Below are 57,671 nucleotides of genomic sequence, written 5' to 3' on the forward strand. Positions count from 1 at the left end.
TGGCACGTCATCGAGAAACATATCGACCGCCTGCACGAACTCGTGGCGGACATCATCCGTGACGGGATCGCGTCTGGCGAATTCGCCGATCAGGACGCGGATGCCGCCGCCCGGTGTTTCGGCGCCAGCACCGTTACGCTCTGTCATCCGCAAATGGTGGCCCAGTGCCTCGCGAAGCAAAATCGCGCGACACCCGACGAACTGATCGAATACGTGATCAGGGCGCTGCAGAAATAATAGAGCCGCATGGCGGCAGACAGGAATCAGGAGTGCCAGCGATGTTTTCACCCAAGGCCTTCGGAATGAGCATCCCGGTCGCTGCCAAGTTCGCGGCCGCGCTTGTCATCGCCGCCGCCCTCTCGGCCTGCTCGGAAGAGAAGGTCGAGACCAAGGAGGTTATCCGGCCCGTCAAGGTCGTCGAGGTTGCCGGCGGCGGCAGTGTGCGTGAACTCGACTATTCCGGGTCGGTGAAGGCACGCACGGAGATGAACCTCGGCTTTCGCGTCAACGGCAAGATCACCGAACGGCTCGTCAATATCGGCGACCGGGTGAAGCCGGGCGATCTGCTTGCCCGCGTCGATCCGACCGATTACCAGCTTGCCGTGAAGAGCGCCGAGGCAACTCTCGCCGCCGCCGAAAAGCAGGTGGAAACGACGGCGCTGACCAGGACGCGGGCTGAGCAGCTCTTCACCAAGGAGTTCTCGTCCAAGGCCCAGCTCGATCAGGCGGCGCTTCTCTACGATCAGGCGGTCTCCACACGGGATGCTGCCGCCTCGTCGCTCGACCAGGCGAAGAACCAGGTTACCTACACGGATCTGAAATCCGACCAGAACGGTATCGTCACCGCGATCAACGCCGATATCGGCCAGGTCGTCGGCACCGGCACACCGGTCGTGACCGTCGCCGTGGATGGCGAGAAGGAAGTGCAGATCGCCGTGCCCGAGATGGATATCTCCGAGTTCAAGCCGGGCAAGACGGTCAAGGCGCGTTTCTGGTCGGATGACGCGCTCGTGCTCGACGGCAAGGTGCGCGAGGTGTCCGGCAGCGCGGACCAGCAGTCGCGGACTTTTTCCGTGCGCGTCAGCCTGCCGACCGACCCGCGCGTGCTGCTCGGCATGACAGCGACGATCGAGGCGGTAGCCAATGCGCAGCCGTCGGTTTCCATCCCCTTGAGCGCGCTTGCCGAAAAGGACGGCCGGAAGGTCGTCTGGGTGGTTGATCGTGACAGCTCGACGGTGCATGCGCGCGACGTCAAGCTCGCCGAATTCACCGGCGATGGCGTTCGCGTCGCCGAAGGGCTTGAGCAGGGCGATCTCGTCGTTGCCGCCGGCACGCAATTCATGACGGAAGACCTGAAAGTGAAGCTGCCGGCAGCCGAACAGCAGGCAGCTCTCACCGAAACCGGCGAAGTCCTTCGCTAACTCCCATTGATCGACAGAACGGAACCACGCCATGCACGCCTCCACTGAGGACAGGAAACCGTTCAACCTCTCCCGTTGGGCGATCGGCCACCCGAGCATCGCGCGCTTCCTTTTCGCGCTGATCATCATCACCGGTGCGCTCGGCCTCGTACGCATGGGCCAGCGCGAAGATCCGGAATTCACCTTCCGCGTCATGGTTATCCAGGCCGTCTGGCCGGGTGCATCCATCGAGGAGATGCAGGACCAGGTCGTCAACAAGATCGAACGAAAACTCCAGGAAACGCCACATCTCGATTTCGTCCGCTCCTACACGCGGGCCGGCAGCGCCATCATCACGCTGCAGGTCGAAGGCGACACCAATGCCGAAGAGGTGGCCGACGCATTCTATCAGGTGCGCAAGAAAGTCGGCGACATCGACAACGAGCTGCCGGAGGGCCTGCTCGGCCCCTATTTCAACGACGAGTTCGGCGACACCTTCATCACGCTCCATTCGATCAGCGGCGACGGCTACAGCTATCCCGAGCTGAAGAAGTTCGCGATCCAGGGTCGCGACATGCTCCTGACCACGCCCGGCGTCGAAAAGGTGTCGATCATCGGTGACCAGCCGGAGAAGATCTATATCGACGTATCCTCCAAGGCGCTCGCGGAACGCGGGCTGACGCTCAATGATCTGCGCAGCGCGATTGTCGGACAGAACAATGTTGATCTCGCCGGCTCCGTCGATACCGGCACGCGATCCGTCCGCATTTCCGTCGAAGGGGGAGTCGACCGGGCGGAGGACATCCGCGCGTTGAGACTGCGTGCGGGAGATCAGGTCATCCGGCTCGGCGATATCGCCAGTGTTACCTCGGGACTGGAGGACCCCTTCCAGCGCAAATACCGCTTCAACGGCCACGACAGCGTCCAGATCGGCGTGGTCATGGCGAAAGGCTTCAATGTCACCGACGTCGGCAAGGCGGTGGAAGCGACCTATGACCGCTTCGAATCCGCGCTTCCCTACGGCGTGTCGGTCGACCAGATCGCCAACCAGCCGGAGGTCGTGACCGACGCGATTACCGAGTTCATGCATGCCCTCGGGGAGGCGTTGATCATCGTTCTCGTCGTCTCCTTCCTGTCGATCGGCTGGCGTTCGGGCCTGGTGATCGCGATCGCCATCCCGCTGGTGCTCGCCGCCACCTTCGCGATCATGTACGAACTCGGCATCGACCTGCAGCGCATCTCGCTTGGTGCCCTGATCATCGCGCTCGGCCTGCTCGTCGACGACGCGATGATCGTCGTCGAGATGATGGAGCGCAAGCTCGAGGAAGGCCTCGTGAAGATCGAGGCGGCGAGCTTCGCCTATTCCTCGACCGCCTTCCCGATGCTGACCGGCACACTCATCACGACCGCCGGCTTCATCCCCGTCGGTTTCGCGGAATCGACCGCGGGCGAATATGTGCGCTCGCTCTTTTATGTCGTCGGCATCGCGTTGGTTGTCTCCTGGTTCGTAGCCGTCTATTTCACGCCCTGGCTCGGCTACATGATCCTGAAGCAGCGCCATCATGCCGGCAGCCACCACGACGTCTTCGACACGCGCTTCTATCGCCGCCTGCGCGCGACCGTCGGCTGGGCCGTGCGCCACAAGGTCATCGTGCTCGTCATGACACTCGCGACCTTCGTCGGCAGCCTCTGGGCGTTCCAGTTCATCCCGAAGAACTTCTTCCCGCAGTCCTCGCGGCCGGAAATCCTCGTCGATCTGTGGCTGCCGGAAGGTACCAGCATCAAGGAGGTCGAGAAGCAGGCCAAGGCGCTCGAAGCGCAGATGATGGACGACGAGGACAAGCGCTTCATCGCCACCTATATCGGCGAAGGCGCGCCGCGCTTCTTCCTGCCGCTCGACCAGCAGCTCCGCAACCCGAACTTCGCCCAGCTCCTTGTCATGGCGAAGGACGAGCCGGCCCGCGAGCGGCTGATCACAAAGCTGCGCACGGTCATTGCCGAAGACTTCCCGTCGATCCGCGCCAAGGTCGACCGGCTCTTCCTGGGGCCACCGACCGGCTGGCCCGTGCAGTTGCGCGTGATAGGCCCGGACCGCGCCGAAGTGCGCCGCATCGCTGACCAGGTAAAGGCGAAGTTCAACGAAAACCCGCTGCTCGGCGCCGTTCACGACGACTGGCTGGAGCCGGTGCCGGCGATGAAGCTGGTGATCGACCAGGACCGCGCCCGGGCGCTGGGCGTCACCTCGCAGCGCATCCGCCAGATGCTGCAGGCGTCGATGTCCGGCGTGCCGCTCGACAATTTCCGCGATGGCGAGGAAACGGTCTCGATCGTCGCACGCGAACCGGACGGCAATCGCCAACTGCTTTCGGCCGTCAACTCGGTCTATGTCCCGACCGACTTCGGCGGCTTCGTGCCCGTCTCGCAGGTCTCCAAGGTCGTTCCGGTCATGGAACAGGGCATCGAATGGCGGCGCGATCGCCTGCCGACGATCACGGTCCGCGCGACGCTCCCCGACGGCGTGCAGTCGAACGACGTGACGATGAAGCTCTATGACGAGCTCAAGGGACTTCGGGACGGCCTTGCACCCGGCTACAAGGTCGAGATCCAGGGCGGTGCCGAAGACAGCGCCGAAAGCCAGGCCTCCATCGCCGCGAAGGCGCCGATCATGCTGCTGGTCATCGTCATCCTCCTGATGGCGCAGCTCCAGCACTTCGGCAAGTCGATGCTGGTGCTCGCGACCGGTCCGCTCGGCATCATCGGTGCTGCCGCCGCGCTGCTCATCAGCGGCGCACCCTTCGGCTTCGTCGCCATTCTCGGCGTCATCGCGCTGCTCGGCATCATCATCCGCAACTCGATCATCCTCGTCGATCAGATCGATCAGGACATCGCGGCCGGCATGGAGCGCTCGGAAGCCATCATCGGCGCGGCGGTCCGCCGCTTCCGGCCGATCATGCTTACCGCGCTGACAGCGGTGCTGGCGCTGATCCCGATCTCGCGCGGTGTGTTCTGGGGTCCGCTCGCCTATGCCATGATGGGCGGCATCCTGGTCGCGACCGTCTTGACGATCCTGGTGCTGCCAGCCGGCTACGCGCTGTTCTTCGGCAAGGAGCCGAAGGCGCGGAAAGTGGAGCCGGAAGCCGCCGACGAGCGTACCGAAGACGATGATGAGGAAGAGCGCTATACCGCGCCGATCGCGGCAGAGTAAGCTCCGCCGCGATCATTCTTGATGCGCCAGCCGGAAGAAGAGGCCGGCTGGCATATTTCATCCTCGATCAGCCGAGGTGGTGCCGTTCCTGAAGGCCATAGACCGGCGTCGCAATGCCCTCGCAGCGGGCCTTCAGCTGCAATGAAAGATACTGCGAATAATGCCGCGACTGATGCAGGTTGCCGCCGTGGAACCAGAGCGCCTCCTGCTGCGTCGGCTTCCACATGTTGCGCTGCTCGCCCTCCCACGGACCGGGGTCCTTCGGCGTCTCGGAACCGAGGCCCCAGACCTTGCCGACCTTGTCGGCGACCTCCTTCGAGATGAGATCCGCCGCCCAGCCGTTCATCGAGCCATAGCCGGTGGCGTAAACGACGAGATCGGCCGGAAGCTCGGTGCCGTCCTTCAAGACGACGGCATCTTCCGTCAGGTGGCTGACATCGGAGCCCGATTTCAGCTTGATGCTGCCGTCGATGACGAGATCGCAGGCGCCGACGTCGATGTAATAGCCGGACCCGCGGCGCAGATATTTCATGAACAGGCCGGACCCGTCGGCCCCCCAGTCGAGCATGAAGCCGGCCTTTTCCAGATCCGCATAGAACTTGGCGTCGCGCTCGCGCATCTTCTCGTAAAGCGGAATCTGGAACTCGTGCATGATCCGGTAGGGAAGCGAGGCGAAGATCAGATCTGCCTTGCGCGTCGTCATGCCGGCGGCAACCGCCCGTTCGGAATAGAGGTCTCCGAGGCCGATATCCATCAGCGTGTCGGAGCGCACGATGTGCGTCGACGAACGCTGCACCATCGTCACATCGGCACCGCCTTCCCAAAGCGCCGCGCAGATATCATGCGCGGAATTGTTGGAGCCGATGACCACCACCTTCTTGTCGCGATAGGCGTCCGGACCCGGATGCTGTGAGGAATGCTGCTGTTCGCCTTTGAATACGTCCTGACCTTTCAGCTTCGGGATGTTCGGCTTGCCCGACATGCCGGTCGCGAGAACGAGCTGCTTCGGCCGAAGCACGACTTGCTCCCCGTTGCGCTCGACGACGACCGTCCACTCCTTCGCCTCCTCGTCGTACTCAGCCGATTTGCAGTTGGTCGAGCTCCAGTAGTTGAGCTCCATCACCTTGGTATACATTTCCAGCCAGTCGCCGATCTTGTCCTTCGGCGCGAAGACCGGCCAGTTCTCCGGGAAGGGGATATAGGGCAGGTGGTCGTACCAGACCGGGTCGTGCAGGCAGAGAGACTTGTAGCGCTTGCGCCAGCTATCGCCCGGGTGTTCGTTCTTCTCGATGATGATTGTCGGCACGTTCAACTGGCGCAGACGCGCGCCAAGCGCGATGCCGCCCTGCCCGCCGCCGATGATGACGACATAGGGCTGGGTCTCGTAGCCGAGTTCGGCCGCCTCGCCTTCGCGCTTTTCCTTCCACGTCTTGCGGTTGGGATCATGACCGTGCTCGGCGCCGAGCGGCCGCCTGAAGCCCTTCGGCTCCTCGTGCCCCTTGAGCTCCGTCATCGTGGTGAGAAGCGTCCAGATCAGGCCGTTCTTCAGCCGCATGTGGCCGTAGCCGCGCGCCACCTCCGTCTCGAATTCAAACCATCCTTCGCTCACGCCGTCCCCGCCGCTCGCCTGTTCCTTCTCGTCCTGCCGGAACAGTGCCGGTTTCACCGCCGCGAGCTGGCTCGTCAGCATGTCGCGGACCTGGTCCCGGCCCTCCATCGTTCTGATGTTCCAGGTAAACGCGACGAGGTCGCGCCAGTAGCAATCCGCCTGGAACAGATTGACGGCGGCCTCGATATCGCCCTGTTCGAGCGCCCTGCCGAGCTTGGCAAGCGTGTTGTCGATGCGGGTGTTGGGACTTTCTTCAAGCATGAGATCTCCTCCTTTTTCGCTTGATTGAGACGCGGGCGGCTCCTCATCCGCCCGCGCGGGAAACATCGGCGTCACTTCATGAGATCGATCAGGATCTTCAGGTGCTTGCCGGACGGGTCGAGAAGCGCGTCGAAACCCTTGGTCACCGCTTCATCGAGGGCGATGCGCTTCGTGACGATCCGTTTCGCCGGCAGGAGGCCGGACGCGATCAGGCGGATGACGCGCGGCCAATAGTGGGTTGGATAGGCCCAGGAGCCGCGCAGATCGATGTCCTTGAAGGTGACCTGGAACCAGTCGAGCGGGTTTTCATGCGGATGCAGGCCAGTCTGCACGACAACGCCCTGCTTGCGCACCGCATCGACACAGGCCTTGAGCGCGTGCTCGTTCCCGACGCATTCGATCGCGACGTCGCAGCCGACCTTGCCTTCGGTCAAAGCGCGCACGACCTCACCCGGTTTTCTTCGCTCAGGGTTGATCGTGACGAGATCCGGCAGGATCGATGCTGCGAATTCGAGCCGGGCGTCGTTGATATCGGAGACGAAGAGCTGCGCCGCGCCGGCCGCGCGCGCGGCAAGCAGAGTCAGCACGCCGATCGGCCCGGCACCGGTCACGAGCACGCTGCTGCCGGCCGTTACCCCGCCGCGGTCGCATGCGTAGACCGCAACCGCGGTCGGCTCGACGAGTGCAGCCTCCTCGTCCGTCATCTCGTCGGGAATCTTCTCGACATTGTACTCGTTGAGCAAAGCGTATTCGCCCATGCCGCCCCAAGCCCAGCTCAAGCCCGCCAGCGCCAAATCCGTGCTCAGGTGGAAAAGGCCGCGATCGGCGAAATAATCGCCGGCACGCGGCATGATCAGCGGCTGGACGGAAACCCGGTCGCCCGGGCGGAGCGAGGTCACTCCGTCACCGACCGCCTCGACCACGCCGCCGAACTCGTGGCCCAGCACCTGAGGACCATATGCGCCGGTAAAGGGATGCGGATCCTTGGGAATGAAAATCGGGCCGTAGGCATATTCGTGCAGGTCGGTACCGCATATGCCGACGAAGCGGTTGCGGACCAGCACCTGCCCGGCTGCCGGCTCGCCCGGCGCCGGGACATCCTCGATCCTGAGATCCTTGGCCGCATGAAATCTGAGCGCTCGCATGTTTCCTCCTGATCGTCGCCGTCTTGGTTGAGCAGCGATTTGCAATGGCCGTGCCAAGCCGTTGCGGGCGAGGAAAATGCAATGATTTCAACGACGATGGTCGAGCGGCATGTTGCGTCAGGCAGCACAGCCGCCACAGGTGTGGCAGCCTACCTGTTGCAAGGCAAAGTCGCTCAGTGCTTCTGCTCGAGGTGGTAGCGCCTGATCTGCCGATGCACGGTCGAGCGATCGATGCCCAGCCTTCGCGCCGCCTCGGAGATGTTCCAGTTGCAGGCATCGAGCATCAGGCCCAGTGTTGTTCCGGCATCGCCCGTCTCCCGCTCAGCCGTCGCGACGAGCTGGTCCGGCAGATCGCATGGTTGGATGACGCAGCCTTCGGCGAGCGCGGCAGCAACAGCAATGGCGTTGTCGAGCTCGCGAATGTTTCCCGGCCAGTCGTGCGCCCTCAACGCCACGCGCGCGGCCGGAGAGAGCGTGAGTTCTCCGGCCCCATTGCAATGCCGCTTCAGGATCTGCTCCAGCACCCAATCGAAGTCCGGCCTGTCTCTTAGCGCCGGCAGCGAGAGCGTCGCGGCATTGAGCCGGTAGAAGAGATCCTCGCGAAAGGCGCCGTTCGCAACCAGCGTCTTCAGCGGCCGATGCGAGGCGGAAACGATCCTGATCTGGACCGGACGCGGCACGGTGCCCCCGACCGGAAGCACCTCGCGCTCGGCCAGCACCCTGAGCAACCGGCTTTGCAGCGCAAGGGGCATGTCGCCGATCTCGTCGAGAAAGAGCGTGCCGCCGTCCGCCTGTTCGATAAGGCCCTTTCGGCCCTTGGCGGACGCACCGGTAAAGGCCCCCGGCAGATAGCCGAAGAGCTCGCTCTCGATCAGCTGCTCGGGGATCGCCGCGCAATTGATGGCAACGAAGTGGCCCCCGAGACCGCTGCCCTCGTGGATGGCGCGCGCCAGGTGTTCCTTGCCCGTCCCGGTTTCGCCCTGGATGAGGATCGGCAGCCCGGTGCGGGCGAGTTTCGCGGCCTTTGCCTGCAGCGCAACGATTTCGGGCGCATCGCCGCCAAGCTGGCGCAGCGGCGGCGGGATCTGCGCGCGCGAGACGCTTGGCGCGCGGATGCTGGCATGCGGCTCGATGGCGTGGGCGAAGAGCGCATTGCCGTCGCGGGCGAAGACGAGCCGTTCCTGTGTCGGCCGCCTGCGCGTGAGCTCGGGAAGGTCGTCGATCTCGAGATCGAAGAAGCGCGACACCGGCTCGCCGATGAGCTGGCGCGGATCACGCCAGTCAAGCCCGGTCGAGCGGGCGAGGATCTTCGCCCCGCCATGGGTCATGCCGACGATCCGGCCAAGGCCGTCGATCGAGACCGCCGCCTCCGGGTCGACGTCGAGGAATTCCGGCGAGCGCGAGAACCTGAGCACCCACTGGTGCCGCGCCTGGGCCATGAGGTTGGCAAGCTCGATGCGCCTCGCGCTGGCGGTGACCAGATGAAGCGCGAGGTTCTGGCTCGCCTTCAGGATCGGCGAACTCAAGAGCGAGATGTCGAGGACGGCCGAAAGTTCGCCGTGGATATCGTAGATCGGCGCGGCCGTGCAGGACAGCGGCGTGTGCGTGTTGTCGAAGTGGTCGGTCTGGTGGATCGTCAGCGCCTCACCCGCCTCGATGCAGGCACCGACGGCGCAGGTGCCGGCGCGCCACTCGGACCATTCGGAGCCGAGATAGAGCCCGGCCTTGCGAAGGCTGTTGTCGAACAGCGGATCGCCGAGAAATTCAACCGTCACACCCTGTCGGTCGGAGAGCAGCAGCACGTAGTTCTGCCCTGCGACCTGGCGGAACAGATGTTCGAGCCCGGAGCGAGCGATGGCGATCAGGTCTTCCGATTGCTGGCGATGTTCCTTGAGCCGCGTCTCCGGCACGATATAGGCCTCGCAGGCCTGCGCCGGGTCGAGGCGGTGGTGTTCCAGGCAGCGCAGCCAGGACTTGACGACCATAGCGTCGCGACTGCTTGGAAGGCCACGGCCGACGCGCTCGATTTCGCGGATATGGTCGGAATGTGAAAACATGACCGCCTCCCAACGGACCGCCTTCCTCCTGCTGCAGCCACCTTGTGCGTCTGAAAAGACGCGATCGCCGCTGGGGCGCGAGTGTGCGCATAGGAAACCGAAATGTAAAGGAAGGGGACCCGAGGAAGCGGGTACGCAAAGGTCCGCCTCGGGCACCTCGTGCTCGGAGAGCGGTGCCCGGACTATCCTCTATCTGTATCATCCAGTGCCGAGGGCGCTCCGGGCCTTCGATTTCGCCCGGAGGAAAGGCGCAGGCACCCGGCGCCATCGTCCATTCAGATCACTCGTCGAGGCGAAATCCGACCTTCATGACGACCTGATAGTGCGCGACCTCTCCGTTGACGATCTGTCCCCGAATCTGGTCGACTTCGAACCAGTCGAGATTCCGCATGGTCTTCGAGGCGCGCGAAATCGCCGTTTCGATCGCCTCGTTGACCGAGGTCTTCGAGCTTCCGATCAATTCTATCTTCTTGTAGACGTGCCCGCTCACAGCAACCTCCTCCGGGTTCTGATTGCTTCTTCTTCTGAACATCGCCCTCGCGCGGGTGGCGAAACGTGCGGCGCACGCCTCATTCTCACCGGCGATCACCGAGGCCGACAGGGCCAGCATGCGCCTGTTGGGTTGCGATTGCCAGTCACCGGCGAAATTTGCGGACGCCCGGAGCGTGGGGCTGTTACCCGCCGCGGATCGAGGAACGCCAGACGAGATCGGCGTCGAGTCTGATCGAATGGTCGCGCGCGGAAGGATCTTGCGCGTCGACCCTGCCCAGCCATCTCACTGCCTCCCGGGCGATCGCCTCTACGGGCTGGGCGAACGTCGTCAATTCGTAGGACGACCAGGCCGCTTGCTCGATGTCGTCGAAGCCGGCGACGCAGAGCTGATCCGGAATCGAAACCGAGAACTGATGCCGGGCTGCATCCATGAAGCCGCAGGCGATGAGGTCGGTCGCGCAAAAGACGGCGTCGGGCCGCTCACTCAGCGTCAGCAGCCTTTGTGCCAGCACGCGGCCGCTTTCATACGCTGTCGGCCCGTAGCGTTCGACGACGACCTCCAGACCCATCGCCTTCGCGGCCGCGACGAAGCCGTGCTCGCGCGCCATCAAGCTTGGCGTTCCCGCCTCGGAATTGGCAAAGGCAAGGCGTCGGCAGCCGGCACGCAGGAAGGCCGTAACAAGCCGGCCCGCGGCCACCGCGTCGTTCAGATTGATCCTGAACGGCCCCTCCTGATCGTCGTCGCGGTTGATCAGCACCAGTCTCTGACCGTTCTTGAGACAGAGCTGCGTAATCGACTTGTCCGGCATTCCCGAGAGAATGATGGAAGCGTCGGCGCGATAGCGGATTGCCTGCCTGAGCGCGAGACCGACGCTGCCGTCGGAACGGTCGGTATTGACCAGCATGGCGATCTTGCCGGCATTCTGCAGTTGCTGCGTCAGCGCCCGGATCAGGGTCGATCGATATGGCGTGCCCATCTCGGAGACGATGAGGCAGACGATGCCGCTTTCGTTGCGCATCAGCCCGCGCGCGAGATGGTTGACGTGATAGCCAAGCGCCTCGGCCGCCTCCACCACCTTGCGCCGCGTCTCGGGAGAGACGCTGGCACCGGGCGTAAAGGTGCGCGAAACGGCGGAACGGGAGACACCCGCCCGTTCGGCGACCTCTTGAGCGCTGACGAAAGGCTTTTGCGACACGATGGCCCGAATGTGTTGCGATCTGTGCACGGAGAATTGCACGATTTTGCAAATGTGTGCAAGGCGTCGATGCCCCATGAACGGCGGCATTGACAAAGAAATATGTTGACAGGAAAAATCTCCTCATGCAGCATTTGCACGCGCTTGCAACAGCGTCCGGCATGGAGGCGCCGGCACAATCTGGGAGGAAATCATGGGTTCGGTAAAAATCGCCGCGGCAACGCTTGCCGCGGGTGTGACTTTCTTTGCCTTTTCCGCGCATGCCGACGGAAATCTCAATCTCATCTGCTCCGCGGACGTGGTGATCTGCGAGCAGATGGAGGGCGCCTTCGAGAAGGAGACGGGCATTTCGGTCAACATGGTTCGCCTTTCGTCCGGCGAAACCTACGCCAAGATCCGCGCCGAGGCACGCAACCCGAAAACCGATATCTGGTGGGCGGGCACCGGCGACCCCCACCTGCAGGCCGCTTCCGAGGGGCTGACACTCGAATACAAGTCGCCGATGCTCGGTGAGCTGCAGGATTGGGCGGTCAAGCAGGCCGAGAGCGCCGGCTACCGCACGGTCGGCGTCTATGCCGGCGCACTCGGCTGGGGCTATAACACGGAAATCTTCAAGCAGAAGAATTTCAAGGAGCCGAAGTGCTGGGCCGACCTGCTCGATCCGGCCTTCAAGGGCGAGGTCCAGATCGCCAATCCGAATTCTTCCGGAACGGCCTATACGGCGCTGGCAACACTCGTTCAGATCATGGGCGAGGACCAGGCCTTCGACTACCTGAAGAAGCTCAACGACAACGTCTCGCAATATACCAAGTCCGGCTCGGCACCGGTGAAGGCTGCTGCGCGCGGGGAAACCGCGATCGGTATCGTCTTCATGCATGACGCGGTGGCGCAGGCCGTCGAAGGCTTCCCGGTGAAGTCGGTGGCGCCCTGCGAGGGTACCGGCTACGAGATCGGCTCCATGTCGATCATCAAGGGCGCGAAGAACCTCGACAATGCCAAGAAATGGTACGACTGGGCGCTCTCGCCCGCGGTGCAATCGAAAATGAAGGAAGCAAAATCGTTCCAGCTGCCGTCGAACAAGACGGCCGAGATTCCGAAGGAAGCGCCGAAGTTCGAGGACATCAAGCTGATCGATTACGACTTCAAGACCTATGGTGATCCGGCCAAGCGCAAGGCGCTCCTGGAGCGCTGGGACCGGGAGATCGGCGCCAACGCGAACTGACGCGCATTCCGGCGCGCCGCGAACTGCGGCCGGCGACGTTCTCGCCGGCCGACCGTACCCGCTGTCGCGCGATCTGAACGGATGAGCCCTGCGGTGACGCACACCGCCCACTTTCGTGCAATCGGTCGCATGATGCCCCCTGATGACTTCGGGCACGGTTCTTGCGACCCCGACGACCCGAGGCAAACGCGATCCATGGAATATCGCAATCGCAGACTGGATATCGTTCTCGCCCTCGGGCTGGCGGCGTTTCTCCTCCTACCCTGGTACCGCATCGAGGGCGGCTTCTTCGGCTTCGGCTGGCTCGCCGATTTTCCGGGGAGCTCATCCGTCTCGCCCGGCGTGCTTCACATTGTGAACGGCCGGTGGTGGCTTGCCGCGCCGGCGCTGTTGCTCCTCCTTGCCGGTGCCTCCCGCTTCGTCGGCGATCCACGTCGGCGCGGCACTCTCCTTGCCTCAACCGGCGCACTGGGGATCGCGCTCCTCGCGCTGCAGGGGCTGGCGATCGGCTTTACCGGCTGGACCTGGACGATCAGCGAAGCGCTCTTCGGTGCGCTCCCCGACGGGCAGCCTGCCATGGGAGCCGGCGCGGTGCTGTCTGCACTCGTCTTCGTCCTCGTCTTTTCCTTCGGGCTTGCCGAGCGTGGCGCGATGAAGGGCGACGCCTTCGTCGTCGGCGCCATCGCGCTCCTCGTCTTTCTCGTCTCCGTCTTTGTCTTCTATCCGGTCGGCAGCATGCTCGTCGGCGCCTTCCAGGATTTCGACGGCTCGTTCAATCCGGACGGCTTCACGCGCAACATCGTCGACCCGTCGATCTGGAGCCTCGACTGCGTCATCGGCGGGACCCGCTGTGGCGTCGCCTGGCGCACCTTCTGGCTGGCGGTCATGACCGCTGGCGGCTCGACCATTCTCGGGCTCGCCTTCGCCCTCGTCGCCACCCGCACCGGCTTTCGCTATAAGAAGAGCCTGCGGCTCCTGACGGTGCTGCCGATCATCACCCCGCCCTTCGTCGTCGGCCTCGCGCTGACCCTGCTCTTCGGCCGCTCGGGTGTGGCGACACAGGCGATGTCGGCGATCCTCGGCATCGAGCCAGGTCGGTGGCTCTATGGCCTCACCGGCATCTGGATCGCGCAGGTCCTGTCCTTCACGCCGATCTCCTTCCTTGTGCTGATCGGTGTCGTCGAGGGTGTCAGCCCGTCGATGGAGGAAGCCTCGCAGACGCTGAGAGCCGATCGCTGGCGGACCTTCTGGCACGTCTCGCTGCCCTTGATGAAGCCCGGCCTCGCCAATGCCTTCCTCATCGGCTTCATCGAAAGCATGGCGGATTTCGGCAATCCGCTGGTGCTCGGCGGCAGCCATGGCGTGCTTTCGACGGAAATCTTCTTCGCCGTCGTCGGTTCGCAAAACGATCCCTCGCGCGCCGCCGTCCTTGCTATCATCCTGCTCTCATTCACGCTCACCGCCTTCCTCGCCCAGCGCATCTGGCTTTCGGGCAAGAATTTCTCGACCGTCACCGGCAAGGGCGACAGCGGCATGCATGCGGCCCTCCCCCGCTCGGTCTCGATCGGCGCCCACGCGCTGGTCGTTCCCTGGGCGCTCTTCACCATCGTCGTCTACGGCATGATCCTGATCGGCGGTTTCGTGAAGACCTGGGGGCTCGACAATACGCTGACGCTCGAGCACTACGCCCAAGCCTTCTCGATCGAATTGCGCGACGGGGCCATTGCCTGGACCGGCGTTGCCTGGAATTCCTTCTGGACGACGATGGAAATCGCCCTCGTTTCAGCGCCGCTGACGGCTGCGGTCGGGCTTCTTACCGCCTATCTGATCGTGCGCCAGAAATTTGCCGGCCGCGAGCTCTTCGAATTCGCGCTGATGATGAGCTTCGCCATTCCGGGCACGGTTATCGGCATCAGCTACATCATGGCCTTCAACCTGCCGCCGCTGGAGATGACCGGAAGCGCCCTGATCCTGATCGCCTGCTTCGTCTTTCGCAACATGCCGGTCGGCGTGCGCGGCGGCGTCGCGGCGATGAGCCAGCTCGACCGGAGCCTCGACGAAGCATCGTTGACGCTGAGGGCCGACAGCTTCCGCACGATCCGCAAGGTGATCCTCCCGCTGTTGCGCCCGGCGATCACCGCGGCGCTCGTCTATTCCTTCGTGCGCGCCATCACCTCGATCAGCGCCGTCATCTTCCTGGTCAGCGCCGAATACAACATGGCGACGTCCTACATTGTCGGCCTTGTCGAGAACGGCGAGTACGGTGTCGCGATCGCCTATTCCTCGATGCTGATCCTGGTGATGATCGCCGTCATCGCCGGCTTCCAGTTCCTTGTCGGCGAGCGGCGGCTGAGACGCGAGAACCGCGTGCAGTCGCTTGCCGCCACCACGCCCGCTTCCCTTCGCCAGGAGAAAACCGCATGAGCACCGAAGGTCCCGGTTCCGTCGTCTTTCAAAACATTCGCAAGCAGTTCGGCGCCTTCACGGCCATTCACGACCTGTCGCTGACGATCGAACCGGGCACGCTGGTGACGCTGCTTGGGCCGTCCGGCTGCGGCAAGACGACGACACTCAGGATGCTGGCCGGCCTCGAGCATCCGACATCCGGCCGCATTTTGATCGGCGGCAAGGACGTGACCATGTTGCCGGCGAATGAACGCGACGTTTCCATGGTCTTCCAGTCCTATGCCCTGTTCCCGCATATGACGGCGCTCGAGAACGTCGCCTACGGCCTTGAATCGTCCGGCCTGAAGCGAAAGGAGGCGCGCGAGCGCGCCGAGGACGGATTGGCGCTCGTCGGCCTCGCGGGCATGGGCGAGCGGTTGCCGGCCGAGCTTTCCGGCGGACAACAACAGCGCGTCGCCGTCGCCCGCGCGCTGGTGCTCGAACCACAGGTGCTGCTGCTCGACGAACCGCTGTCGAATCTCGACGCGCGGCTGCGCCGTCGCGTCCGGACCGAAATCCGCGAGCTGCAGCAGCGCCTCGGCTTCACCGCCGTCTACGTCACCCACGACCAGGACGAGGCGCTTGCCGTCTCCGACCGCATCATCGTGATGAGGGACGGGCATGTCGCGCAGGAAGGCGCGCCCCGCGATCTCTATGATGCCCCTGCGTCGGCCTTCATCGCCGATTTCATGGGCGAGGCCAATGTCGTTTCCTGCGATATCCTCGGCGTCGAGGGCGGCGATGCGACGATCCGCGTCGAGGCGCTGACCCATCGCGTACCGGGCCGCGATATCCGGCCCGGACCGGCGAAGCTCGCCGTGCGGCCGAATGCGATCACGCTGGAACCGGCGAAAAACGGCGCGTTTTCCGGTCGCATCACCCACGCCGCCTATCTCGGCGATCATGTCGAATACGAGGTGAAGACGGCCGCAGGCACGCTCTTCGTCGTCGATCCCGCTGTCGAAAGAACGCTGGCTCCGGCGACGGATGTCGCGATCGGCTTCAAGGAGCGCGGCATTGCCATCATCAGCAGTTGAGCCCGCGTCGAGGTGTCACCACCGCGCGCTTGCCGAGAAACCCATTTGCAAAACATAACCGAGGAAACCTTCATGACGTCACACGACCCTTCCGGGCTCGAAACCCGACTGGCTCTAGCCGAAGCGGTGGCTCGCGAGGCGGGCGCCGTGGCGCTCGACTATTTCAACCGGCGTGAGACGCTGGTCGTCGAGATCAAACGGGATCCGCAGGATGTCGTCTCGATCGCCGATCGCGAGGTGGAGAATCTTATTCGCGCCCGTTTTGCGGAAGCTTACCCGGACGATGGCGTGCTCGGCGAGGAATACGGCCTCGTGCCGGGAAGCTCCGGCTTCACCTGGGTGATCGACCCGATCGACGGCACCAGCCCGTTCGTCAACGGCATGCCGAACTGGTGTGTCTCGATCGCGCTTCTGCATGACGGCGTCCCTGTTGTGGGAGTGATCGCGGCGCCGTGCCATGGCGAGCTTTATGCCGCAGCACTCGGGCGCGGCGCGCGTCTCAACGGCAAGCCGTTGTCGCTCGATGCTTCACGCACGATCCGCAACGCTGTCACCGGGATCGGCGCCAATAACCACGTGACGCCGGCATTCGTCGGCAAGATAGTCGAGAAGCTGCTTGAATCCGGCGGCAATTTCGTGCGCAACGGCTCCGGCGCCCTGATGCTCGCCTATGTCGCTGCCGGCCGCCTGGTCGGCTATTACGAACCCCACATGCACGCCTGGGACTGCCTCGCCGGCTATTGCCTGGTAAAGGAAGCGGGCGGATGGTACCTGCCCTTCCCCGTCGAGGGCGAACGTCTTACAACGGGATCCGCCGTTCTCGCAGCCGCACCTGGCGCGATCGACGACCTGAAGAAGATCGCTGCGCTCTAGGTCGCATGCCTCAGCGCGCCTCGCATCTCCGAGGCGTGCGGCATTATCGCCTTGAATCGCTGCGTGAATCCGATCCTGCTCGCCAGCGCGAGAGGACGGTTTTGTCGGGTCTGTCGAACGTCGGCAGCAGAAGCCGGAGCAAATCGGCCTGCGTGTGATCGGACACGGCGGCCTATATGGCAGCGAATCTACAAGATTTCTTGATATGGGAGCGATTTGAGGATAAAATCCTACGCCAATTCAAAGCGTTACAGCGACCGTGCGAAGTGAAAGGCCGGAGCTGAAACGTAAGGCGCACGCGAGGGGTGACGCTTTGGTCAAGCTTCATACGTGGAGGTTGTCATGGTAAACACTCTCATGGCCGGACGAAGAGCCCAGGATTGGGCCAACCTGATCCTGGCGGTGTGCTTGTTCCTCTCTCCCTGGGTCATCGGTTTTGCGACTGAGGCCGTTCCGACCTGGAACGCCTGGATCGCCGGCATCGTGCTTGGCGCGCTGGCGATTGCAGCGCTTTCTGCCTTCGCAGAATGGGAGGAGTGGGTGAATATGGTGATCGGCCTATGGCTGATCGTCTCTCCCTGGGTGCTCGGCTTCATGACGAACGTGAACGCGATGTGGACGCATGTCATTCTTGGCGTGCTGGTCGCGGCACTGTCGGCCTGGGCGGTCTGGGACTATCGCCACCCGCACTCGCACGCCTAGAGCATCCCGCTTCACCGGAAGCGGAAAAGATGCTCTAGAATCAAAGTGCTACAGCGACCCTTGTGCGTCTGATCAGACGCGCGGCGCTGTAGACCAAGTTGATCCTGGATTTAACCGGTCCGGGATCACCGGGTGATAACCTTCGAGCGGGATGCTGGCCGAAGTATCGTTCCCTCGTCCCGCTCGAGAGAATTGCGTTCTCAATGGAGGGTACTCCCGCTTCCGGCAAGCTAGGCCGAAAGCGGGATTGGCCTTTTAACCCCCGACGACCGCGCGTTCTTCCACGACCGAAAGCGCATCCGCGACATCCAGTTCGCGCCGTTCTCTTTCGGTTTCGATTGCGACATCGAGCACCTTCTGGAGATTGGCGGCATGGCGGAAGCTCGGTTCGACAGCCTGACCGGCTGCGACCGCCTCAGCAAAACGCTGGTAGTTGGTCGGCACCGTTCCGACATCGAGATCGCGCCAGATCGCCTTTTCGACATCGGCGCCGAGGCAGGCCTTGAGGCGCGAGCCGTCCGGCGTGTGGATCACCTCCAGCGCGCCCTTGTCGCCATGCAGCCTGAGACGCAGTTCGTTCAGGTGGCCCGTCGCCCAGCGGCTGGCATGGATCACGCCCATTGCGCCGTTTTCGAACTCCGCCGTCATCGCGAAGCTGTCATTGGCATCAAGCTCATATTCGCCGATGCGGTTGTCGGGCACCTTGTCGAATGCCTTCAGCCGGGCAAAGACCCGATCGACCGCGCTGCCGGCGCCATAGCTGGCGAAGTCGAGGATATGGATGCCGACGTCGCCGAGCACGCCGTTGGAGCCATGTTTGGTCGACAGCCGCCACAGCCATTTCGATTCGCTCGCCCAGTCGCCCCAGGCTTTCGATACCAGCCAGCTCTGCAGGTAGGAGGCTTCGAGATGGCGCACCCGGCCGATCTCGCCTGCAAGCACCAGTTCGCGTGCCCGCTGGAGCGGCGCGACATTGCGGTAGGTGAGGTTCACCATGTTGACGAGGCCGGAGCGCTCGGCCGCATCGGCCATTTCGGCCGCCTTGTCGTAATTTTCGGCCAGCGGCTTTTCGCACAGCACGTGCTTGCCGGCGGCAATAAGCGCCAGCGTCGTCGGATGATGGGCCTTGTCCGGCGTGACGTTCGTCACCGCGTCGAACTCGCCCCAGGCGATCGCGTCTTCGAGCGAGGTGAAGATGCGGGCAATGCCGTGCATGTCGGCAAAGCCGCGCGCCCGCGACGGGTCGACGTCGACGGCGGCGACCATCTCGACGCCATCGATCTTGGCAAAGGCTTGCGCATGGCTGTTGGCCATGCCGCCGGTTCCGAGAATGAGCAAACGCATGGTGGACCTCATCGATATCCTGCTTCGCCGGCCTGGTGCAGCTTCGGCCCGCGCTCGACGATCGGCTCCAGAGCTTTCTCCACCGGGACGTTCGGCGCCTCGTGGATCGCCTTGTAGCTACCGAGCGGATTGTGCGCCCATTTCACCGAATTGCGCAGCACAGTGTGCACCGTGGCGTCGTGATAGGTCGGATAGGTTTCATGGCCGGGACGGAAATAGAAGATGTTGCCGGCGCCGCGCCGCCAGGTCAGCCCCGAGCGGAACACCTCGCCGCCGGCAAACCAGGAGATGAACACCGTCTCCAGCGGCTCCGGCACGGAAAACTGCTCGCCATACATTTCCTCGTTTTCCAAGACGAAATGCTCGCCGAGACCTTCGGCGATCGGATGGCGCGGATTGACCACCCAGACGCGTTCGCGTTCGCCCGCCTCGCGCCATTTGAGCGCGCAGGGCGTGCCCATCAGCCGCTTGAACACCTTGGAGAAATGGCCGGAGTGGAGCACGATCAGCCCCATTCCTTCCCAAACGCGCTTTGCGACCCGCTCGACGACCCGATCCTCGACGGCGCCGTGGTCCTTGTGGCCCCACCAGACGAGCACGTCGGTCGACGCCAGCCGCTCTTCGCTCAAGCCGTGCTCCGGCTCCTGGAGCGTCGCCGTCGTCGCGGCAATCGCCGCATCCTCGTTCAGCGCCGCCGCGATCGTGTTGTGCATGCCGTTCGGGTAAATCTCCCGAACCACCGCATTCGTCTGCTCGTGGATGTTCTCACCCCACACGATGGTGTTGATAGACAAGGTCATTCTCCTTGGGTTACGGCATCCTTTGCCGGATGCCTTTGTCTCTACTGCACGTGTCCTTGGATCGGAGCCGGTTAAGGACAAAAACATGCAGCAATTCAAAGTGCTACAGCGATCCTTGGCGCCTGGTAAGACGCGCGGCGCTGTAGTTTGGCTTGCGGCGAGGTTACGCCGCACCCCGCCATTCCGTGCGGCCGATCGCGCGCCCCGCCGCATCGAAGCGATGTATCTGGCCGGCCGCCGGCGAAATCTGCACGGTCTGTCCAGGCTGGTGCCTGGAGATTCCGCTTTCCCGGACGATCACCGGTTCGTCGGAGCCGATGTCGATATAGACATAGCTGTCGGAGCCGAGCATCTCGGAGTGCACGATCGTTCCGCTCCACTGCCCGGCATTGTCGACGATCTCCAGATGTTCCGCCCTGACGCCGATCGTCTGGGCCTTGTAGGGTTCGGCGAACGGTCCGCTCAGGAAGTTCATTTTCGGCGAGCCGATGAAGCCGGCGGCAAAGACCGAATTCGGGCTTTCATAGACTTCGAGCGGCGTGCCGATCTGCTCGACGAGCCCGTCCCGGAGCACGCAGATCCGATCGGCGAGCGTCATCGCCTCGACCTGGTCGTGCGTCACGTAGATCATCGTCGTGTTGTGCATGCTGCGATGGAGCTTGGCGATTTCGAGGCGGGTCGCGACGCGCAGCGCCGCGTCGAGGTTCGAAAGCGGCTCGTCGAACAGGAAGACCTTCGGGTCGCGCACGATCGCGCGGCCGATCGCCACGCGCTGCCGCTGCCCGCCCGAGAGCTGACGGGGGAGGCGCTTGAGATAGGGCGTGAGCTGCAGCATTTCGGCTGCCGCCTCGACCCTTTTCCTGCATTGCTCCTTGTCCTTGCCGGCGAGCTGCATGCCGAAGGCCATATTGTCGAAAACCGTCATGTGCGGATAAAGCGCATAAGACTGGAACACCATGGCGATACCGCGGCGGGACGGTACGAGCTGATTGACGATCTGCCCGTCGAAGGCCAGCGTGCCGGAGGTGATTTCCTCGAGCCCCGCGATGAGCCGGAGCAGCGTGGACTTGCCGCAGCCGGACGGCCCGACGAAGACCATGAACTCACCCGTCCGGATATCCATGCTGACGCCCTTGATGACCTCGAAGGCGCCAAAGGACTTGCGAATGTCCCGCAGTTGAAGCTCTGCCATTCTTCTCTCCTAAATCACGCGAGATGCAGGCGGAAAACCGCTCTTCCTCATCCGCTCTAACCTTTGACGCCGCCGGCCGTGAGCCCGGAAATGATCCGCCGCTGAAAGATCAGGACGAGGACCACGAGCGGCACCGTGACGATCACCGATGCTGCCATGATGTTGCCCCAGGGAATTTCGAACTGGCTGCCGCCCGAAAGCAGCGCGATCGCGACCGGCACCGTGCGCTGGACGTCCGAGGACGTGAATGTCAGCGCGAAGAGGAATTCGTTCCACGCGGCGATGAAGGCGAGCAGCCCTGTCGTCACCAATGCCGGCCACATCAGCGGCATGAAGACACGTGTGATCACCACCCAGGGAGACGCGCCGTCGACGATCGCCGCCTCCTCGATCTCGACCGGGAGGTCGCGCATGAAGGTGGTGAGCACCCATACGGTGAACGGCAGGGTGAAGATCATGTAGGAAAAGATCAGCGCCAGCGGCGTGTTGTAGACCCCGATGAAGCGCACGAGCTCGAACAGCCCTGCAAGCACGGCGATCTGCGGGAACATCGACACCGACAGGATGGTCAGCAGCAGCAGCGACCGGCCGCGGAAGCGCACGCGCGCCAGTGCATAGGCTGCGGTGACGGCGAGCAGCAGCGAGATTGCCACCACCAGCGTAGCGACGAGGAGCGAATTGCCGAGGTTGCGAACGAACGTGCCGTGCGAGAAGATCTCCGCGTAATTGGCAAGCGACACCGTCGTCGGCCAATAGTCGACGCGAAACAGCGCCGTGCCGGATTTGAAGCTCGTCAGGATCGCGTAGTAGAACGGGAAAACCGCAATGACGATGATGGCGGCGACGAGCGCATAGAACCCGGTCCGCTTTGCGATTGTGGCGACCATCAGCGCTCTCCTCCATCGAGGTTTACGCGCCCGAACCACATGTAGAGGATCGTGATCGACGCGATGATCAGGAACAGCATGGTGGAGGCGGTCGCTCCGTAGGCGAACTTGTCGAAATCGAAGAGGTTCTCGCGCGCCAGCACCGACACCGTCTTCGTCTGCGCGTTGTTGGGGGTCAGCACGTAGATGAGATCGAAGATGCGCAGCGCGTCCAGCATCCGGAAGATGACCGCGACCATCAGCGCCGGCCGGATGAGCGGCAGTGTCAGCCGCCAGAAGACGCGCAAGGGATGCACGCCGTCGATCTTGGCGGCTTCATAGATATCGGCTGGCACCATCTGCAGACCGGCGAGGATCAGGAGTGCCATGAACGGCGTCGTCTTCCAGACATCGACGATCAGCACCGCGATCATCGCGGTATCGGGGCTCGCGGTCCAGGCGATCTTCTGGCTGATCAGACCGAGGCCGAGCAGTATGTCGTTCAGGATGCCGAACTGGTCATTGAGCATCCATGCCCACATCTTCGCGGAGACGATGGTGGGGATCGCCCAGGGAATGAGGATCGCAGCGCGCACGAGGCCGCGTCCGGGAAACCGCGCGTTGAGCACGAGCGCCACGATCAGGCCCAATGCCGTTTCGATGCTGACGGAGATCGCGGTGAACTTCAGCGTATTCCACACCGCGTTCCACCAGGCAGGATCGGCGAGCAGGCCCCTGTAAATGGTTCGCCCGCTCTTCAGCGTGATCCAGGAAAGATAATTCTGGAGGCCGACGAATTCGGCTCCGGAGAGATTGGTCAGCGAGGCATTGGTGAAGCTGAAATAGATGGTCCGCACGAGCGGCCAGCCAGCGACCATGGCCAGAACAAGCAATGTCGGCGCGAGAAAGACCCAAGCCGAACGGACACGCTGCGCCTGAAGGTCGGAGCCTATCCTTTTGCCCGCAAGTGCGGACGGCGGCCCCGCGAGGGAAAGATCTGTCATGACACGAGCTCACTGGTTGGCGTCCAGCTTCTGGGCGGAACGTTCGACCTGCTGCATGGTTCCCTGCGGCGCCGCGCGTCTGACCAGAGGCGCAAGGTCGCTGTAGAACTTTGAATTGCTGCATGATTTCGGTTGAAGCGCTCTTCGGGGTTCCGAAGAGCCTGCGATGCTGTTTGCGACGGCAGCCGGCGATGGCTGCCGTCGCAGGCCTTGGGAACTTACCAGGCGTCGCCCTGGAGCTCGGTCAGATCGGCTTCGAGAAGTTCGAGGTTTTCGGCGGCCGTGCCCCCGCCCGACAGCGTGTTGTGCACGGCGCTCCAGAATTTGGAGGAGACCTCGTTGTACTTCACCTTCGCGACCGCCGAGGGGCGCGGCACGGCATTCTGGAAGATCGGTTTCCAGTTCGGCATGAAGGGCTGCGCGGCGGCGACTTCCTGATCGTCGTAGAGCGCTGCGATCGTCGGCAGGTTCGACAGCTGGATGGCGCGCGTCTTCTGCACCTCGGGCGAGCCCAGGAACTTGACGAAAGCAATCGATGCTTCCTGCTCGTCCGAATATTTCGAAACCGCGAGGTTCCATCCGCCGAGCGTCGAGGACGGCTGATCGCCGTCTGTCGCGGTCGGCAGCGGCTTCACCTCGAATTTGCCCTTGACCGCACTGTCGTCGCCGTTTCCAAGCGCATAGGCGTAGGGCCAGTTGCGCATGAACACGGCGTTGCCCGTCTGCCAGACGCCGCGCGATTCCTCCTCCTGATAGGCGAGCACGCCAGGGGGAGAGATCGTGCCGATCCATCCCTTCACCCGTTCGAGGGCCGCCGCAGCCTTTTCGTTGTTGACGGAGATCGTGCCGTCGGGCTCGACGATCTGGCCGCCGCCGGAGGACTTGATCCATTCGAGCGCATTGCAGGTCAGCCCTTCATAGGCATTGCCCTGGAAGACAAAACCCCAGATGTCGGGATTGCCGGCGGCGCGTTCCTTGTCCTGGATCTCCTTTGCCGTGGCGGCGAGTTCATCCCAGGTCTTGGGCGGCGTCTTGCCATATTTGTCGAGGAGATCCTTGCGGTAATAGAGCGCCGGCGCGTCGGTATAGAACGGCAGCGCGACCAGCTTGCCGTTGACGGTCTGCGATTGAATGATCGAGGGGAAGTGGGCGCCGACCACGTCCTTCGTGGCCCCGGTCAGGTCGACGAACTGTTCGGCAAGCTGCGGCGCCCAGATGACGTCCGTCTGATAGACGTCGACATCCTTGTTTCCGGCCGCAAGCCAGAGGCGGTACTGGCTGAATTGCTCGCTGCTCGACGGCGGCATCGTCACCAGGTTGACCTTGTGACCGGTCTCCTTTTCGAACCTGGCGATCTGCTCGCGCAGAAAGCTCAAATTCTTGCCGGTCGAATTGGCCGCCATAGATAATTCAGCGGCGGCGGCAAGATCGGCAGCACCCGCGATGGCAGCGCAGATAATCAGCGTCCTCAGGATAGGCTTCATGTTTTCTAGCTCCTCCAAGCTCCCCCGGTTTCGTAAACTCCCCTGAATTCGAAAACGGTTTGGCTGCGGCAGAAGCTGGCAGAAGCCAAAACTTCTGTCAAGGCGTGTCCAAAGGCGATGTCACAACGACAGCGAGCATGACTTACATCATTGTTTTCCATTATAATATTGCCTTCGCGTGGCCTGTGGATTGTTGCAGCCGACAAGCGACACAGAACACGGGCCGGCGAGACCATTTCGTAAAAATTTAAAACGATTTGGATAAAGCAAATCTCCACGCCTTTTTGTTGGGCCGCGCCCACTCACTGCGGGAACGGATTGTTACCGCTGGCGAACCGCGTATAGTCCTTGTGCAAATGCTGCGGCGGCGCGTCCAATCGGGCGCCAAAGTCGGTGTGGCAGTTTGAAGTACTGCATGATTTCGTCGTTGGATCGGCTCCGAACTGGGAAATCGTGCAGCGGGGGCGCGCAGGGAATACGATCGATCACATGAAGCTCAAGGAGTTCGCCAAACAGTTGGGGCTGTCCCCGACCACGGTCAGTCGCGCGTTGAGCGGCTATCCCGAGGTCAGCGAGAAAACCCGCCAACGCGTCACGGAGGAAGCGGTGCGCCTCGGTTACCGGCCAAACATCAATGCGGTGCGCCTGGTGACCGGCCGTGCCGGCGCGATCGGCGTGGTGATGGGTCGCAGCGGCGAGTTCCAGTTCTCCGAATATATGAGCGGGATGGCCGAGCGGCTGGATAGCGAAGACATCGACATCCTCGTCAGTCCGCTCGCGGAGCAGGGTGGCAAGAACGAAAACCAGCTCTACAGCAGGCTCGCGACCAGCGGCCGGGTCGATGCCGTGATCATCCATTCTCCAATGCCGAACGACGAGCGCATCACGCTCCTGCACAGGCTCGGAATGCCGTTTCTGGTCCATGGCCGCTCCGAGACCCAGGTCCCGCATGCCTGGCTCGACATCGACAACGAAGGCGCCATCCGGCGCGCGACCTCGCACCTAATAGACCTCGGCCACAGGCGCATCGCCATGATCAACGGCCGCGCCGGGCTCACCTTTTCGCTTCATCGCGACAAGGGCTATCGCGAAGCCTTGGCGCAGCGCGGCATCCAGTTCGATCCGCACCTGGTCGCCCATGGGCATTTCACCGACGAACTGGGATTTCGCTTCGCCCGCTCCTTCCTCGAACAATCGCCGCGGCCGACGGCGTTCGTGGCGGGCTCGATGATGACTGCGCTCGGCGTCTACCGCGCGGTGCGCTCCTTCGGGCTCGTGGTCGGCCGGGACATTTCCGTCATCGCCCATGATGATGTCTTTCCCTATCTCACCGCCGACAACATGGTGCCCTCTCTTTCGACCACCCGCTCGTCGCTGCGCGCCGCGGGCGCGCGGTCGGCGGATCTGGTCCTGCAGCTTCTGTCTGGCAGACCGGCGACGGAGATCCACGAGCTCTGGCCAGTCGAGCTCATCCTTCGCGAATCCACCGGTCCGGTGCCGCAAGCGCCCGGCTGATCCATTCCATCGGCAAGGAGTACTGCGGCTTCCGGAGACCGAAGGAGGCCGCGAGGCCGGCGACGTCGACCAGTTCGCTCGGCGCGCGCCCTTGCATGGCATGCCCGAGCAGTCCAAAAGTCCAGGCAAAGAGTGCAGCCAGGGATTAGGCGTCGGACGGGCGGATGAAAAGAAGAGAGATCGCGATCATCGGCGGCGGGCCTGCCGGCCTCATGGCGGCGGACGTGTTGTCCAGCCTCGACCATGCCGTGACCGTCTATGACAGCATGCCGACGGTCGGGCGCAAATTCCTGCTCGCCGGGAAATCCGGGCTCAACATTACCCACGCCGAGGATTATGCGCATTTCGCGACGCGCTTCGGCTCCGCGTCGGATCGATTGCGCCCCGCCCTCGACGCCTTCACGCCGAACGATGTGCGGACCTGGGCGGCCGAGCTCGGCACGGAAACCTTTGTCGGCTCGTCGGGCCGCGTCTTTCCGAAGGTCATGAAGGCCTCGCCGCTCCTGCGCGTCTGGCTGCGCAGGCTGGAGGCGCGGGGCGTCCGGGTTCTCACCCGCCATCACTGGTCGGGTTTCGATGACGGCGGCTATGTCTTCGAAACGCCGGAGGGGCGGACGATCGTCCATTGCGACGCCGTCTTGCTGGCGCTCGGCGGCGCAAGCTGGCCGCGACTCGGCTCCGATGCCGGCTGGTTGCCTTTACTGCGCGACAGAGGCGTCGATATCAGCGATTTTCGACCCGCGAATTGCGGCTTCGACGTCGCCTGGAGCGAGATCTTTCGCGAGCGTTTCGCGGGCGAGCCGCTGAAATCGGTGACGGCTGCGTCCGATGCCGGCGTCTTCCCGGGCGAATTCGTGGTGACGCGGCACGGCATCGAGGGCAGCCTCGTCTATGCCCATGCGTCGAACCTGCGCGACGAGCTCGAAAGAAATGGCGAGGCAGCGCTCGTGCTCGATCTCGTGCCCGGACGAACAGTCGAACGGCTTGCCCGTGATCTTGCGCGGCAGCACGGTAAGGCGAGTCTTTCCAACCGCCTTCGTAAAGCTGCCGGCCTTGCCGGCGTCAAGGCCGCGCTGGTCAGGGAAATGGCACCCGCCGCACCTCACGCCGATCCCCGGCATCTCGCCGGGCTGATCAAGGCCTTGCCGATACCGGTTCTCAGACCCCGGCCGATCGCGGAGGCGATCTCGTCGGCGGGAGGCGTTCGCCTCGATGCCATCGATGACGACTATATGCTGAAGGCGCTTCCGGGTGTTTTCGTCGCCGGCGAAATGCTCGACTGGGAAGCGCCGACCGGCGGCTATCTGCTGACCGCCTGCTTTGCCACGGGGCGGGCGGCGGCACGCGGGATCGAGGCCTGGCTGCAGCGGTAGCGGAGTCCGGTTAGACCGGCTCTTCGCGGAGTTCTTCGACCTGCCCTGCGCCCTTAGCCGGCTTTCCGCCATAGGCGCGCAGGAACGTCCGCACCGCCGCGCGGGCGGCCTTCTCGAGTTCCTCATCCGTCGGCACTCCGCCAAAGAAGCTGTTCATCGGCAGATCGGCGTTAACCAGAGCGAGGAACTGCTTGGCGGCAAGGTCGAAGTCGTCGATGTCCAGCCGCGCGACATGGGAAAGCCGGGCAAAGAGCGCCGATAAAGCGGTTCCGATCTTGCCTGGTCCCTGCTGGCGCCAGATCTCGAAGAGATGCGGATAACGCTCGCCCTCCGTCTGCACCAGCTTGCGGATGAATTTTCCGTCGTGATTGCACACGCAGTTCTTGTTGAGACGGACGGCAAAGGCGGTCAGATCGTCTTCGAGATTGTCGCCGTTGTCGGGAAAGGTCGCCAGAATGGAAAACAGCGCGCCATTGGCGCGATCCATGATGTCCTGGACGACCGCCATGAACAGCGTCTCTTTTTCGCGGTAGTGGTTGTAGACGGTCTGCCGAGAGACGCAGGCTTCCATCGCGATTTCGTCGATGCTGGCGCCGGCAAAGCCTTCGCGGCAAAACACGTCGGCGGCAGCATCCAATATCGAGACGCGTTTGGCGCATTGGCCTTTCGGGGTGGGGCCGCCTGTCTTCGGTTGCGGCGCGTTCGGTTTTTTCATGCCCTGAAAATAAGACGTGTTGACGAATTAGACAATGGTGTCTAATTTTACACGTGTGTCCAGATTATTTGACACAAGCGGTCGCCGCGCCGGTGTGATCCTCCCAAGCCGCATCCAGGCAGTTCCGGTGGCTGCTTTTCCATTTCAACCTTTGGCGACAGCGATGGGCCGGCAGATACATCCGGCTCTGCCTTCGCGGTTTCTGAAAGAGCATCATCATGACGACCTCATTTTTACGCACTGCGATTATTCTCGGCCTTTTATCGGCTATAGGACCCTTCGCGATCGACATGTACCTTCCGGCCCTGCCGTCGATCGGCAAGGATCTCGGCGCTGAAAACCACGTCGTGCAACTGAGCCTGCTCTCCTTCTTCATCTCCTTCGCGCTGTTCCAGCTCGTCTACGGCCCGCTCTCGGATATCTGGGGGCGCAAGGCGCCGCTCTATCTCGGCATCGGGCTTTTCGCGGTGGCGAGCATCGGCTGCGCGGTGGCGAGCGACATCGAAACCCTAATCGCCTTCCGCTTCCTTCAGGGCATCGGCGGTGCCGCCGGCATGGTCATTCCGCGCGCGGTCGTGCGCGACATGCACACCGGCGTCCAGGCCGCGCGGCTGATGTCGCTGCTCATGCTCGTCTTCAGCATTTCGCCGATTCTCGCACCGCTGACCGGCAGCGCGGTGATCGAATTCTACGGCTGGCGCGGCGTCTTCTATGCGGTGATGATCGCGGCCATCATCGGTCTCATCCTGCTTTCGACGCAACTCGAGGAGACAAGGCCGAAGGAGCATCGGTCGGACAGCACTGTTGCCAGCGCCATGGCCGCCTACCGGCTGCTCCTTGGCGACCGCAACTTCCTGACGCTGGCCTTCATCGGCGGCCTCGGCATCTCGAGCTTCCTGGTCTATTTGGCGAACTCGCCCTTCGTCCTGATCGACCATTACGGCCTGACGCCGACGCAATACAGCTTCGCCTTCTCGATCAACGCGGTCTCGTTCTTCGCCGTATCGCAGGCGACCGGCTGGCTTGGCGAACGCTTCGGTCTCGTCCGGCTGATGCGGATGGCGGTGATATTGTTCGCGCTGACCATGGTCAGCATGTTCGTGGTCATGAACCTCGGCATCAATCAACTGCCGGTCATGGCGGCCTTCCTCTTCGTCGGCTACGGCGTCCTCGGTCTCGTCATCCCTACGTCGGCAGTGCTGGCGCTGGAAGATCACGGCGAAATCGCCGGCACCGCGTCGGCGCTGATGGGAACGCTGCATTTCGTCACCTCCGCCGTGGCGATGGTCATCACCAGCATCTTCTTCGACGGCACGGCGCTGCCGATGGCCGCCGGCATCGCGCTCTGCGCGCTTGCAGCATTCCTTGTTACCCAGGCAACGATCGGCCGTCGCCGCCCGGTCGTCGCCGCGGAATAAACGAATTCCCCGCGCGTCCCGAAAGGATGCGCGGGCCACTCGCGGTCGCGCGCCGATGAACGCTTTGTGAAGCTGCTCCCGTCGATTACGTGCTAACGTCGACAGACGGGTGCGGCGCACCGCGATGTTTGACGGGGAGCACCGGGGCCGCGCCCGATAGGAGCGTGAAAGGAGCCCGCCATGCTTCCAACGCGACGTTCTCTGCTGACCGCATTTCTCGCGATCCCGGCCTTGCCCATCGCGAGCATCCAAGGGGCCGCCGCGCAACGGCCCCGCGTGCCGCTGACGCCCGCCTGCGGCAACGATCGCGACCTCACCCTCGCACGGACAGCAGGTCCCTTCTACAAACCCGACGCGCCCATGCGTCATGAGCTCTTTGCCGATTCCCCCGGTGGCGAGCGCATTACGCTGGCCGGCTATGTTCTCGACAGAGACTGCCGGCCGCTCGGCAACAGCCTCGTCGAAATCTGGCATGCCGACGAGACGGGCGCCTACGACACGAGCGGTTTCCGGCTGCGCGCGCACCAGTTCACCGATGCGAACGGCCGCTGGTGGTTCGCCACGGTCGTTCCAGCGCGTTATTCCGGCAGGACCCGGCACTATCATCTTCGCGTGCAGCGTCGGGGCGGCAGGCTGCTTACGACGCAGCTCTTCTTTCCGAACGAACCGGGCAACGCGCGGGACCGCCTGTATTCGGATGCGCTTCTGCTCGAGATCAGCAACACCGCCGACGGGAAATTCGGCCGCTTCGATTTCGTCGTCTGAAGCCCCAAAGGTGCGAGACCGCCTCTGAGGATATCCCTCGCAGCGGTCTCGCGAAGTTTCACTCAATGTTCGTTCGAATGCGCTCCATGCGCCGTGATCACGCTCTGCGCTTCCTTGCCATAAAGCTCCTCGAAATGATCGAAGCTCTTGGAGAAGTAGCCGATCCCCTGCGTGGCCGATCGTAGCGAACGTGCCAGATCGTCGAGCGCGGACCCGGGAACGAGAGCGCGGAAGATATCCCATCCCTTCGCGCCCTCGTCCCGGTCGAAACCGAGGACCTGCCCTTTGAGTGTCGAAACGATCGGCACGAGACTGCCGGAATAGATGGAAGGAATGTGGATCTCCACGCGGAAGATCGGCTGCATCAGCACGGACGAGGCTTGCGAGAGGGCCTGACGGACGCCCATCTTTCCGGCCGTGCGAAACGCGTATTCCGAACTGTCGACCGAGTGATGCTGACCGTCGGTCAGCATCACGCCGACATCGATGACCTTGAAGCCGAGCGGGCCCTTGTCCATCGCCTCGCGCGCGCCTGCTTCGACCGCCGGTATGAAGTTCCTCGGAACGGCGCCGCCCTTGACGGTTTCGGCAAAGGTAAACCCGCCGCCGCGCTCATTGGGATGAACGCTGAGCTTCACGTCCGCAAACTGACCGGCGCCGCCGGTCTGTTTGCGGTGACGATAGTGCACGTCCGACGACTTCGAGATCGTCTCGCGATAGACGGGGCTCGGCGATTGCTCGCTGACCTGGACGTGAAAGACATCGGAGAGCGTCCGGCAGAGGTCGCGCAGGTGCACCGGCCCCTGGGCGCAGACCAGTTGCGCGCCGGTCCCCTCCTCCTGCATGACCTTGAGCCCGCGATCGGTTTCGGAAAGCTTGGCGAGCGTTTCGGAGAGCTTGGTTTCGTCGCGCTCGCTTTCCGGCACCAGGATGCGTTCCAGCATGGGCGTTGGGGGCGCCGTCCATTCCGGCGGCGCCACCGTGGCATTGGCCGTCAACAGCGACGGCACGATGAGGTGATCGGATTTCACGGCGGCGAAGACCTGGCCGGGGGCCGGCGTCGCCGATGCTATAGGGCGGCCGTTCGCCGGGTCCTGCAGGGCCCCGAGACCGGCGCCGCCGAGGGCCGCCCCCTGCTTCACGCCGTTCTGGAGGGCGCGAACAAGCACGGTCTTGCCGACGCTCGGACGATGATGGGCATGAAAACTGACGGCAGAGAGCGTCGTATCGGAGATGCCGGCGGCAGCGGCAAGGCGTGTCCGCAGCGCCTCGACCCGTGGCGCATCGTGACGAAGCGCCTTCATCAGCCGCAGAATGCCGTTGCTGTGGCTTGCGGCGCCGACCAGCACCGGGATGATCTTGTTTTCGCTCAAGACCCGCTTCGAGATCGAATAGATCGCATCGCTCGCCGGTTCGCGGTCCTCGATCAGCTCTTCCAACAGCCAGTCATCGAATTCGGAAAGATGTTCGAGCAACTCGGTCCGCGCCTCGTGCTCGCGGTCAATGACGCTTTCTGGAAGCTCGAAAAGCGCAGACGTCTGGCCTTCCCGGTAGCGCCAGGCGCGCTCCGAAATCAGGTCGCAACTGCCGATGATCTTGTCGCCGTCGCGAATCGGGATCTGCCGCAGCACGAGAGGGTGGTTGGAATAGTCCTGGAGAGCGGCGACGACGTCTCTGAGCCGTTCTCTGGGCTCATCCATGCGGTTGACGAAAAGAATGCAGGGCGTCCCCGACGCCTCGATCGCCTTGAGGTAAGGTGCCGCGAGCACCGCTTCGTCCGGGGCCGGCGAAACGCAGAGCACGCAGGCGTCGCTGGCGAGAAGCGCATCCTGCACATGCGCCAGCGCTTCGTTCGTTCCGGGCGTGTCGAGCGCACACCACTCCTCGTTTCCGAATTCGAACTCCGTCACGCTCAACCCATAGGGAGAGGCGGATTTTCTTGGCTGGCCTTCAAGCAGACCCAGCTTTTCCACGAGCGTGGATTTTCCGGTCTGCGAAGGCCCAAGTACCGTGAAGCAGCGCATCGGCGATCCTCCAATCTACCACGATGACACGTCTCTACAGCGCCGTAGTGTGTCTTTTCAGACGCGCAGAGTCGCTGTAGCACTTTGAATTGCTGCATGTTTTCTCCTCAAATCCGTTGCGATCCAAGGAACATGCAAGCAGCCAAGATGTCCCGCACGGCGCAATGCGCCGGAGATCGGTCCTTTCTCCGACGCCGTTCCCTCCCCTCGCGAGGTCAAGGCTTTACCAAGGGTGCACCCGCGCCCGTCGCTACGCAAGCTGAGATCGACTATCTCGGGAAAAGGCCGCGAACCCGGCAGCGAAAGTGCGACACGGCAGGATGAACGCCAGGCCTGCATTCACCCTTCGTCGCACCGTCAACCGATGGCGCTCGGCGCAAACTCCGCGACCAGCTCGTGGCGATCGCCCGGATAGGTCAGCCGAACGCTGGTGACCGGCGCACCGCCGCTCCAGGTCCGCCGTTCGATGACGAGGCAGGGGGATCCAACCGCGACACCGAGGGCCTGCGCGGCCTGGCGGCTTGCCGCCACGGCGCGGATACGATGCTCCGCCGTGCTCCAGGGCACCTTGCCGAGCAGCCAGGAGCCGGGGGCGACGGCATCGAACGGCTCCGCTTCCGCCTCCGGCACCGCCGAAAGGCTGATCAGCCGTTCCTCGAGGCAAAAAGGTCGGCCGCTTGCCAGATGCAGGCAGGTGATATCGAGCAACCGCGACGAGGCTGGCAGGTCGATGCGTCCCGAATCGCGAGCACTGATCTTGCGGACATGCCGCTCGTCGAGACGGTAGCCGTATTCGAGACCGAGCGACTGCACCTCGAGCTTGACGTCGTGGATTTCCATGACCGCGGACTGGACGTGCGGAAAAGTGACATAGCTGCCCGATTTACGCCGCCGCTCGATCAATCCCTTTTTGACGAGTTCGGTCAGCGCCTTGTTCACGGTCATGCGCGAGCAACCATATTGCTCCGTCAACTCGTGCTCGAAAGGAATTCGATATCCCGGCGGCCAGTCGCCGGACATGATGTGCCCCTCGACGTCGCTGAGGATCCGCTGATGCAGGGAAAGCGGCTGCTCTTGACGGTTTTCCTCCTGGGAAGAACGATCAGTGGAAATGGCGGGACCCTCGGCTGGTGACTGACCCCGCACCTTAAACAATTCCTGCCGCGGCGACAGCCCCGGCGAGGCCGCCCGCCGTTTATCCACGCAGGATGCTGCACAATCAAATTGTTACGACGGCCTCATGCAGTTCCGGAAGAACATGCCCAATGCCGCCATGGACAGCGGGCGTGCAGCGATCGGTGTTCGTCCGCGCCCGGCAGAGACATACAGAAAGTCGCCCCCTCCCCTTGCTGGATCGCCCGGCCCCGAAACTGACTCAACCTTGGGCCGGCCGGTTCCCCGTTGACTTTTATTGACCCTGAGCGCACCTGCAAAATTTGCCGTAGAGCGACCGTTCCGGACATTTTTTGCACTAAAGTTGTATTTCGATGGCGGCCTTGTCTATGACGGACCACACCTTCTCGATCCTCTCGTCCTCAAATTCATAGAACACGTTCTCGGTGAACGAGACTCTTTTCCCATTTACATGGAGGCCAAACAGGAGTCCTGTCGGCGTGCAGTCGAAGCGCAGACGGCTCGCTACAAGAGGCGGTTCGCAGATGAGCAGATGGATATCGAAATGGAGGTCGGGGATCGCGCGAAAATCTCCCTCCAGCATCTCACGATAGCCTGATAACCCGATCAGCTCGCCGTTGTAGTGAACGTCATCATGAACGAACTGGCCCAAATTCGGCCAGTCCTGTTTGTTCAGGCAGTCGATGTAGCTTCGGTAGATGTCGGAGAGACGGGTCTTTGTCATGGCAGCTGCCTCCGTACTGCTCCAAGTCTACAATGCCGTCCGTCTTGTCAGAGGGCAAAGGACGCAGTAACGCCTCGAATTGCTGCATGTTCTAAGCCGCGGCGGTCATTTCCGATGCGAGCCTCGAGCCTAGTAGAAGAGATGCCAGGGCGTCAGGAAGGCGCGTGCCCATTCTTGTTCCTGTTCCTGCTCCCGTTCGCGCTCCGCCGAAGCATCGCCACGGACGAGACTGGAGGCGGTCTTCTCGCCGCGCATCACCGCTTTCGGCGCCGGCGGCTCGAAATAGCCAAGCGTCATTCCACCGAGATAGAACATGCAGCGCCCTTCCCTGCTCGCGTTTTCGAGACACAAGCCTGCCACAATCCAGCATGCTGTCAATAGTCTACTAAATTTATGTTCTATCACTCCTGCTGCCGACCGAGGGCTCGACGGATGCGGGAGTTCCTCGGGCGGCAGAGCCGATCTGCGATGGTGCCCCATACGCTTCGATTGATCGAAGCCGCTTTGTGGCAGCGATCGCCCAAACAGGGATCAAATGAATTCAAAGCACTAGGCCCGCGTTCCAACCCTGCCGCGGCTTCAGCAGCACGCGACAAACGCCGCGCAACTGACCCCTCGATCCGAACGGGAAGGACAGGCCGGATGGAATCACCACATTTCCAGACCAACTGCGCGGCCATCACCTTCCGCTGCGCCGATCACACTGCGAGCTGTCGCGCCGACCGACGACGGACCAGCCTCCGATCGGACCTGCGTAGCGTCCATTAGTTTGGTTCACACCTAGCCAAATCGCGAGCATCGCTTGCGGCATCGTCATCCTGTCGATTGAACCGGTGGCGACGTGGGCACGTTGACGACACCCGGACGAACTCGCCGGTTGTCCGCGGACAACCGCGTTGAAGGTCGCCGGTAAAGTTGTCCGCGGACAACTCGTAAACAGTGAAATTCATAAACTGCGACCCGCGCAGCGCATAAAAGGGCATTTTGTTAAGCGTTTGTAAATTGGCAGCGAATCGGCGCATAGTATATCTGCGCAGATTGGTTCCTATTGGCGAATTTTGCGCAGTTTTCCGGAGATGACGATGTTGCAACAGAGAATCCAGGGTCTTGAGGAGCAGGAGCATTTGCCATCACTGCTGTCCGCCGACGCTCAGGAACTCGCTCACCAGCTGCAGGAACATCAGAAAAAGATCTTCTCCCCGACTGCACAAAAAACCATGCGGCTGTTCACGCCGGCCGAGGCGGCTGCCTTCATCGGAATCGGTGAAGGCTATCTTCGCCAGATCGCTTCAGAAGGCCACGGGCCGGAGCCGCTGTCAAACGGTCGGCGCATGTATGCCGTCGATGACATCGATCGCATCCGCCGTGTGCTCGACGAGGGCAGCAAGACCGGAAAATACATCCCCCACCGCCGACCGGGCGAAAAGCTCCAGGTCATCTCGGTCATGAATTTCAAGGGCGGTTCGGGCAAGACAACGACGTCGGCCCATCTTTCCCAATATCTCGCGCTCCGCGGCTATCGCGTACTGGCGATCGATCTCGATCCCCAGGCCTCGCTTTCCGCCCTCTTCGGCCATCAGCCGGAGCTCGACGTCGGCGAGGCAGAAACACTTTATGGCGCCATTCGCTACGACAGCCCGCGTTCCATCGCCGACGTCGTCCGCGCCACCTACACGACCAATCTCCATCTGATCCCCGGCAATCTCGAGCTGATGGAGTTCGAACACGAGACACCTAAGGCGATGATCGGCGGCTCATCCGAGACGCTGTTCTTCGCAAGAATCGGTGAGGCGCTTTCCGAGATCGAGGGCTTCTACGACATCGTCGTCATCGACTGCCCGCCGCAGCTCGGCTTTCTGACCATGTCGGCGCTCTGCGCGGCGACGTCGGTGCTCATCACCGTGCATCCGCAAATGCTCGACGTGATGTCGATGTCGCAATTCCTGTCGATGACGAGCGACCTCATGGCTGTCGTCGAGAAGGCGGGCGGCCGCACCAGCTATGACTGGATGCGCTATCTCGTAACACGCTTCGAGCCAAACGATGGTCCCCAAAGCCAGATGACCGGCTTCATGCGGGCGATCTTCGGCAATCGCATGCTCCAGAATGCCATGGTGAAGTCGACCGCCATCTCGGACGCCGGCGTCACCAAACAGACGCTCTACGAGGTGGAACGCTCGCAATTCATACGCGGCACCTATGACCGGGCGATGGACTCGCTCTCTCTCGTCAACGCGGAGATCGAAGAGATGGTCCGCAAGGTCTGGGGAAGGAAGTAATCGATGGCGCGCAAGAACCTGATCGGCATTTCTGACGGCTCGACTGCCCCGATCGAAGGAGAGCGGCCGGCCGTCGAGCGCCCGATCGCCGGCCTCGCGCAAGGCCACCGGCCAAGCGGTCTCGTCGGCGGAATCACCAGGTCGCTATCGAACATCACCCAGAAGGTGGAGCGCGCTGAAGAACTGGAGCGCCAGCTTGCCGAAGGGCAATCGATCGTTGATCTCGACCCTTCGCTGATCGACGCTTCTTTCGTCGTCGACCGGCTGGGCGTTACGGCCGAGGCGCAGGCCGCGCTGGTGCAACAGATCCGCGACCACGGACAACAGGTCCCGATCCTGGTGCGTCCGCACCCGACCGCGAAGGAGCGCTATCAGGTCGCCTACGGCCACCGCCGGCTTGCGGCACTGCGTGAGATCGGCGGGAAGATCAAGGCGGTCATTCGCAACCTCAGCGACGAACAGCTCGTCGTCTCCCAAGGACAGGAGAACAACGCCCGCACCGATCTTTCCTTCATCGAACGCGCGCTGTTTGCGACCCGGCTTGAAGATCGCGGCTTCTCCCGTGAGATCATCATGTCGGCGCTCGGCGTCGACAAAGCGGCCTTGTCGAAGATGATCACCATCGTTCGTCGATTGCCGGTCGAAGTGATCGAGGCGGTCGGTGCCGCCCCGTCCTTTGGGCGTCGGCGATGGATGGAACTGGCCGATCTTCTCGATCTCGACGGCAGCCGAACGCGGGCGCTCGGATTTGTCGAGCAAGCCGATTTTCCGACGGGTGAAAGCGATCAGCGCTTCGAGAAACTGTTCAGCTTTCTCAGCACCGCCAAGGAGCGATCAAAGGCGGAAGCCTGGACCGCACCTGACCGTACACGCCCCGTGCGCATCCGCGAGACAGAGTCGGAAACGACTCTCGCCTTCAGCAAGAAGGTTGCGCCGGGTTTTGCCGATTTCGTGAGGCAGAGGCTGCAATCTCTGTACGTCGAATACCAACAGGAAACAGGAGATTAAACAGAGCAAAAGAAAAAGGCTTCCGAACGACTAGCGCTGCGGAAACCCTTCTCTCGTGTAGCAACCTGAGAATCCCATTTCCGCGAATCAGTGTCAAGAGTTTTTGACGTCGTTTCGGCGAACGATTTTCTTTTGCCTTGGATAAGGTGAAGAAAAATGGAACGTGGAAGTGTGACGACGCCCTTTGGGCGGCGGCCGATGACGCTTGGGATGCTCTCAAGTCAAATCACCGCGAGCCGCACCGAGGCGGAGCGATCGGTCGACAAATGGAAACTGTTTCGCTGGCTCTGTGAAGCGAAGACGGTCGTCGGCGTGTCGGATCGATCGCTGGCGGTGCTGAACGCATTGCTGAGCTTTTATCCGGGCTCCGAGCTCGCAAAGGGGAGCGGCCTCGTCGTTTTCCCATCGAATGCACAGCTCTCGCTTCGAGCGCATGGCATGGCTGGAACGACGTTGCGCCGCCACCTCGCGGCCCTTGTCGATGCTGGCCTCATCCTTCGACGCGATAGCCCCAACGGCAAGCGCTACGCCCGGCGAAGCCACAGCGGTTCTGTCGGAGAAGCCTTCGGGTTCGATCTCTCACCGCTGATCGCACGCGCGGCCGAGTTCGAAACCACCTCGGCGCAGCTTGCCGCTGAACGGCAGCATCTGCGCGTGATGCGTGAGAGACTGAGCCTCTGCCGGCGCGACGTTGCGAAGTTGCTGGATCTCGTCCGCGAAAACGCTCCGCAAGGCGACTGGCAGGACTATGCGCTCCTGTTTGAGCACCTCACCACCCAGCTTCCCCGTAAGCCCTCGCCCGCCGACATCGAGGCTCTCCTCGGCTCGATGGAGCGTCTTCGGTCCGATCTTACCAATCAATTGGAAAAATTACTGAATTCCGGAAAAATGGACATCAATGATCGCCAGAATGGATGCCACATACAGAATACACATCCAGACTCCCTATCTGAATCTGAACGTGGCTTGGGAAAAGGATCGGAACCATTTTTACGAAACGACGTCGAAGCGAGCCCGGCAACGACTTTGACCGAACGCTTACCGAGCCCGGCGCCTGGCGGCGCACCGTGGTCGTCGGCAGCCGCCGATCGCTCGGTCACGCCATCTCAAAGACCACATCGTGAAATCCCGCTGCTCGCCATCCTGCAGGCCTGCCCGCAGATCGCCGACTATGGGCCTTCCGGCCGGATTTCCAGTTGGAAGGACCTGATGACGGCGGCGATCGTCGTCCGCTCCATGCTCAACGTCAGCGCCGATGCCTATGATGCGGCCTGCTCCGTCCTTGGTTGCGAGAACGCCGCCACCGTCGTCGCCTGCATTCTCGAAAGGGCTGAGCACATCACATCGCCAGGCGGTTACCTGCGTGAGCTCACGAAGCGGGCGCAGCGGCAGGAATTTACGCTTGCTCCGATGATCGTCGCGTTGAGCCGCGCCAAGCGACGGGCAGGGAAGGAGCCCGGAGGACTTGTGCTTGCGCATTAGGGCGGGCCTAGCCGTTCGGGAGGAGCGCAGCCTTCTCGCTCGGCCTCTGTCCGTAAAGGCTGCCAGCCGCTGGAGGGGAGGGGGAAGTGACGCTTCTCCTACAGCCGCGCCTTCATCCGACCATTGCTTTAAGTCGCGAAATATCCGACACTCCATGCCGCGACGGATTCGCTTGGATACGCGTTTGGCGGTATTTAGTGGCTGTTTCTTAACAATTCCGCGGCTATCGTAAGCCATTGGCGAAAAAGAGTTTAATTGGGCGTTGCGGAAGCTATCTCGCTCATAATTTCCGACACCTCGGATAGCCGAAAAGCGAGCCGTTCCCACCCACTCGGCGGCAGAACGAAGCCGACGCTCTCGGAGCGCTCTCAAGCTCTGCGTTTCCACGGTTGACAGCTGTCAACAGTCGCTCGGCTATCACGACACATTCGTTTTACCAAAGCAAGTCCAGGGAAGGTGTAAACAGTCTTCCCTCCGAAATCGTTGGTTTTCCCAGAAACAGAGCGCTTCAGTATCTCGGCGGAACCCGGGAAACGCTGTGGCCGAGAAATTGCCGTGGCGGCTCACAGACCGGAGGTTCGTCGCCTCTAAGCCAATCTTCGAGGCCGCTGCTGATATTCTTCTGAATGTCGCGGAGGAAAGCCGCTCATTCGTGCCAGTGTTCAGCCACCCATGGCGTCGGGCGGATGTAGTGCCGCAGATAGCGCAGCGCACTTTTCTCGCGCCGGTCCGGAGAAAAAAGGCCGCGGATATGTTCGAGCGGCGTCGCGGGACGCCCCTTGTAGCCGAACCGTCCATCGATCGCGTGCTGCGGCAGCAGACTGCGGGGAAAGAGGACCACCCGGCCGTCGGCAGGCAATCGCGGTGCGAGGAAATAGTTGATCGGAAGGGGCCAGCGGCAATCCTGCCGGAAATGCAGAACCCAGCGCCGCGGAAAGAGCTTTACGCCGCCTGGTGCATTGCGGGTGACGAAGCGTTGTTCGAAGCTGTATTCATCCGCAACGCCCTGCGGATCGGCGCGGAACTTCTCCTGCAAGGGAACGAGCTTGCCGACCGGAAACCGGAACAATGACGTCTGGCCGAGCCGTTCGAACGGCGTCGTCTGGTTGCGCGCCAGGATCACATCATCGGGCTCGCCGACCTCGAAGAAAGAATCAAGCGACCCGACGATCACGAGGTCGAGGTCGAGGAAGAGGACCGGGCCGGTGAGGCTGCCGAGTTTCGGACCCCAGAGCCGCGCCTTCGGCCAGATGCCTTTCGTATTGACCGGCATCGCAACGTCGAGCGGCGGCAGGTCCTCGCAGAGAATCTCTGGACGCAGGCCGCTGCGGTTGTCGGTGAAACAGGTGAATGTGAAAGGCGGCGTAATGTTGCGCGCGACCATGGCGTAAAGCCGATTGATGAAGGGAGGCCCGTATTTCGTGCCCCAGTTGATGCATATCACCTGCTTGACGCCGCCGCTTGCCGCCAGAACGCTTGCCATGGGCTCTCCGCTCTTCCTTAGTTTGCCTGCTGCATGACTCCTTAAATCGGAATCGATCCAAGGACAAAATCACGCAGCAATTCAAGTGCTACAGCGACTTAGCGCGTCCGATTGGACGCGCGGCGCTGTAGTTATGCCGCCTACCAAAGGTCTTTCCGCAAGGGCCGAGTTCATCCATCCGCCTTATAGACGCGGCTCAAACTTCGACAGTCGGGGAATTGCTTTCGATTTCCTATCCCGCTGGTGCACTCTCACGCTTTCGGTTGGGTACGGTCGAGAGATGCGGATTGATCCTTCCGCACCTAGTCTCAACGTCCCCTCGGATGAGAATTGCAGCGCCGTTGCAGGCTACTCATCAATAGTCACTCTCCAGCGTGCCTTCTTTTTGGGAGCACCGCCGGCATTTAGAACGTGGCCGACTTCATATCGATGTCAGTTGACAGCTGTCAACGGCGCGGCCGTAGCGCGATGCCTTGCTCTCCTTTGTCCTCAGGCCGGCGCACCTCTCGCTGCAGTGTCGGACGTTGACAGCTGTCAACTGGCGCTCGAAGGCAATGGCGACCCTGTGCGATGTCCTTCCGCCGGCTCATTGCAATCCTCGATGCCCGCAAGCCACAGTCGCGATATTAGCGGGGGAGAAAGCCTGGGAAGCCTGTGACGGAAAATAATCGCGTGTTACCTTCCGTTTCGTTGATAACGTTTCGTCTTTAAAATGAGATACGAAATCCCTGATCCGCTCCATCCAACGCTGCTGCCGGCCCTGATTGCGGCGGAAGACAGCCTTGCGCGTCTCGACGAGCGAGCCGGGCGGCATGCGGTTTCGGAGGGCTTTCGCGAACGCGGACAGTTCTTCGACGCGGCGGCAGCGCTTTGGGTTGCCGGGGAACTGGTGCATGTCGAGGATCTCGTGCTGCACGACGCTCACATGGATGCGCGCGCACCCTCTCATGAACTGACCATCGCGCATGCGGTACTGCGCGCCCGCCGTCGGCTGGATCTCGCGGAACCGGACTGGGCCTTGACGAGCGGCGGATTGAACGTGCTCAGGGGAGAGGGCGGGGCGGTCACGGAGCAGAACCTTCGCGAGGAAGCTCGTCGGGACGATGCGGGCTCGGACGCGGAAGATGATCCGGACGAAAATCCGCTCGCCGCTGAATTTGCCGAACTCGATGCAGCGATCGCCCGGTCGCAAAGGTTGCTGGACACACATGCCGACGGCACCGACGAGATGGACCCGGCGTTGTCGCCAGCCGCCAAGGCGAGGTCGGAACCGATGGGGCAACTCGGATTGCTCTTCGAGGAGGAGTGGGACGAGGAGCAGCGCCTCGATGCCTGGCGCGCCGTTCTGGCGGCAGCCGATCAGTTGCCGGCTTCGCTCGGGGCGGCAATCCTCTTCGATGCCTGGGAGCGTATCGAACCGCTGCGCCGGCAGCATTGGCTTGGCTCGCTGCTCGTCGGGGTCTATTTACGTGTTCGTGGAAAGGTGTCCTCGCACGTGCTGGCATTCAACACCGGCCTGAAGACGATCCGTCACGAGCGTCGCCGCTCGAAGGACAGGCTCACACGATTGCTCGCTTTCCTGGAGGCGATGGCGGTGACAGCCGACCTTGGCATGAAGGAACTCGACCGGCTTTCTCTGGCAAAGACGCAAATGGAGATGCGGATCAGGGACCGGCGCTCGAGCAGCAATCTCCCTGGATTGATCGATCTCGTTCTGTCGCGGCCGATCGTCTCGACGGCGCTGATCGCCCGCCACGTCGGCGTCACACAGCGAAGCGCGCTCAACCTGGTGCGTGAGCTCGGCGTGCGCGAGATGACGGGCAGGGGACGCTACCGCGGCTGGGGCGTGCTTTAGGACAATTCCAGGAAGTGCGCGACGGTTTTCCGGCCGGAATTGCGTAGTTTCAAAGAGTTGGCGCTTTGGCGCGTCCTGGCTCAGGCGACGTTATTGCCGGCGCAGATTAATGTCGCTGGTAACGACGCTGTCGCCGGACCTGGGGTCGACATCAGTCGTCACGAGTCTCATGCCGTTCTGTCCGACCTTCTGCAGGGTCAGGTTTGCGCTGCGATCGCCGTTCACTTCCCTCGGCCAGCGTATAGTAAGATTGATCGCATTGCCGCGTCTGTTTCCGGTCAAGCCTGCCCGTCTTCCACTCGGCCCGACATAGAAGCCGCTGTAGCTTGAGCCGTTGAATTGCAAGTCGGCGCCAACGGCGCGCGAAACGACGATCAGACCGCGGCAGGTTCCCTTCATCGATAGGGCCGGACCGCTCGCTTGCGAATTGAAGGTGCAGGACACGTTGATAGGCGACCGGTTGATCCGGACTTTCACCATGCCGTCGCCGGCCCACTGGCCCTCCAGCGACCCGAGAAATGCCGTCTCGTCGGCCTGCGCTGCCCCAACAGCAAAGAACAGGCCGCATGCGGCCAGCAGACGCTGGATCATCTTCGTAGAACCTCCTCCTGGGGGAATCGGGATCGGCGAAGCAGGGGCGCTCGTCGATCGCTTGACGAACGCCCCAACCCGCATGAGGTTCCTTTCTTGCGTTGCTGTCAACCTTTTCACGGGTCGGCAACGACATTTGGCCAGCGGCGCCACGGCGCCGCTGCCGTCAATCCTCCTCGACGAAGACCTCCTCGCGCTTGGCCTTGACGCTCGGCAGGAAGACGACGACGAGCACGATGGCCGCGATCAGCAGCAGCACGGCGCTGATCGGTCGGGTGACGAAGGTCGTCGGGTCGCCGCGCGACAGGATCATCGCGCGCCGGAGGTTCTCTTCAAGCAGCGGCCCCAGCACGAAGCCGAGGAGCAGCGGCGCTGGCTCGCAGCGCAGCTTCAGGAGCAGGTAGCCGACGAGGCCGAAGAAGGCGACCGCGTAAAGGTCGTAGACGTTGGAATTGACGCTGTAGACCCCGATCGAGCAGAAGGCCATGATGATCGGAAACAGCACGAAATAGGGGATCTTCAGGAGCTTCACCCAGAGCCCGATCAGCGGCAGGTTCAAGACGACGAGCATCAGATTGCCGATCCACATGGACGCGATGATGCCCCAGAAGAGCGCCGGCTGCTCCACCGCGACGTTCGGGCCTGGCACGATGCCCTGGATGATCATCGCGCCGATCATCAGCGCCATGACAGGGTTTGCCGGAATGCCGAGCGTCAGCAGCGGAATGAAGGACGTCTGTGCGCCGGCATTGTTGGCGCTCTCCGGTCCTGCGACACCGGCGATGGCACCGCGGCCGAATTCCTCCGGGCGGTCGGAGATGCGCTTTTCCACCGTATAGGAGGCGAAGGCGGCGAGGATCGCACCGCCGCCCGGCAGAATGCCAAGCGCCGAACCGATCACGGTGCCGCGCACCACCGGCGCGAACATCCGCTTGAAATCCTCGCGAGTCGGCATCAGGTCGCTGACCTTGGCCATCAGCACTTCGCGGGTCTTCTCGCTTTCAAGATTGCGCAGGATCTCGGCGATGCCGAAGACGCCGACGGCAACCGCGACGAAGTTGAGACCGTCGGCATATTCGCGAATGCCGAGCGTGAAGCGCGGCGTGCCGGTATAGATGTCAGTGCCGACGAGGCCGAGCAGCAGGCCGAGCGCGACCATCGCCAGCGCCTTGATGATCGAGCCATGGGCAAGTGCAACGGAGGAAACGAGGCCGACGATCATCAGCGAGAAATATTCGGCCGCGCCGAACTCCAGCGCGATTTCGGTCAGCGGCGGTGCGAAGATCGCCACGAGAAAGGTCGAGACGGTTCCGGCAAAGAACGAGCCGAGCGCCGCGATCGCGAGTGCTGCGCCGGCGCGGCCATTGCGCGCCATCTGGTAGCCGTCGATCGCGGTCACCGCGGAGGAGGACTCGCCCGGCATGTTGATCAGGATGGCGGTGGTCGAGCCGCCATATTGCGCGCCGTAATAGATGCCGGCGAGCATGATCAGAGAGGAAACCGGCTCGAGCTGGAAGGTGATCGGCAGGAGCATGGCGATCGTTGCCGTTGCGCCGATGCCGGGCAGGACGCCGATCAGCGTGCCGAGGAGAACGCCGATCAGGCAGAAGAGAAGGTTGGCCGGCGAGGCGGCGGTGGCGAAGCCGAGGGCGAGATTGCTGAAAAGATCCATGGCCGCCTCCTAGAACCGGACCCAGGGGCCGAAACGCTCGAACGGGAGGTTGAGACCGTAGCTGAACACGGCGACCGAAAAGACTGTCAACGCAAGCGAGATGGCGAGCGCCCAATGCGGCTTCATGCGGTGCGAGGCGAAACAGGCAATGAGCGCGGTGCAGAAGATTGCCGGAACGAACCCCAATCCTCGCACGGTCAGCCCGAAAAAGATCGGTGCCGGCAGAATGAGAAACATGCCGCGGACGGCGATCGCTCCCATCGGTTCGCCTTGAACCCGTGCGGACTGCACAAGGATGACGGCGCCGAGCAGCGTCAACACGCAGGCGAGCAGGAGCGGGAAGTAACCGGGGCCCATGCGGAAGGCGGTGCCGAGCTCGAGGGTGAGCGACTGCCAGACGAAGAACAACCCGACGGCCGTCAGGATGCCGCCGCACAGGGCATTGGTCGTGTCGAAGGAGATGGATTTCATCGTGTCCCCATTTTGTTCGAGAGCCGTTGAGCCGCGCTCCCTTCTGCGGCGTGTTTCCTTAAATCCTACCCGATTTAAGGATAAAAACATGCAGCAATTCAAAGTGCTGCAGCATCCTTGCGCGTCTGATGAGACGCGGCGCTATAGGCGAATGTGCTCGCGTCTCGTTATCCGGGCAAGGGGCACCAGACCTTTGCCGAGTTGACAGCTGTCAACATCCGGTCTTGGCACTGACGCGGGACAAGGAAGGCATGACCGCGCTGCCCCATCCCGCACCACATCTCGAACCGATCACGTCTTCCGGTTCTTATCGATGACCGCGACCGGAGACAGGTCGCCGCCGTTCTTGTCTTGCGACGGGGACGGCGGCGAGTTCTGTCACGCAATCAATCGGCGTACTGACCGGCGGCCTCGATCACCGGCTTCCAGCGGGCGATCTCGCTCTCGAGCTTGGCCTTCAGCGCTGCCGGCGTCGCGTCCGCTTCGCTCGACGGTTCGGTGCCGAGTTCCGCAAAGCGGGCGGTGACGTTCTGATCCTTGAGCGCCAGCTGCAGCGACTTCGACAGGCGTTCGGTCACCTCGGCAGACGTGCCTTTCGGCGCATAAATGCCGTGCCAGATGCCGACCTGGAAATCGGCAAGGCCGCTTTCGACCGCCGTCGGCAGATCCGGGAAGATCTTGAGGCGGGCCGGAGAGGTGACGGCATAGGCTTTGATCGTGCCGCCCTGGATCTGCTTGGTGGTATTGGTCGTCTGGTCGCACATGATGTCGACCTGACCGCCGAGCAGATCGGTCATTGCCGGACCGGTGCCCTTGTACGGCACGGTCGTGAGCTGGGTGTCGATCGCGCTCATGAACATCATGCCGCAAAGATGCGACGCGGCGCCGATACCGGCATTGGCGACCGTCACGGTGTCCTTGTTGGCCTTGACGTAGTCGATCAGTCCCTTGAGATCCGTCGGTTCGAAGTCCTTGCGGGCGACGATCGTCATCGGCACTTCGGTGACGAGGCCAACATATTCGAAGGCGTTCAGCGTGTCATAGGCAAGCTTGCGATAGAGCGTGGCGCTGGTCGCCATGCCGATATGGTGCAGCAGGATCGTGTAGCCGTCCGGATCGGCCTGTGCGACGCGGCCGGCGCCAAGCGTACCGCCGGCGCCGCCGACGTTCTCGACGATGATCTGCTGGCCGAGATCCTTCGACATGGATTCGGCGACGAGGCGGGCGACCGTGTCGGTTGGGCCACCGGCCGAGAAGGGAACGACCATCGTGATCGAGCGCTCCGGATAGTTTTGGGCGCTGGCCGGGGCGGCAAACAGGGAAACGGCGGCGACAGCGCCCAGAAGCGCTTGCAGAATTTTCATCTTTTCCTCCCGATGAAATTATAGACCAGCCGGCATGGTCCTCCCGCGCCGGTTCTGGATCGCCTATTAGCGGACGGGATTTTAGCACATACAACCGCTGCCCGCGGTCATTTTACCGTTTTCCGCGCTCGCCCCGCGCGATATGGGTGGATTTGGAAACAAAGTCTCCGGGCGATGGGTGGATTTCCACCCATCGTTTTGCTCAAGCTTCGAGAGCGGTGCGCCGCCGGAGATATTCGATCTCGGCCTCCGTCAGCGGCCGAACGGCGCCTTTCGGCAAGTCGCCGAGCTCTATATCGCCGATCGAGACGCGCACGAGCCGCAGGCACTCGAAGCCGAGCACGTCGAGCATGCGGCGGATCTGCCGATTTCTACCCTCCTGCAACTCGACCTCGACCCAGCTGTTGCGGTCGCCGCTTCTCAGCCGTTGCACGTGCGCGGCGCGCAGTTGCTCGCCACCTTCGCTCACGCCTTCGATCATACGGGCGGCCGCGGCATCGTCGAAGATGCCGCTCACCTGTACGTGATAGATCTTGCCGAGATGCGTTTCCGGATCGAGCAGACGCTGCGCCAGAACGGTATCGTTGGTAAAGAGCAGAAGTCCCTCGCTCGCCTTGTCGAGCCTGCCGACCGGCGAGAGAAACCGCGCGTCGGCGTCGCCGAGGCAACTATAGACTGTCGGCCGCCCCTCCGGGTCCTCGCGGGTGGTGACGAGGCCGCGCGGCTTGTTCAGCATCAGATAAATCTTTGCTTCCGCCGTGACTGTGACGCCATCGACGGCAATCCGGTCGGCCTCGATGTCGACCCAACGGGAAAGGTCGGTCGTCCTTCTGCCACCGACGCTGACGCGGCCGTCGGTGATCAGCTTCTCGGCCTGCGTGCGGGAGCAATAGCCGAGCTTGGAGAGCGCGCGCGCCAACGTTACCCGCTTGCCGGCGTCGGCTTTCGCTTCGTTGCCATGTCTCTTCGGTGAGGGGCGCCGCTTGTTCACGACTTCCAGTCTCCACGGTGTTTGACCGTGGTCCATCTGGCACAATCCGCGCCGCTCGGCCAGAGTAGAAACCCCATTGATTGCTGTAGCTTTGATACGAAGATCAAGGATGATAATCTCGCCTGCGACTTGTGCGACAGGCTCGTCCTGAACGTGAACCGCTTCGTTGAGAGAGCGGCGCCTTCTTCGACGGGCGAATTGGGAGGCGTCGTCATGATCAAGTCAAATCTGCGGGGCGTGACTGCCTTGGCGGCGATATCGCTGCTGCCAATTGGAGGCAACCCCCTTACCCTGACGAAGGCCTTGGCCCAGCAGATGGCCGCCGTTCCCGCCCAGGAGCAGGCGGAGCCGGAGCCGCTCACCGAAGACGAGCTCGAGATCTTCGTCGCCCGCATCGCGCTTTATCCCGACGAGCTGGTCGCGCTGATTTCCGCTGCTTCGCTCTATCCCTTGCAAATAGTCGAGGCCGAGCGGTTTCTCCAGGCCCGTGCGAAAAATCCCGATATGCAGCCGAAGGAGGACTGGGACGGCAGCGTGATTTCGCTGCTGAACTATCCGCAGATCGTCGAGATGATGAGCGACGACCTCGATTGGACGCAACAACTTGGCCAGGCGATCGCCTACCAGCAGAAGGATGTGTTGATCGCGATCCAGCAACTGCGCGAGGAAGCGGTCGCGAAGGGCGTCATCAAGTCCGACGACAAGGTCAAGGTCGTCGAGGACAACGACAACATCGTCATCCAATCGACGAGCCTGGAGAAGATCTATGTTCCGCAGTATCCGCCGGAAATGCTCTACGAGCCGGACTATGCGCCGGTGCCGATCGGTTATTATCCCGAGCCCTATCCCGCCTACTATTATCCGGCAGCGACCTTCTTCGCCGGCGCGGTGACCGGTGCGATCTGGGCCGCAGTCGTAGACTGGGACGATTGGGGCGTCTGGGGCGGGCGCTGGGACGGCGACATCAATGTCGATTGCAACAAGTGCTTCAACAACGTCGACATCAACGGCAAGATCAAGTGGAACGACATCGACTGGAAGAATGTCGATCGCAGCAAGCTGAGCTTCGACCGGGACCAGTTCCAGAAGTTCGACAGGACGAATATCCGCAACAATATCAAGGCCAATAGCGACAACAGCATCCGCAGCCGCGCCGCCGAACTCAACAGAGATCGGCCCGCGCAGCGCCCTGCGGGCGGCCAGCTAAAGGATGTGCGCAAGAGCACGCTCGAGGGCTTGCAGGCAAGGCAGGGGCCGGAAGCAAGGCCGAGACCGAGCCTCGAAAGTCCTGCGGCGGCGCGACGCGATGTCGCCCAGCCAGGCATCAACCGGTCGACCGCCAAGCGGCCGGCGAAGATCGACCGGCCTGTCGGCAAACCCAAGGCGGCGGCGAAGCTCGACAGCCGCCCGCGCAAACCGTCCGCGCTTGGCAACGTCTCCCATGGAAAGCGGGAAACGCTCGCATCCCGGCGCGGCGGGCACAGCATGGGCGGCGGTCACAGCGGCGGCGGCAGGCCGCACAAGGTAATCAAACGCGGCGGCGGTCGCAGGCACTGACCGGGCAACAGGGGGCACGACCATGATCAAGCTCTTTCAATTGATCCTCCTCGGATCTGCCGTTTCCGTCGCGCTCTCGCTCGCTTCAGTCGGACCGATTCATGCCCAGGAAGCCAGCGACATCAGCGACTATGCGTCGGCGAATGACTCGCCGCTCTTCGACGATCCGTCCGCAGCCGTCGAGACGTTCAAGAAGGCGCTCGCGGCTGACGACTTCAACGGCGTTGCCGGCCTGCTTGGCCTCGATGCGACGAAGCTAAAGGCGAGCGAAGGGGTCATGGACACATTTGCCCTCATTCGCGAGGGCGCGGCACGGCAGGTCGTCCTTCGTGATCGCGGCAATCAGAAGATCCTCGAAATCGGCGATCGGCTCTGGCCGTTGCCATTCCCGATCACCAAGGGTGAGGACGGCAAATGGTCTTTCGACACCTATGTCGGTCTCGAGGAGATCGTCAACCGCCGCGTTGGCCGGAACGAAGAGGAGGCGATCGAGGCGGTGCGTGCCTATGTCGAGGCGCAGAAGGAGTACGCGGAGCTGGATCGCGACGGCGATGGCGTCCTGGAATACGCCCAGAAACTCATCAGCAGCGACGGCCAGACGGACGGGCTTTATTGGCCGGCCGAGCAGGGCGATGGCGAAAGCCCGGTCGGTGCCGCGATCAGCGAAGCGGTCCTGGAAAAGACCAAGGCAGGAGAGGGCTATTTCGGTTACCGGTTCCGCATCCTGACTTTCCAGGGCGACAATATCGCCGGCGGCAAATACGACTATGTCATCAATGATAACATGATCGCCGGTTTCGGTTTGATCGCCTGGCCGGTCAAATATGCCGAGACCGGCGTCAACACCTTCGTCGTCAACCAGCATGGTATCGTTTACGAAGCGGATCTCGGTCCGAGCACCGAAGCGATCGTGCCCTTCATCGATCGGTTCAATCCGGATGACAAATGGACCGTGGTTGCCGACTGAAGCGTTCGGACGGGCTGCCTGCCGGCGAGGGACGTTATCTCCATCGCCGGCGTCGAAAATCAAGGCAGCCGAAACGGCACTCACCAAACGATCAGCGGGCCGGTGAGGGTGCTTGAGCAGCCGGTGGCCAAGAAACTGCCGGAGCTCAGCGAAATGCTCGGCGCGGAGGCTGGGACGGCTACCAACTGGACCGCACGACGGCAATGAAGGCGAACGACAGCTTCCGATCGGACGCACCTCAAACGGTTTGATTTGAGGGATCATGCGGTAGCGGCAGGGCCACGCGCGACGCGCTTTGGGGGCCGTGACCGCCCTGCGCCGGGAGCGCCTGTCCGCCATACGAAATTCGACTTTAGTATTACTTATTAGTCGTTGCTTATTTTCGGTTGCCTTGTCCGTTCGATTGTGTAATCTCCTAAGTGCGCGGGCACATCTTCAAGCATTTTCCTTGTAGTCCCCTGCCGAGAGAATGTCATGAGGACGTATTGAGGTGCCAGTGCTCTATTGCGTCGCCTGCATGATCTCCGTTTAATTGAAGAGGCTCCGAATTTCAGTCGGGGCCTCTTCGGTTTGATCGGATATATGCAGAAATTATATTATAGGTTATTCGCGTGTATATGCGAATGCCCCAGTTTCCTGGAAAAGGGCGGTGTTTAATACTCGTCGCACATCCGTGGCGACTGGCCACGGCTTCGCCGAAATCACTCCGATTGCAGATCATGCCGTCGCGTGGCGGGTCCCTCCGACCAGGGAAAAGCGCAGGCGATGAGGGTCTTGCGGAAGATCGTCTGGTAGGCGTTGGCATCGTCGTATCCGCTGTGCAGGCGATTTGCTCCCACTACCCCGCAGACCATGAACCCGACAGAATGCCGATCTTCACTCGGTCCTGCACGCTCCCGGCCTCTCAACCGCCTCAGTGCTTGGAAATTCTCGCTGTCGCTGTCGATCTGAACGCGAAGAAGCGCCAGGAGCAGACATTCGTGTAGTCAGGATGCATCGCCCCAAAAATGTTGGCTGACGTATCAAGGACACTTGAAAAGTCTGACCGGCTTTCCCGGAACACGCTGGATGATGCCCTTGGCTTCCAGTTGAACGGCCTTCAACCACCATCCGTCGGGGCAGAAACTGCTTGCGCAACGGACCGGAATCACAGAGCTGGTTACTCCATGCCGTTCGGCCAACTGTATTTCGCTGTCTTCACGTAACCGATCATCTGTTCCTCCTGTTGAAGTCGCGTTTGCCCCTGTTTCGCATGAGGATTTCGGACAGGACCCTCCGGTCATCCCCCGACATGGCGGCAATCCACTGGTTGGTGAAGTACCGCAATTCATGGGTGGAGAAGGGGGCCGGGTTCCTCGCGTAGGGAACGAGGGTGTCGATGAGCGTCTGCCCCAACAGAAAGTGGTCCCAGTCCTCCTTGATATGCGGATCTGTCTCCTTCGGCTCGACCGTCACCACCCGTGGAACCGTCTTGATCGTGGCGCCGGTGAGAACCGGCCCACCCTGCAGGACCGTCACGTTCTTGGAAGCCTCCGGCTTACCAAACAACCATTCCACTAGGCTCATCGCTTGCCCTCCAGCATCGCAGTCACCTTCTCGTCATCGGGTACGGCGCGCGCGAAGGACGACGCGGGCGAGAAGATCCTCCGCTGTTCGATCCTTCAGTTGTTGGGGTTGCGCAGACGCCAAGTGCGGCATTACAGGTCGGTCCGGATCCTTTCGTTTTCCACCGGCGCTGTGCCCCTGACATAGACTACATTAAACCTTTTGATCCATTCGGCCTGTTGGCCGATCTCTCTTCCGGAGAGGGTCACCCGGTTGGCCTAGTCCGTCGGATGGCTCTGCCGCCCTTGGAATGTCTGAGCTGACGGCGGGTCGCCAGGCACACACGCATCGTCATGGACGCCGCCAGCAACGAGGTCGCCGATGTCATCGCCCCCGAGGGCAGTGGTCTGGCCCCCGCGCGCGATGGTTGGCCACTGATCCATAGCGGCGATAGACCTGTATTTGCGCGAAGCCCTGCGGCCCTATTCAATCTGGCGACGAAAAGAGTCCACCCGACCGCCTCGCCGCAACGCCAATCCAACGGCGGGCGCTATGGAGCCGTGATCAATGTGGCCGGAAGTGTTGTCGGAAGGCTAAAATGCTTCTCTCGTATGAGGCAAAGCACGCCATGCGGCGCAACCATGTGTTCTTCGCGCAAGTGCTCTTATCGTGGGGGCATCTTATCGTGGCGGCATCGGTTCGCATCCTTTCAAGGCGAGGGATGCGCAGTAGACTCTCGTGCGCTGAGGTCGAATCGGCCATGCATCGATCGTCTCAGGTGGTGGAGAGCGGAAGTTCCCACGCTTGTGCCCAAGGATATCAAAATAAGCGGCACTCCACTTGGCGGGGCGGATCACTGCCGTGCGTAGACGGTGTGGCCGACGACAGCGGCGCTGGTGGTGGCACACCAGGAGGACAGACAATACTGGCTGTAGGCCGTGGGGAAGCCGAGTTGGAGGTCGTTCCCGTGACCTCAATTCTCGCCGCCGCTCCCGATGTCATGCCTGTCGATCGGTTTCTGGCGGGCATGTCATTGGCCCGGTCGTGGCAGAAACTGATGCGGACGCCATCGCAGTGATACGGCAGCATGTCGTCGCCCACGAAAATCAATTTCTGAGGCTCGACACACCGGTCGAGACCGGCACTTTCGCCACGTGGTTGGCATGAGTACAACTCGCGAGTTCATGCGCCGATGATCTTGCCAGCAGGAGGTGCTCCCCTAGTTGGGCAAGGATGGAGCTTAAGGAAAGCGCACTTGCTGACAGTCACGTGACCGCCTCCCCGGAAATGCGGTCTCAGCCGCCCAACCCGGTTGTCATGGCCGAAGTCGAGCGACTGCTTGCAGGCCGCACGCGTGACATCCGCCTCAAAGGTGAGCTTGCTCGCCTGTTCCAAGAGCGTTCGTGGGCGCGGACGGCCAAAATCATTCGCGCGTGGATGACATGGGTGGTCTTGCTGGACGTATTGACGCTGGGTCTCAACGCGATCCTGCTTCCAAAGGCGGTCGCGCTGTCGATGCTTCCGCCAGCCTGCATTCTTCCGCCCGCCGCTCTGGCGACCGCTCTTGTCTGGCGAAAACCGCGCGGCGCTTGGCTTCAAAGGGTGTCTTTGCTCACGGGCTTGTTCCTCATCCTCCTGTCGGTCGCACTGGTGGGCGTGAGCGCAGGTGGCGAGTTCTATGAACGGCACTTGAACATCATGCTGTTCGTCGCCATCACCGCGATCATCATCTTCGCCGTTCCTCTGGCTTGGACGGTGACGGTCGCCTCGTTCGCTCTTGCCCTCTACCTTATTTTTCAGTTGCAGAACCCGATCCTCAATAGGGGCAGCGCCGTGGCCGGGACGCTGTTTTTTGCCAGCGGCATTGTCGCGACCATCGTTGCCCGACGCACGATGACGATCCTGGCCCAGAAGACCTTCCTTCTTGAACTTCGCGACAAGCGGCGGGTAGCGGAGCTTGCCGACGCCAATGCCCGCCTCGAGCGCCTTGCAAAAACCGATCCCCTAACCGGAATCGCCAACAGGCGCTGGATGATGGAAACCCTGAATCGCCTCTGGAGCGCAGGCGCGGAGCGCCCGCCGGGTAACGCCATGCTGATGTGCGACATCGACGACTTCAAGAACCTGAACGATCGCCTTGGTCACGCTGAGGGCGATCGCTGCCTCGTGAAAGTTGCCGGCATCATTCAGAGCAGCGTCAGGCGAAACCGCGACCATGTAGCCCGCTACGGCGGTGAGGAGTTTCTCGTCGTGCTTCCGGGCGCAGATGAACGAGCTGCGCTGGCCACGGCTGAACGAATTAGGGCGAGCGTCGAAGCCGCCTCCCTTCCGAACCCCGCATCCCGCGTATCGCCTTATGTCACCCTCAGCATTGGCGTGGCGGCGCAGGCGTCAAGTGAAGCGATCATCGCGCCGGAGAAGCTTCAGAACCAGGCTGACGAGGCACTCTATCTGGCCAAGAAAACGGGCCGCAATCGCGTGATACTCTATAAGCCCGATTCACCAACCGCATAGCTGCGCTGTCGAAACCAACGGCCGGTTTAGGTACGGCACCCCAGGGCGAGCGGAAGGTGCGGAGCCATCATGGCTCTGCGCCTAGCGTCTTTGTCCGGCCCGACTCTGATTGGCCTACAGCCAGACCGACGCATGCCAGATCGCGGTCATGGCGGCATTTTGCCGGGCGAGCTTGCCCGAAAGTGCGTGGATGTCAGGCTGATGCTCAGCGGTATCGGATAGGTGTGCGCCAGCCATCAATCAGCCGGAGCCATGCAGTCTCGCTCTGATTGAGTTCATCTGCTCGATTTCCTTGCGCTGCCCTTGAGAGATTTTATCGCACAGATCGACCAGTTCGTCGTCCGTGAGGTTCGCTTCGCGACACATCAGAATCGCTCCCGAATGATGCGGGATCATCGAGGCGATGAACTGACGGTCGTCGATCAGAGCCTGCGTGCGCGTCCCCGCAAGCGCCACAACGAAGAGGGCAACCAGGCCGAGACAAAGGCCCACGTTCAGGCGCGTGCTCCTGTACATCGCCCCCATGGTCGCCAGCATGATGATGCCCATCGGAGCGACCATCGCCAGCGCCATGTAGAACGTGTTGAGGTTGTTAAAGAAATCGGCCCAGCCATCGATCATGGAGAACATCACGAAGTACATGACGACCAGACTGAGCAGCATGTTGACGGCGAACATCAAGTAATGGTGCGTCATCGTGCCATGGTGCTGCGTTGGCTGCTTGTCTTGATCTTTCATGGCGAGCCTCCGCTTACTGCCATCCTTGACGGTATAGGACTTCCCTAGGAACCGTCGGTTCGGTCGTTCGTTCCGTCAAAGGCGGCGCGGGTTTGGTTCTTGCAACTCACCGCAGACCAAAGCCCGCAGATGCCTGCAGCAACCCCGGCTCATACTTCCGTTAAGTTCCAATCTCTCCCGAACACCTTCGTGTTCTCCAACGAATATATGGACGCGCGGCGCTGCAGGTCAGAAGGTCGGTCTTCTGCAGGCCCAAGCAGTTGGCAGCCACAAGTTCGGACTTCGTAGCCACAGCGCTTAACGTCGCGGTATCTGGAAGAGCGGCGCTGCGGAACGTAATAGGGCAAACGCGGAGAGGGCTGCTATTGCACCTTCCGCGGGATCAGCTTGCCCTCCGGCGAAACGGATCGCTCATAGCGCTGCAGATCGGCGAACGAGGGGCTCTCGGCATCGATTGCCGGCTGGCCCTCATGCGGTGCCGAAAATTCCGCTCCCGAGGGCGCTGCCGGCGGGGCCTCGAGGCGCGCCACGCCCTTGCCGGGTGCGCTCAAGATGACGGAGCCGCCGGAGGCGAGGGAGCCGGAACGCATCCGCTCACTGAGGAGGGATAGGTCTTTCCGCAATTTCTCGACCTGCTGGCGAATAGGCGCAGGGTCGTCGGCCCTGCCGATGTTGCGGTCTTGCTTGCCGATCTGCAGCCTCAGACCGTCAATGGATCGTTTGGCCGCAGCAAGCGCCTCGCGGCTCTCACGGACATCGGCTGCGTTCTTGGCGGTGTAGAGCAGCGTGCCGGCATTTAGAGCGAGGAAAACAAGGGCCAAGGCAAAGAACGGCGCGTTGTCGGTTCGCGCCTTCGCCGCTCGAACGCCACTCGCATCGCCGGGTTCAATTTCCACATTCGCCAAGCTGGTCATCCGCTTCCGCCGCCGCAAGCCGGGCCCGAAGCCCAAAGCTTCGCTTTCGGGCTCCGGCTATTTCTTAGTTTCCGCGAAATCGCGCTTTTGCTCGTCCCACTACTTCACCACCAATGTGGCTCCTGTCCCTTGCATGCGGTAGAGCGTGTCAGCGCCTCTCCGGACGACACAGGCTCAGGAAGCTTCGGCGCGCGCGCCTTCATCTCGGCGGGCGGTCGCCGGTCCGGCCGCAATGCAGCTCATCGCCGACCGAGCACCCTTGTTCTCGCGTACCCACGCCCTTATCGCATCAGCGCTCGTCCTTGGTGACGGCATTATGAGGTCCACCGAACGCGTCCCAGACATGCGCAAACACGTCAGTTTTCCGCGCCATTGCCGGACGCCCCATTCGTCTGCGTGGGAGGCGTGGCCGTCGGCAGGATTACGGCCGAGGGGGGGGCGGTCCGCCGCGGAGGCCTTCGCCCTGATAGGTGCGGATCGCCCGGTAAATAACTTTGCCGTCGCCGGGAATGTCCGTCCTCTGCGCTACCCTTGGGAATGGGTCCTGAATATGGATTCCCTTATTGGCCTCTGTCGCGTTGCCGGCACCGAAGGTGATCGTGTCGCGATGATTCATGTAGTCGGCGCATCCGGAAAGGAGCGCGGTGGCGACCACTAAAACAGGCGCGCGACTACTTCTTCGAAAGGGCATGCGCGCCTCCCACATCGAGATCGAGACGGTGGCCATAGGGCCCTTTGATGCCTTCGCCATTTCTGAAGCGGCGCAGCATGTCCTTGTCGACCTCCAGCAGGCCGAGGGCAAAGAGCTCGACGTCGTTCGACGAGCGCGTCTGGTCGAGCGGGCTGTAGAGGTCCTCGCCCGGCGATGCTGGCCGAACGATATGCGGGGTGACGACAATGACGAGATCCGATTCCCTTTTCTGGAAGCTCGTCGAGCGGAACAGTGCGCCGATAACGGGAAGCTGTCCCAGACCCGGCAATTGCTGGATGTCCTTGGCATTGACGGACTGCAGAAGCCCGGCCATGGCGAAGCTCTGGCCATCCCGCAATGCGACCGTGGTTTTCGCCGCGCGCGAGACGAAGCCGGGATTGCCGTTGACGCTGATCGACGTATCGATCTCGGAAACCTCCGGTTCGATCTTCAGATTGATCAGTCCGTCGTCGAGCACGACAGGCGTGAACGTCAAACGCACGCCGAACGGTCGGTAATCGGTTTCGGTTGCAACCGTCGCCCCGTTCGCCACCGTCGTCTGGATAGGCACCTCGCCGCCGGCGTGGAAGCTCGCCGTCTCGCCGCTCATGGCGATCAGGTTCGGCTGCGCCAGGCGGCGCACCAGACCCTTCTGCTCCAGTGCGTTAATGACGACATCGATTTGGCCGCCGGCAATCGTCAGGACCTTGGCGATGAGTTGGCCGAAGGGCTGCATCCCCGTTGCCGCTCCCGCGGCGTCTCCGAGCGTGCGGACAAGGTTTCCGTCATCATCGACGCCGATGCCTTGGCTGGTCGTTGCCTTGCCGATTCCGTTTCGGCCCTGCCCGGACCAGCCGATGCCGAGGTCGCGGCCGGTCTGGCGCGAGGCCTCGATCACTCTGACCTCCAGCATGACCTGCTGGGAATCGGCGACGCGCAACTGGTTCAACACCGGCTGTTCTGAATAGGACTGGGCGATCTCGATCACCCGCTGCAATTCAACCGCGTCACGCACCACACCCGTTAGTCGGATGCGATCGTTTGAGTTGAACACACGAATCCTCGCTGAAGGCGCAGCGGAACGGATCGCCGCCGCTACCTCACTGAAGTCACTGGCGACACGGATGTCGATTACGCCTATCAGCGCCTTGCTGTCGTCATAGACCGAGATATTGGTGGCGCCGATCTGCTTGCCGCGGATGAAGAGAGACCTCTCGGAGAGGGGCACGACATCGATCAACTCGGCGCTGCCGATCACGAGGTCGCCGAAGGACTTGCTAGTCCTGATCGTCATGGTGTCGTTCGGCGCCAACGTCACGTGCTGCACGGTGCCGGTAAGGCTGACGAACTCTTCCTGAGCGTCCGCCCGACCGATGACATAGGGGCTCGTGAAACCGCAGGCGACCACTGCCAACGTCAATGCCGGAAGGGCTCCGGCTCGCGCCAAGCCCTTGCTCATTCTGCTTATCATTCTCGCTCCAGCCTCCGTTCGTTGTCCACCGCCCGGCGGCAAAGCCGCACCCTTAATTCTGCCTCCCCAACCCGAC

The 57,671-nt window shown here is 62.3% G+C and carries 45 protein-coding genes and 2 pseudogenes (1 of these 47 only partly in view); 21 read left to right on the top strand and 26 right to left on the bottom strand.

What is annotated here, in order from left to right; all coding sequences use genetic code 11:
* The 3 genes from ILFOPFJJ_RS17925 to ILFOPFJJ_RS17935 all read left to right on the top strand — a co-directional run.
* Positions 1–237 carry the final stretch of a TetR/AcrR family transcriptional regulator gene (locus tag ILFOPFJJ_RS17925; RefSeq protein WP_173511914.1) on the top strand. It extends 372 nt beyond the left edge of the window, so the window shows 237 of its 609 coding nt (coding positions 373–609); its start codon lies off the left edge, out of view; the stop codon is at positions 235–237.
* 65 nt (positions 238–302) lie between these two features.
* Positions 303–1,421 carry an efflux RND transporter periplasmic adaptor subunit gene (locus tag ILFOPFJJ_RS17930; RefSeq protein ID WP_246299710.1) on the top strand — a complete coding sequence of 373 codons (1,119 nt, stop codon included), beginning with the start codon at positions 303–305 and terminating at the stop codon, positions 1,419–1,421.
* Between the two features lie 31 nt (positions 1,422–1,452).
* Entirely contained in the window at positions 1,453–4,605 is a 3,153-nt protein-coding gene (locus ILFOPFJJ_RS17935) for an efflux RND transporter permease subunit (RefSeq protein ID WP_173511916.1), read from the top strand.
* Between the two features lie 67 nt (positions 4,606–4,672).
* Here ILFOPFJJ_RS17935 and ILFOPFJJ_RS17940 read toward each other — a convergent pair whose 3' ends face one another.
* From ILFOPFJJ_RS17940 to ILFOPFJJ_RS17960, 5 genes are all read right to left on the bottom strand, one after another.
* A complete protein-coding gene (locus tag ILFOPFJJ_RS17940) occupies positions 4,673–6,475 on the bottom strand; it encodes an NAD(P)/FAD-dependent oxidoreductase (RefSeq protein ID WP_173511917.1) in 1,803 nt (600 codons plus the stop codon).
* A gap of 71 nt (positions 6,476–6,546) precedes the next feature.
* Complete coding sequence (locus ILFOPFJJ_RS17945; RefSeq protein WP_173511918.1) at positions 6,547–7,620, bottom strand: 2,3-butanediol dehydrogenase; 1,074 nt, start codon at positions 7,618–7,620, stop codon at positions 6,547–6,549.
* 173 nt (positions 7,621–7,793) lie between these two features.
* A complete protein-coding gene (locus tag ILFOPFJJ_RS17950; RefSeq protein WP_173511919.1) occupies positions 7,794–9,677 on the bottom strand; it encodes a sigma-54-dependent Fis family transcriptional regulator in 1,884 nt (627 codons plus the stop codon).
* A gap of 280 nt (positions 9,678–9,957) precedes the next feature.
* Positions 9,958–10,167 carry a dodecin gene (locus ILFOPFJJ_RS17955; RefSeq protein WP_173511920.1) on the bottom strand — a complete coding sequence of 70 codons (210 nt, stop codon included), beginning with the start codon at positions 10,165–10,167 and terminating at the stop codon, positions 9,958–9,960.
* A gap of 184 nt (positions 10,168–10,351) precedes the next feature.
* Entirely contained in the window at positions 10,352–11,365 is a 1,014-nt protein-coding gene (locus tag ILFOPFJJ_RS17960; RefSeq protein WP_173511921.1) for a LacI family DNA-binding transcriptional regulator, read from the bottom strand.
* Between the two features lie 193 nt (positions 11,366–11,558).
* On the opposite strand from ILFOPFJJ_RS17960, the gene ILFOPFJJ_RS17965 reads away from it, so the two are divergent.
* From ILFOPFJJ_RS17965 to ILFOPFJJ_RS17985, 5 genes are all read left to right on the top strand, one after another.
* Complete coding sequence (locus ILFOPFJJ_RS17965; RefSeq protein ID WP_173511922.1) at positions 11,559–12,587, top strand: ABC transporter substrate-binding protein; 1,029 nt, start codon at positions 11,559–11,561, stop codon at positions 12,585–12,587.
* A gap of 195 nt (positions 12,588–12,782) precedes the next feature.
* The gene (locus tag ILFOPFJJ_RS17970) at positions 12,783–15,011 is read left to right on the top strand and encodes an ABC transporter permease (RefSeq protein ID WP_173511923.1); all 2,229 of its coding nucleotides are present in this window, start codon (positions 12,783–12,785) and stop codon (positions 15,009–15,011) included.
* Positions 15,008–16,069 (top strand): ABC transporter ATP-binding protein, encoded by a 1,062-nt coding sequence (locus tag ILFOPFJJ_RS17975; RefSeq protein WP_173511924.1) that lies wholly within the window; start codon positions 15,008–15,010, stop codon positions 16,067–16,069. The genes ILFOPFJJ_RS17970 and ILFOPFJJ_RS17975 overlap by 4 nt, the downstream gene beginning before the upstream one ends.
* Before the next feature lie 72 nt (positions 16,070–16,141).
* Positions 16,142–16,942 (top strand): inositol monophosphatase family protein, encoded by an 801-nt coding sequence (locus ILFOPFJJ_RS17980; protein WP_173511925.1) that lies wholly within the window; start codon positions 16,142–16,144, stop codon positions 16,940–16,942.
* A 342-nt stretch (positions 16,943–17,284) separates the two neighbouring features.
* Entirely contained in the window at positions 17,285–17,644 is a 360-nt protein-coding gene (locus ILFOPFJJ_RS17985) for an SPW repeat protein (protein ID WP_173511926.1), read from the top strand.
* A 255-nt stretch (positions 17,645–17,899) separates the two neighbouring features.
* On the opposite strand, the gene ILFOPFJJ_RS17990 is transcribed toward ILFOPFJJ_RS17985, so the two are convergent.
* The 6 genes from ILFOPFJJ_RS17990 to ILFOPFJJ_RS18015 form a co-directional block, all read right to left on the bottom strand.
* The gene (locus ILFOPFJJ_RS17990) at positions 17,900–18,988 is read right to left on the bottom strand and encodes a Gfo/Idh/MocA family protein (RefSeq protein WP_173511927.1); all 1,089 of its coding nucleotides are present in this window, start codon (positions 18,986–18,988) and stop codon (positions 17,900–17,902) included.
* A gap of 8 nt (positions 18,989–18,996) precedes the next feature.
* A complete protein-coding gene (locus ILFOPFJJ_RS17995; RefSeq protein WP_173511928.1) occupies positions 18,997–19,782 on the bottom strand; it encodes a ThuA domain-containing protein in 786 nt (261 codons plus the stop codon).
* 169 nt (positions 19,783–19,951) lie between these two features.
* Complete coding sequence (locus tag ILFOPFJJ_RS18000) at positions 19,952–20,980, bottom strand: ABC transporter ATP-binding protein (protein ID WP_173511929.1); 1,029 nt, start codon at positions 20,978–20,980, stop codon at positions 19,952–19,954.
* Between the two features lie 56 nt (positions 20,981–21,036).
* Positions 21,037–21,867: a carbohydrate ABC transporter permease gene (locus tag ILFOPFJJ_RS18005; protein ID WP_173511930.1), complete on the bottom strand. Its 831-nt coding sequence runs from the start codon at positions 21,865–21,867 to the stop codon at positions 21,037–21,039.
* A complete protein-coding gene (locus tag ILFOPFJJ_RS18010; protein WP_173511931.1) occupies positions 21,867–22,850 on the bottom strand; it encodes a carbohydrate ABC transporter permease in 984 nt (327 codons plus the stop codon). The genes ILFOPFJJ_RS18005 and ILFOPFJJ_RS18010 overlap by 1 nt, the downstream gene beginning before the upstream one ends.
* 218 nt (positions 22,851–23,068) lie before the next feature.
* On the bottom strand, positions 23,069–24,334 hold the full coding sequence (locus ILFOPFJJ_RS18015) for an ABC transporter substrate-binding protein (RefSeq protein WP_173511932.1): 1,266 nt from the start codon (positions 24,332–24,334) through the stop codon (positions 23,069–23,071).
* 489 nt (positions 24,335–24,823) lie between these two features.
* Between ILFOPFJJ_RS18015 and ILFOPFJJ_RS18020 the strand changes: the two genes are divergently transcribed.
* Both ILFOPFJJ_RS18020 and ILFOPFJJ_RS18025 read left to right on the top strand, forming a co-directional pair.
* On the top strand, positions 24,824–25,849 hold the full coding sequence (locus tag ILFOPFJJ_RS18020; protein WP_173512489.1) for a substrate-binding domain-containing protein: 1,026 nt from the start codon (positions 24,824–24,826) through the stop codon (positions 25,847–25,849).
* Between the two features lie 164 nt (positions 25,850–26,013).
* Complete coding sequence (locus ILFOPFJJ_RS18025; protein ID WP_173511933.1) at positions 26,014–27,222, top strand: BaiN/RdsA family NAD(P)/FAD-dependent oxidoreductase; 1,209 nt, start codon at positions 26,014–26,016, stop codon at positions 27,220–27,222.
* Positions 27,223–27,232: 10 nt separating this feature from the next.
* Here the strand turns inward: ILFOPFJJ_RS18025 and ILFOPFJJ_RS18030 are convergent, their stop codons facing one another.
* Positions 27,233–27,937: a TetR/AcrR family transcriptional regulator C-terminal domain-containing protein gene (locus ILFOPFJJ_RS18030; protein WP_173511934.1), complete on the bottom strand. Its 705-nt coding sequence runs from the start codon at positions 27,935–27,937 to the stop codon at positions 27,233–27,235.
* A 218-nt stretch (positions 27,938–28,155) separates the two neighbouring features.
* Here ILFOPFJJ_RS18030 and ILFOPFJJ_RS18035 point away from each other — a divergent pair, with 218 nt between their 5' ends.
* On the top strand, positions 28,156–29,355 hold the full coding sequence (locus ILFOPFJJ_RS18035; protein ID WP_173511935.1) for a multidrug effflux MFS transporter: 1,200 nt from the start codon (positions 28,156–28,158) through the stop codon (positions 29,353–29,355).
* A 180-nt stretch (positions 29,356–29,535) separates the two neighbouring features.
* Positions 29,536–30,120, top strand: a complete 585-nt coding sequence (locus ILFOPFJJ_RS18040; RefSeq protein WP_173511936.1) for a dioxygenase family protein — start codon at positions 29,536–29,538, stop codon at positions 30,118–30,120.
* Positions 30,121–30,182: 62 nt separating this feature from the next.
* Here ILFOPFJJ_RS18040 and ILFOPFJJ_RS18045 read toward each other — a convergent pair whose 3' ends face one another.
* From ILFOPFJJ_RS18045 to ILFOPFJJ_RS18060, 4 genes are all read right to left on the bottom strand, one after another.
* The gene (locus ILFOPFJJ_RS18045) at positions 30,183–32,144 is read right to left on the bottom strand and encodes an elongation factor G (RefSeq protein WP_173511937.1); all 1,962 of its coding nucleotides are present in this window, start codon (positions 32,142–32,144) and stop codon (positions 30,183–30,185) included.
* A 357-nt stretch (positions 32,145–32,501) separates the two neighbouring features.
* Complete coding sequence (gene hutC, locus ILFOPFJJ_RS18050) at positions 32,502–33,257, bottom strand: histidine utilization transcriptional repressor HutC (RefSeq protein ID WP_173512490.1); 756 nt, start codon at positions 33,255–33,257, stop codon at positions 32,502–32,504.
* A gap of 358 nt (positions 33,258–33,615) precedes the next feature.
* On the bottom strand, positions 33,616–34,002 hold the full coding sequence (locus tag ILFOPFJJ_RS18055; protein ID WP_173511938.1) for an ester cyclase: 387 nt from the start codon (positions 34,000–34,002) through the stop codon (positions 33,616–33,618).
* Positions 34,003–34,131: 129 nt separating this feature from the next.
* Complete coding sequence (locus ILFOPFJJ_RS18060) at positions 34,132–34,317, bottom strand: hypothetical protein (protein ID WP_173511939.1); 186 nt, start codon at positions 34,315–34,317, stop codon at positions 34,132–34,134.
* A 770-nt stretch (positions 34,318–35,087) separates the two neighbouring features.
* On the opposite strand from ILFOPFJJ_RS18060, the gene repA reads away from it, so the two are divergent.
* From repA to repC, 3 genes are all read left to right on the top strand, one after another.
* Complete coding sequence (repA, locus tag ILFOPFJJ_RS18065) at positions 35,088–36,281, top strand: plasmid partitioning protein RepA (protein WP_376741434.1); 1,194 nt, start codon at positions 35,088–35,090, stop codon at positions 36,279–36,281.
* 3 nt (positions 36,282–36,284) lie between these two features.
* Positions 36,285–37,289, top strand: a complete 1,005-nt coding sequence (repB, locus tag ILFOPFJJ_RS18070; protein ID WP_173511941.1) for a plasmid partitioning protein RepB — start codon at positions 36,285–36,287, stop codon at positions 37,287–37,289.
* 156 nt (positions 37,290–37,445) lie between these two features.
* Positions 37,446–38,771: a plasmid replication protein RepC gene (repC, locus tag ILFOPFJJ_RS18075; protein WP_173511942.1), complete on the top strand. Its 1,326-nt coding sequence runs from the start codon at positions 37,446–37,448 to the stop codon at positions 38,769–38,771.
* Between the two features lie 646 nt (positions 38,772–39,417).
* Here repC and ILFOPFJJ_RS18080 read toward each other — a convergent pair.
* Positions 39,418–40,254, bottom strand: a complete 837-nt coding sequence (locus tag ILFOPFJJ_RS18080; protein ID WP_173511943.1) for a glycosyl transferase — start codon at positions 40,252–40,254, stop codon at positions 39,418–39,420.
* A 712-nt stretch (positions 40,255–40,966) separates the two neighbouring features.
* On the opposite strand from ILFOPFJJ_RS18080, the gene ILFOPFJJ_RS18085 reads away from it, so the two are divergent.
* Positions 40,967–42,109, top strand: a complete 1,143-nt coding sequence (locus ILFOPFJJ_RS18085) for an RHE_PE00001 family protein (RefSeq protein ID WP_173511944.1) — start codon at positions 40,967–40,969, stop codon at positions 42,107–42,109.
* A 90-nt stretch (positions 42,110–42,199) separates the two neighbouring features.
* Here the strand turns inward: ILFOPFJJ_RS18085 and ILFOPFJJ_RS18090 are convergent, their stop codons facing one another.
* From ILFOPFJJ_RS18090 to ILFOPFJJ_RS18110, 5 genes are all read right to left on the bottom strand, one after another.
* Entirely contained in the window at positions 42,200–42,700 is a 501-nt protein-coding gene (locus ILFOPFJJ_RS18090; protein WP_173511945.1) for a hypothetical protein, read from the bottom strand.
* A gap of 166 nt (positions 42,701–42,866) precedes the next feature.
* Complete coding sequence (locus tag ILFOPFJJ_RS18095; protein WP_173511946.1) at positions 42,867–44,372, bottom strand: tripartite tricarboxylate transporter permease; 1,506 nt, start codon at positions 44,370–44,372, stop codon at positions 42,867–42,869.
* A gap of 9 nt (positions 44,373–44,381) precedes the next feature.
* A complete protein-coding gene (locus ILFOPFJJ_RS18100; RefSeq protein WP_173511947.1) occupies positions 44,382–44,843 on the bottom strand; it encodes a tripartite tricarboxylate transporter TctB family protein in 462 nt (153 codons plus the stop codon).
* A 386-nt stretch (positions 44,844–45,229) separates the two neighbouring features.
* Positions 45,230–46,207 carry a tripartite tricarboxylate transporter substrate-binding protein gene (locus ILFOPFJJ_RS18105; protein WP_173511948.1) on the bottom strand — a complete coding sequence of 326 codons (978 nt, stop codon included), beginning with the start codon at positions 46,205–46,207 and terminating at the stop codon, positions 45,230–45,232.
* Positions 46,208–46,409: 202 nt separating this feature from the next.
* Positions 46,410–47,198 carry a pseudouridine synthase gene (locus ILFOPFJJ_RS18110; RefSeq protein ID WP_312032705.1) on the bottom strand — a complete coding sequence of 263 codons (789 nt, stop codon included), beginning with the start codon at positions 47,196–47,198 and terminating at the stop codon, positions 46,410–46,412.
* A gap of 213 nt (positions 47,199–47,411) precedes the next feature.
* Between ILFOPFJJ_RS18110 and ILFOPFJJ_RS18115 the strand changes: the two genes are divergently transcribed.
* Complete coding sequence (locus tag ILFOPFJJ_RS18115; RefSeq protein WP_173511950.1) at positions 47,412–48,755, top strand: DUF3300 domain-containing protein; 1,344 nt, start codon at positions 47,412–47,414, stop codon at positions 48,753–48,755.
* A gap of 22 nt (positions 48,756–48,777) precedes the next feature.
* Positions 48,778–49,722, top strand: a complete 945-nt coding sequence (locus ILFOPFJJ_RS18120) for a DUF2950 domain-containing protein (protein WP_173511951.1) — start codon at positions 48,778–48,780, stop codon at positions 49,720–49,722.
* A gap of 1,209 nt (positions 49,723–50,931) precedes the next feature.
* Here ILFOPFJJ_RS18120 and ILFOPFJJ_RS18125 read toward each other — a convergent pair.
* Positions 50,932–51,288, bottom strand: a complete 357-nt coding sequence (locus ILFOPFJJ_RS18125; RefSeq protein ID WP_173511952.1) for a hypothetical protein — start codon at positions 51,286–51,288, stop codon at positions 50,932–50,934.
* Between the two features lie 889 nt (positions 51,289–52,177).
* On the opposite strand from ILFOPFJJ_RS18125, the pseudogene ILFOPFJJ_RS35100 reads away from it, so the two are divergent.
* The 3 genes and pseudogenes from ILFOPFJJ_RS35100 to ILFOPFJJ_RS18140 all read left to right on the top strand — a co-directional run.
* Positions 52,178–52,291: pseudogene (locus ILFOPFJJ_RS35100) on the top strand (molybdate ABC transporter substrate-binding protein); the annotation flags it as partial.
* Positions 52,273–52,431 (top strand): annotated as a pseudogene (locus ILFOPFJJ_RS18135) (GNAT family N-acetyltransferase); the annotation flags it as partial. The pseudogenes ILFOPFJJ_RS35100 and ILFOPFJJ_RS18135, both read left to right, overlap by 19 nt.
* A gap of 69 nt (positions 52,432–52,500) precedes the next feature.
* A complete protein-coding gene (locus ILFOPFJJ_RS18140) occupies positions 52,501–53,781 on the top strand; it encodes a GGDEF domain-containing protein (RefSeq protein WP_173511953.1) in 1,281 nt (426 codons plus the stop codon).
* Between the two features lie 240 nt (positions 53,782–54,021).
* Here ILFOPFJJ_RS18140 and ILFOPFJJ_RS18145 read toward each other — a convergent pair whose 3' ends face one another.
* From ILFOPFJJ_RS18145 to ILFOPFJJ_RS18155, 3 genes are all read right to left on the bottom strand, one after another.
* Positions 54,022–54,519 (bottom strand): DUF305 domain-containing protein, encoded by a 498-nt coding sequence (locus tag ILFOPFJJ_RS18145; protein ID WP_173511954.1) that lies wholly within the window; start codon positions 54,517–54,519, stop codon positions 54,022–54,024.
* A 362-nt stretch (positions 54,520–54,881) separates the two neighbouring features.
* Positions 54,882–55,433, bottom strand: coding sequence for a hypothetical protein (locus ILFOPFJJ_RS18150; RefSeq protein WP_173511955.1), 552 nt, complete (start codon positions 55,431–55,433; stop codon positions 54,882–54,884).
* 671 nt (positions 55,434–56,104) lie between these two features.
* Positions 56,105–57,583 carry a type II and III secretion system protein family protein gene (locus ILFOPFJJ_RS18155; RefSeq protein ID WP_173511956.1) on the bottom strand — a complete coding sequence of 493 codons (1,479 nt, stop codon included), beginning with the start codon at positions 57,581–57,583 and terminating at the stop codon, positions 56,105–56,107.
* Positions 57,584–57,671 lie beyond the last annotated feature (88 nt).

It is taken from the genome of Sinorhizobium psoraleae (assembly GCF_013283645.1).
GTDB classification, from domain to species: Bacteria; Pseudomonadota; Alphaproteobacteria; order Rhizobiales; family Rhizobiaceae; genus Sinorhizobium; species Sinorhizobium psoraleae.

Bases quoted from the DNA above. Each gene is read 5' to 3' on its own strand.
- ILFOPFJJ_RS17930 (WP_246299710.1), top strand. From the start codon at position 303: ATGAGCATCCCGGTCGCTGCCAAGTTCGCGGCCGCGCTTGTCATCGCC.
- ILFOPFJJ_RS17935 (WP_173511916.1), top strand. From the start codon at position 1,453: ATGCACGCCTCCACTGAGGACAGGAAACCGTTCAACCTCTCCCGTTGG.
- ILFOPFJJ_RS17940 (WP_173511917.1), bottom strand. From the start codon at position 6,475: ATGCTTGAAGAAAGTCCCAACACCCGCATCGACAACACGCTTGCCAAG.
- ILFOPFJJ_RS17945 (WP_173511918.1), bottom strand. From the start codon at position 7,620: ATGCGAGCGCTCAGATTTCATGCGGCCAAGGATCTCAGGATCGAGGAT.
- ILFOPFJJ_RS17950 (WP_173511919.1), bottom strand. From the start codon at position 9,677: ATGTTTTCACATTCCGACCATATCCGCGAAATCGAGCGCGTCGGCCGT.
- ILFOPFJJ_RS17965 (WP_173511922.1), top strand. From the start codon at position 11,559: ATGGGTTCGGTAAAAATCGCCGCGGCAACGCTTGCCGCGGGTGTGACT.
- ILFOPFJJ_RS17970 (WP_173511923.1), top strand. From the start codon at position 12,783: ATGGAATATCGCAATCGCAGACTGGATATCGTTCTCGCCCTCGGGCTG.
- ILFOPFJJ_RS17975 (WP_173511924.1), top strand. From the start codon at position 15,008: ATGAGCACCGAAGGTCCCGGTTCCGTCGTCTTTCAAAACATTCGCAAG.
- ILFOPFJJ_RS17980 (WP_173511925.1), top strand. From the start codon at position 16,142: ATGACGTCACACGACCCTTCCGGGCTCGAAACCCGACTGGCTCTAGCC.
- ILFOPFJJ_RS17985 (WP_173511926.1), top strand. From the start codon at position 17,285: ATGGTAAACACTCTCATGGCCGGACGAAGAGCCCAGGATTGGGCCAAC.
- ILFOPFJJ_RS17990 (WP_173511927.1), bottom strand. From the start codon at position 18,988: ATGCGTTTGCTCATTCTCGGAACCGGCGGCATGGCCAACAGCCATGCG.
- ILFOPFJJ_RS18000 (WP_173511929.1), bottom strand. From the start codon at position 20,980: ATGGCAGAGCTTCAACTGCGGGACATTCGCAAGTCCTTTGGCGCCTTC.
- ILFOPFJJ_RS18005 (WP_173511930.1), bottom strand. From the start codon at position 21,867: ATGGTCGCCACAATCGCAAAGCGGACCGGGTTCTATGCGCTCGTCGCC.
- ILFOPFJJ_RS18010 (WP_173511931.1), bottom strand. From the start codon at position 22,850: ATGACAGATCTTTCCCTCGCGGGGCCGCCGTCCGCACTTGCGGGCAAA.
- ILFOPFJJ_RS18015 (WP_173511932.1), bottom strand. From the start codon at position 24,334: ATGAAGCCTATCCTGAGGACGCTGATTATCTGCGCTGCCATCGCGGGT.
- ILFOPFJJ_RS18020 (WP_173512489.1), top strand. From the start codon at position 24,824: ATGAAGCTCAAGGAGTTCGCCAAACAGTTGGGGCTGTCCCCGACCACG.
- ILFOPFJJ_RS18025 (WP_173511933.1), top strand. From the start codon at position 26,014: ATGAAAAGAAGAGAGATCGCGATCATCGGCGGCGGGCCTGCCGGCCTC.
- ILFOPFJJ_RS18030 (WP_173511934.1), bottom strand. From the start codon at position 27,937: ATGAAAAAACCGAACGCGCCGCAACCGAAGACAGGCGGCCCCACCCCG.
- ILFOPFJJ_RS18035 (WP_173511935.1), top strand. From the start codon at position 28,156: ATGACGACCTCATTTTTACGCACTGCGATTATTCTCGGCCTTTTATCG.
- ILFOPFJJ_RS18040 (WP_173511936.1), top strand. From the start codon at position 29,536: ATGCTTCCAACGCGACGTTCTCTGCTGACCGCATTTCTCGCGATCCCG.
- ILFOPFJJ_RS18045 (WP_173511937.1), bottom strand. From the start codon at position 32,144: ATGCGCTGCTTCACGGTACTTGGGCCTTCGCAGACCGGAAAATCCACG.
- ILFOPFJJ_RS18055 (WP_173511938.1), bottom strand. From the start codon at position 34,002: ATGACAAAGACCCGTCTCTCCGACATCTACCGAAGCTACATCGACTGC.
- ILFOPFJJ_RS18060 (WP_173511939.1), bottom strand. From the start codon at position 34,317: ATGTTCTATCTCGGTGGAATGACGCTTGGCTATTTCGAGCCGCCGGCG.
- repB (WP_173511941.1), top strand. From the start codon at position 36,285: ATGGCGCGCAAGAACCTGATCGGCATTTCTGACGGCTCGACTGCCCCG.
- repC (WP_173511942.1), top strand. From the start codon at position 37,446: ATGGAACGTGGAAGTGTGACGACGCCCTTTGGGCGGCGGCCGATGACG.
- ILFOPFJJ_RS18080 (WP_173511943.1), bottom strand. From the start codon at position 40,254: ATGGCAAGCGTTCTGGCGGCAAGCGGCGGCGTCAAGCAGGTGATATGC.
- ILFOPFJJ_RS18085 (WP_173511944.1), top strand. From the start codon at position 40,967: ATGAGATACGAAATCCCTGATCCGCTCCATCCAACGCTGCTGCCGGCC.
- ILFOPFJJ_RS18090 (WP_173511945.1), bottom strand. From the start codon at position 42,700: ATGATCCAGCGTCTGCTGGCCGCATGCGGCCTGTTCTTTGCTGTTGGG.
- ILFOPFJJ_RS18095 (WP_173511946.1), bottom strand. From the start codon at position 44,372: ATGGATCTTTTCAGCAATCTCGCCCTCGGCTTCGCCACCGCCGCCTCG.
- ILFOPFJJ_RS18100 (WP_173511947.1), bottom strand. From the start codon at position 44,843: ATGAAATCCATCTCCTTCGACACGACCAATGCCCTGTGCGGCGGCATC.
- ILFOPFJJ_RS18105 (WP_173511948.1), bottom strand. From the start codon at position 46,207: ATGAAAATTCTGCAAGCGCTTCTGGGCGCTGTCGCCGCCGTTTCCCTG.
- ILFOPFJJ_RS18115 (WP_173511950.1), top strand. From the start codon at position 47,412: ATGATCAAGTCAAATCTGCGGGGCGTGACTGCCTTGGCGGCGATATCG.
- ILFOPFJJ_RS18120 (WP_173511951.1), top strand. From the start codon at position 48,778: ATGATCAAGCTCTTTCAATTGATCCTCCTCGGATCTGCCGTTTCCGTC.
- ILFOPFJJ_RS18125 (WP_173511952.1), bottom strand. From the start codon at position 51,288: ATGAGCCTAGTGGAATGGTTGTTTGGTAAGCCGGAGGCTTCCAAGAAC.
- ILFOPFJJ_RS18140 (WP_173511953.1), top strand. From the start codon at position 52,501: ATGGAGCTTAAGGAAAGCGCACTTGCTGACAGTCACGTGACCGCCTCC.
- ILFOPFJJ_RS18145 (WP_173511954.1), bottom strand. From the start codon at position 54,519: ATGAAAGATCAAGACAAGCAGCCAACGCAGCACCATGGCACGATGACG.
- ILFOPFJJ_RS18150 (WP_173511955.1), bottom strand. From the start codon at position 55,433: ATGACCAGCTTGGCGAATGTGGAAATTGAACCCGGCGATGCGAGTGGC.
- ILFOPFJJ_RS18155 (WP_173511956.1), bottom strand. From the start codon at position 57,583: ATGAGCAAGGGCTTGGCGCGAGCCGGAGCCCTTCCGGCATTGACGTTG.